The 57,671-nt window shown below is 60.3% G+C and carries 52 protein-coding genes, 1 pseudogene and 1 other annotated feature (1 of these 54 running past the window's edge); of the genes and pseudogenes, 34 read left to right on the plus strand and 19 right to left on the minus strand.

Going from position 1 to position 57,671, the window contains the following annotated elements; translation table 11 throughout:
• From IB264_RS18310 to IB264_RS18320, 3 genes are all read right to left on the minus strand, one after another.
• A partial coding sequence (locus tag IB264_RS18310) for an IS110 family transposase (RefSeq protein WP_192433874.1) occupies positions 1-811 on the minus strand: 811 nt, incomplete at its 3' end.
• Between the two features lie 327 nt (positions 812-1,138).
• The gene (locus tag IB264_RS18315) at positions 1,139-1,813 is read right to left on the minus strand and encodes a DUF1275 family protein (RefSeq protein WP_025430309.1); all 675 of its coding nucleotides are present in this window, start codon (positions 1,811-1,813) and stop codon (positions 1,139-1,141) included.
• A 256-nt stretch (positions 1,814-2,069) separates the two neighbouring features.
• Positions 2,070-2,762, minus strand: a complete 693-nt coding sequence (locus IB264_RS18320; RefSeq protein WP_084814034.1) for a hydrolase — start codon at positions 2,760-2,762, stop codon at positions 2,070-2,072.
• A 162-nt stretch (positions 2,763-2,924) separates the two neighbouring features.
• Here IB264_RS18320 and IB264_RS18325 point away from each other — a divergent pair.
• Positions 2,925-3,237: pseudogene (locus IB264_RS18325) on the plus strand (LysR family transcriptional regulator); the annotation flags it as partial.
• 534 nt (positions 3,238-3,771) lie between these two features.
• Positions 3,772-4,356 (plus strand): hypothetical protein, encoded by a 585-nt coding sequence (locus IB264_RS35395; protein WP_192433876.1) that lies wholly within the window; start codon positions 3,772-3,774, stop codon positions 4,354-4,356.
• Here the strand turns inward: IB264_RS35395 and IB264_RS18335 are convergent.
• From IB264_RS18335 to IB264_RS18375, 9 genes are all read right to left on the minus strand, one after another.
• A complete protein-coding gene (locus tag IB264_RS18335) occupies positions 4,353-5,042 on the minus strand; it encodes a helix-turn-helix domain-containing protein (RefSeq protein ID WP_309141654.1) in 690 nt (229 codons plus the stop codon). The two genes, IB264_RS35395 and IB264_RS18335, sit on opposite strands and share 4 nt — an antisense overlap.
• 409 nt (positions 5,043-5,451) lie before the next feature.
• Positions 5,452-7,299, minus strand: coding sequence for a patatin-like phospholipase family protein (locus IB264_RS18340; RefSeq protein WP_192433878.1), 1,848 nt, complete (start codon positions 7,297-7,299; stop codon positions 5,452-5,454).
• A 393-nt stretch (positions 7,300-7,692) separates the two neighbouring features.
• Entirely contained in the window at positions 7,693-8,883 is a 1,191-nt protein-coding gene (locus IB264_RS18345; protein ID WP_025430304.1) for a serine hydrolase, read from the minus strand.
• A 30-nt stretch (positions 8,884-8,913) separates the two neighbouring features.
• On the minus strand, positions 8,914-9,834 hold the full coding sequence (locus tag IB264_RS18350; protein ID WP_239637612.1) for a MurR/RpiR family transcriptional regulator: 921 nt from the start codon (positions 9,832-9,834) through the stop codon (positions 8,914-8,916).
• Between the two features lie 5 nt (positions 9,835-9,839).
• The gene (locus tag IB264_RS18355) at positions 9,840-11,300 is read right to left on the minus strand and encodes an amidase (protein WP_025430302.1); all 1,461 of its coding nucleotides are present in this window, start codon (positions 11,298-11,300) and stop codon (positions 9,840-9,842) included.
• On the minus strand, positions 11,287-12,942 hold the full coding sequence (locus IB264_RS18360; RefSeq protein WP_128090343.1) for an ABC transporter ATP-binding protein: 1,656 nt from the start codon (positions 12,940-12,942) through the stop codon (positions 11,287-11,289). Before IB264_RS18360 ends, IB264_RS18355 begins: the two co-directional genes overlap by 14 nt.
• The gene (locus tag IB264_RS18365; RefSeq protein WP_192433922.1) at positions 12,939-13,733 is read right to left on the minus strand and encodes an ABC transporter permease; all 795 of its coding nucleotides are present in this window, start codon (positions 13,731-13,733) and stop codon (positions 12,939-12,941) included. Before IB264_RS18365 ends, IB264_RS18360 begins: the two co-directional genes overlap by 4 nt.
• Positions 13,734-13,799: 66 nt before the next feature.
• Entirely contained in the window at positions 13,800-14,771 is a 972-nt protein-coding gene (locus tag IB264_RS18370; protein WP_277996390.1) for an ABC transporter permease, read from the minus strand.
• A gap of 31 nt (positions 14,772-14,802) precedes the next feature.
• Positions 14,803-16,332 carry an ABC transporter substrate-binding protein gene (locus IB264_RS18375; protein ID WP_025430298.1) on the minus strand — a complete coding sequence of 510 codons (1,530 nt, stop codon included), beginning with the start codon at positions 16,330-16,332 and terminating at the stop codon, positions 14,803-14,805.
• Between the two features lie 387 nt (positions 16,333-16,719).
• Here IB264_RS18375 and IB264_RS18380 point away from each other — a divergent pair, with 387 nt between their 5' ends.
• From IB264_RS18380 to IB264_RS18405, 6 genes are all read left to right on the plus strand, one after another.
• The gene (locus tag IB264_RS18380) at positions 16,720-17,346 is read left to right on the plus strand and encodes a helix-turn-helix domain-containing protein (RefSeq protein WP_057225941.1); all 627 of its coding nucleotides are present in this window, start codon (positions 16,720-16,722) and stop codon (positions 17,344-17,346) included.
• A 386-nt stretch (positions 17,347-17,732) separates the two neighbouring features.
• The gene (locus tag IB264_RS18385; protein WP_025430296.1) at positions 17,733-19,319 is read left to right on the plus strand and encodes an ABC transporter substrate-binding protein; all 1,587 of its coding nucleotides are present in this window, start codon (positions 17,733-17,735) and stop codon (positions 19,317-19,319) included.
• A gap of 87 nt (positions 19,320-19,406) precedes the next feature.
• Complete coding sequence (locus tag IB264_RS18390) at positions 19,407-20,456, plus strand: ABC transporter permease (protein WP_025430295.1); 1,050 nt, start codon at positions 19,407-19,409, stop codon at positions 20,454-20,456.
• A gap of 9 nt (positions 20,457-20,465) precedes the next feature.
• On the plus strand, positions 20,466-21,368 hold the full coding sequence (locus tag IB264_RS18395) for an ABC transporter permease (RefSeq protein WP_025430294.1): 903 nt from the start codon (positions 20,466-20,468) through the stop codon (positions 21,366-21,368).
• A complete protein-coding gene (locus IB264_RS18400; RefSeq protein WP_057216941.1) occupies positions 21,365-22,216 on the plus strand; it encodes an ABC transporter ATP-binding protein in 852 nt (283 codons plus the stop codon). Before IB264_RS18395 ends, IB264_RS18400 begins: the two co-directional genes overlap by 4 nt.
• Complete coding sequence (locus IB264_RS18405) at positions 22,213-22,965, plus strand: ABC transporter ATP-binding protein (RefSeq protein ID WP_057207163.1); 753 nt, start codon at positions 22,213-22,215, stop codon at positions 22,963-22,965. The genes IB264_RS18400 and IB264_RS18405 overlap by 4 nt, the downstream gene beginning before the upstream one ends.
• Positions 22,966-23,006: 41 nt before the next feature.
• Here the strand turns inward: IB264_RS18405 and IB264_RS18410 are convergent, their stop codons facing one another.
• Positions 23,007-23,288, minus strand: coding sequence for a hypothetical protein (locus IB264_RS18410; protein WP_057225938.1), 282 nt, complete (start codon positions 23,286-23,288; stop codon positions 23,007-23,009).
• 387 nt (positions 23,289-23,675) lie between these two features.
• On the opposite strand from IB264_RS18410, the gene IB264_RS18415 reads away from it, so the two are divergent.
• Complete coding sequence (locus IB264_RS18415; protein ID WP_025430290.1) at positions 23,676-23,972, plus strand: hypothetical protein; 297 nt, start codon at positions 23,676-23,678, stop codon at positions 23,970-23,972.
• Positions 23,973-24,219: 247 nt separating this feature from the next.
• Here IB264_RS18415 and IB264_RS18420 read toward each other — a convergent pair whose 3' ends face one another.
• The gene (locus IB264_RS18420) at positions 24,220-25,242 is read right to left on the minus strand and encodes a LacI family DNA-binding transcriptional regulator (RefSeq protein WP_192433924.1); all 1,023 of its coding nucleotides are present in this window, start codon (positions 25,240-25,242) and stop codon (positions 24,220-24,222) included.
• A gap of 275 nt (positions 25,243-25,517) precedes the next feature.
• On the opposite strand from IB264_RS18420, the gene IB264_RS18425 reads away from it, so the two are divergent.
• The 7 genes from IB264_RS18425 (at position 25,518) to IB264_RS18455 (ending at position 32,748) form a co-directional block, all read left to right on the plus strand.
• Entirely contained in the window at positions 25,518-26,855 is a 1,338-nt protein-coding gene (locus tag IB264_RS18425; RefSeq protein WP_107026987.1) for an ABC transporter substrate-binding protein, read from the plus strand.
• Positions 26,856-26,956: 101 nt separating this feature from the next.
• Positions 26,957-27,904: a carbohydrate ABC transporter permease gene (locus IB264_RS18430; RefSeq protein WP_171520030.1), complete on the plus strand. Its 948-nt coding sequence runs from the start codon at positions 26,957-26,959 to the stop codon at positions 27,902-27,904.
• Positions 27,901-28,842: a carbohydrate ABC transporter permease gene (locus tag IB264_RS18435; protein WP_025430286.1), complete on the plus strand. Its 942-nt coding sequence runs from the start codon at positions 27,901-27,903 to the stop codon at positions 28,840-28,842. Before IB264_RS18430 ends, IB264_RS18435 begins: the two co-directional genes overlap by 4 nt.
• Positions 28,839-29,027, plus strand: a complete 189-nt coding sequence (locus tag IB264_RS18440; protein WP_025430285.1) for a hypothetical protein — start codon at positions 28,839-28,841, stop codon at positions 29,025-29,027. The genes IB264_RS18435 and IB264_RS18440 overlap by 4 nt, the downstream gene beginning before the upstream one ends.
• A gap of 3 nt (positions 29,028-29,030) precedes the next feature.
• On the plus strand, positions 29,031-30,128 hold the full coding sequence (locus tag IB264_RS18445; protein WP_025430284.1) for an ABC transporter ATP-binding protein: 1,098 nt from the start codon (positions 29,031-29,033) through the stop codon (positions 30,126-30,128).
• Positions 30,121-31,116 (plus strand): ABC transporter ATP-binding protein, encoded by a 996-nt coding sequence (locus IB264_RS18450; protein ID WP_192433880.1) that lies wholly within the window; start codon positions 30,121-30,123, stop codon positions 31,114-31,116. The genes IB264_RS18445 and IB264_RS18450 overlap by 8 nt, the downstream gene beginning before the upstream one ends.
• 12 nt (positions 31,117-31,128) lie before the next feature.
• On the plus strand, positions 31,129-32,748 hold the full coding sequence (locus IB264_RS18455; protein ID WP_057225932.1) for a dihydroxyacetone kinase subunit DhaK: 1,620 nt from the start codon (positions 31,129-31,131) through the stop codon (positions 32,746-32,748).
• Between the two features lie 291 nt (positions 32,749-33,039).
• On the opposite strand, the gene IB264_RS18460 is transcribed toward IB264_RS18455, so the two are convergent.
• Positions 33,040-33,930, minus strand: a complete 891-nt coding sequence (locus IB264_RS18460; protein WP_025430281.1) for a LysR family transcriptional regulator — start codon at positions 33,928-33,930, stop codon at positions 33,040-33,042.
• Between the two features lie 213 nt (positions 33,931-34,143).
• Here IB264_RS18460 and IB264_RS18465 point away from each other — a divergent pair, with 213 nt between their 5' ends.
• The 3 genes from IB264_RS18465 to IB264_RS18475 are packed head-to-tail and all read left to right on the plus strand — an operon-like array spanning position 34,144 to position 36,903.
• Positions 34,144-35,301, plus strand: a complete 1,158-nt coding sequence (locus tag IB264_RS18465) for an aldo/keto reductase (RefSeq protein ID WP_057225929.1) — start codon at positions 34,144-34,146, stop codon at positions 35,299-35,301.
• Between the two features lie 10 nt (positions 35,302-35,311).
• The gene (locus IB264_RS18470) at positions 35,312-36,301 is read left to right on the plus strand and encodes an aldo/keto reductase (protein WP_057225927.1); all 990 of its coding nucleotides are present in this window, start codon (positions 35,312-35,314) and stop codon (positions 36,299-36,301) included.
• Between the two features lie 20 nt (positions 36,302-36,321).
• Positions 36,322-36,903: a flavodoxin gene (locus IB264_RS18475; RefSeq protein WP_192433882.1), complete on the plus strand. Its 582-nt coding sequence runs from the start codon at positions 36,322-36,324 to the stop codon at positions 36,901-36,903.
• 170 nt (positions 36,904-37,073) lie between these two features.
• Here the strand turns inward: IB264_RS18475 and IB264_RS18480 are convergent, their stop codons facing one another.
• Positions 37,074-38,540, minus strand: coding sequence for a SulP family inorganic anion transporter (locus IB264_RS18480; protein WP_192433884.1), 1,467 nt, complete (start codon positions 38,538-38,540; stop codon positions 37,074-37,076).
• A 71-nt stretch (positions 38,541-38,611) separates the two neighbouring features.
• Positions 38,612-38,667 (minus strand) — a sequence feature (sul1 is cis-regulatory element that is thought to sense ions involved in sulfur or methionine metabolism; They are found in Alphaproteobacteria).
• On the opposite strand from IB264_RS18480, the gene IB264_RS18485 reads away from it, so the two are divergent.
• Positions 38,668-38,844: a hypothetical protein gene (locus IB264_RS18485; protein ID WP_192433886.1), complete on the plus strand. Its 177-nt coding sequence runs from the start codon at positions 38,668-38,670 to the stop codon at positions 38,842-38,844. It begins immediately after the preceding feature.
• A 139-nt stretch (positions 38,845-38,983) separates the two neighbouring features.
• On the opposite strand, the gene IB264_RS18490 is transcribed toward IB264_RS18485, so the two are convergent.
• Positions 38,984-39,280 carry a PRC-barrel domain-containing protein gene (locus tag IB264_RS18490; RefSeq protein ID WP_192433888.1) on the minus strand — a complete coding sequence of 99 codons (297 nt, stop codon included), beginning with the start codon at positions 39,278-39,280 and terminating at the stop codon, positions 38,984-38,986.
• 181 nt (positions 39,281-39,461) lie between these two features.
• Positions 39,462-39,710 carry a hypothetical protein gene (locus IB264_RS18495; RefSeq protein ID WP_084814018.1) on the minus strand — a complete coding sequence of 83 codons (249 nt, stop codon included), beginning with the start codon at positions 39,708-39,710 and terminating at the stop codon, positions 39,462-39,464.
• A 510-nt stretch (positions 39,711-40,220) separates the two neighbouring features.
• On the opposite strand from IB264_RS18495, the gene IB264_RS18500 reads away from it, so the two are divergent.
• Entirely contained in the window at positions 40,221-40,466 is a 246-nt protein-coding gene (locus tag IB264_RS18500; RefSeq protein ID WP_084814252.1) for a hypothetical protein, read from the plus strand.
• Between the two features lie 1,191 nt (positions 40,467-41,657).
• Here IB264_RS18500 and IB264_RS18505 read toward each other — a convergent pair.
• Complete coding sequence (locus tag IB264_RS18505) at positions 41,658-42,692, minus strand: AraC family transcriptional regulator (RefSeq protein ID WP_057225917.1); 1,035 nt, start codon at positions 42,690-42,692, stop codon at positions 41,658-41,660.
• Between the two features lie 162 nt (positions 42,693-42,854).
• Between IB264_RS18505 and IB264_RS18510 the strand changes: the two genes are divergently transcribed.
• The 13 genes from IB264_RS18510 to IB264_RS18570 form a co-directional block, all read left to right on the plus strand.
• Positions 42,855-43,721, plus strand: a complete 867-nt coding sequence (locus IB264_RS18510) for a sugar phosphate isomerase/epimerase (protein WP_158071660.1) — start codon at positions 42,855-42,857, stop codon at positions 43,719-43,721.
• Between the two features lie 7 nt (positions 43,722-43,728).
• On the plus strand, positions 43,729-44,577 hold the full coding sequence (locus IB264_RS18515; protein WP_057207175.1) for a sugar phosphate isomerase/epimerase: 849 nt from the start codon (positions 43,729-43,731) through the stop codon (positions 44,575-44,577).
• Positions 44,574-46,088, plus strand: coding sequence for a sugar ABC transporter ATP-binding protein (locus IB264_RS18520; RefSeq protein WP_192433890.1), 1,515 nt, complete (start codon positions 44,574-44,576; stop codon positions 46,086-46,088). The genes IB264_RS18515 and IB264_RS18520 overlap by 4 nt, the downstream gene beginning before the upstream one ends.
• Positions 46,085-47,065 carry an ABC transporter permease gene (locus IB264_RS18525; RefSeq protein ID WP_057225916.1) on the plus strand — a complete coding sequence of 327 codons (981 nt, stop codon included), beginning with the start codon at positions 46,085-46,087 and terminating at the stop codon, positions 47,063-47,065. Before IB264_RS18520 ends, IB264_RS18525 begins: the two co-directional genes overlap by 4 nt.
• Positions 47,062-48,063: an ABC transporter permease gene (locus tag IB264_RS18530; protein WP_192433892.1), complete on the plus strand. Its 1,002-nt coding sequence runs from the start codon at positions 47,062-47,064 to the stop codon at positions 48,061-48,063. The genes IB264_RS18525 and IB264_RS18530 overlap by 4 nt, the downstream gene beginning before the upstream one ends.
• Positions 48,064-48,125: 62 nt before the next feature.
• Positions 48,126-49,250 (plus strand): ABC transporter substrate-binding protein, encoded by a 1,125-nt coding sequence (locus tag IB264_RS18535; protein ID WP_192433894.1) that lies wholly within the window; start codon positions 48,126-48,128, stop codon positions 49,248-49,250.
• Positions 49,251-49,883: 633 nt separating this feature from the next.
• Positions 49,884-50,711 carry a phosphogluconate dehydrogenase C-terminal domain-containing protein gene (locus IB264_RS18540; protein WP_084814014.1) on the plus strand — a complete coding sequence of 276 codons (828 nt, stop codon included), beginning with the start codon at positions 49,884-49,886 and terminating at the stop codon, positions 50,709-50,711.
• 117 nt (positions 50,712-50,828) lie between these two features.
• Positions 50,829-51,770, plus strand: coding sequence for a D-ribose ABC transporter substrate-binding protein (locus tag IB264_RS18545; RefSeq protein ID WP_025430264.1), 942 nt, complete (start codon positions 50,829-50,831; stop codon positions 51,768-51,770).
• A 69-nt stretch (positions 51,771-51,839) separates the two neighbouring features.
• Positions 51,840-52,478, plus strand: coding sequence for a DUF2291 family protein (locus tag IB264_RS18550; RefSeq protein WP_057220061.1), 639 nt, complete (start codon positions 51,840-51,842; stop codon positions 52,476-52,478).
• 2 nt (positions 52,479-52,480) lie between these two features.
• Positions 52,481-54,025 carry a sugar ABC transporter ATP-binding protein gene (locus tag IB264_RS18555; protein ID WP_128090340.1) on the plus strand — a complete coding sequence of 515 codons (1,545 nt, stop codon included), beginning with the start codon at positions 52,481-52,483 and terminating at the stop codon, positions 54,023-54,025.
• Entirely contained in the window at positions 54,025-55,092 is a 1,068-nt protein-coding gene (locus tag IB264_RS18560) for an ABC transporter permease (protein ID WP_025430261.1), read from the plus strand. Before IB264_RS18555 ends, IB264_RS18560 begins: the two co-directional genes overlap by 1 nt.
• A gap of 2 nt (positions 55,093-55,094) precedes the next feature.
• The gene (locus tag IB264_RS18565) at positions 55,095-56,129 is read left to right on the plus strand and encodes a Gfo/Idh/MocA family protein (RefSeq protein ID WP_057220058.1); all 1,035 of its coding nucleotides are present in this window, start codon (positions 55,095-55,097) and stop codon (positions 56,127-56,129) included.
• Positions 56,126-57,671, plus strand: the 5' portion of a protein-coding gene (locus tag IB264_RS18570; RefSeq protein WP_084814012.1) for a hypothetical protein. Its footprint extends 320 nt past the window's final position; only the first 1,546 of its 1,866 coding nucleotides appear in the window; the start codon lies at positions 56,126-56,128; its stop codon lies off the right edge, out of view. The genes IB264_RS18565 and IB264_RS18570 overlap by 4 nt, the downstream gene beginning before the upstream one ends.

Here is a 57,671-nt window from a genome sequence, read left to right on the forward strand (position 1 = left end):
CGCAACAGGATACTCGCCCGACCCGTTTGCTTTCACCAGACTCGTTCAGTTTCGGCGTCAGCCCGAGCACAGAACCGACCGCCTTTGAATGTGCAAACCGGCCAGGAATATCGATGGTTGCCGTGTAGGTGAGAGCGACAACAGGGCCGACACCAGGGATCGTCGTCAATCGGCGACAGACTTCATCCTCGCGGACCAAATCCAAAACCTTCTTGTGCAGCTTGGTGAACTCGGCGCGCAGTAGTTTGCGTGCAGCCAACAATGGCTGCATGATGTCGTGTAGATCAGGCCTGTCTTCGACGAGCTCATTGATCCGCTCCTCGAATTTGATCTTGCCGACCAATCCGACTTTCAGACCGAAGTTGCGCAACAATCCGCGAATGTCATTCGCGATGGCGATGGCTTTTTCCTGCAAGAGTTTGCGCGCGGTCAGCAATGCTCGGTGCTTCTGGCTCGTCAATGTCTTCACATGCACAGGCCGATAGAGATTGACGCGCATCATCTGGGCCATGCCACGCGCATCGTTGCGGTCCGTCTTATTCGGTTGGGCTTTCAAAAATGCCTTGGCATGCCTGGTCTCGATGCAGATCACCGGCAATCCTGCCTTGGCGAGCCCTTCATAAAGCCATTGCGACAGTGGTCCGGCTTCAAGACCGATCCGCTCAATCTGCCACTTCGAATCCTTGATCACCGAGATCAAATCCTCAGGGTGAGTAGCAACTTTCGACTCCCGGCAAATCTTGCCTGTCTCATCAACAATGCAGACCGCGGTCTCTTTCACCGATACATCCAGTGCACAATAGTGTTTCACTGCGCTTCTCCCTCTGACGTTTGAGGCTGTTGAAAGACATGACCTCATTTTACCATCAGTCAGAAGCGCAGCACCGCAATCCACAACGGTCAACGCTGAAACGCAAAGCCGAATATCCCATCTAAGTGCGTCAGGGGGTCTGCGGAAGGTCATTCCTTCAACCGCGGTCGATGACATAGTTGAGAGATCCAACAGAGTAGCGACGTGGTGAGGCCACTCATTCGCATAGGGGGTAGGTCCAGACGTCTGCCCGACGAGCGGTCGTGCGGTCTCCGTCGAGCCGCAGCGATCGCACCTTCGGGCGACAAAATGACAGCGACCATCCGCTTAGCTCGACTTCTGTGCGCTCTGAGGCGAATAGAAAAGGCCGATCAGGAGCAACAAAAAGGCTGGCAAGAGCATGCCGGCAACGCCAACCGTGACTTGCGCAAACGCGCCGGCGGCGCACCCCAGCACAAAGCCAAGGACCAGGATGGTCGAGGTCAATGATTGCCCCCACTCTTCCGGCTTCTCGGTGTAGCCGATGAGGCGACGAGCAGCGGCGGCGGCGAGCCCGGCGATGTTGCCTGTCATCAGCGAGAACGGCGGGCCGAGCCTGGTGTCGAGACGCTCGATCGCCGTCAACATCCCCATCGCGACGACGGCGAGAAGTGCACAGGCGGATACCGGCCCGGCATCGAAGATTGCAAGAAGAGCGGACATCGCGAACGCAGCTGCGGCGACCATGAGCGTCCAGAACGTCGCGCGTTCGAGAGGCTTGATCGAGGTGACCATGATCGCCGCCAAACCCGCGCCCACCATGAAGAGAGGGAATGACATGATCTGAAGACCACGCAAACCACCTCTTTCGTGACCGACCAGCCCCAGCCCGAGGAGCACGACATTGCCGGTGACCAGTCCAACGAAAAGGCCGCCCAAATGAATGAAGAAGAGCGCGTCCGCGAATCCGGAGACGAATGCCAGTACCAGTGAATTGCTTTTCCCGCGAAGTATATTCAGCATTGTCTGCGGTGACCCCTATTGGTTGAGACTGATTCCGGCCCTTCTTGCAAAGCGGGCGCAGCAAGCGATCCACGCTTGTCCTCCGACGACGGCCGGGTGAGGCGATTTAACGACGCTATTCAGGTGCTGCGTGCTTTCTCCTTAATACCGGTCCGGTGCTCCAACGTGTGCTCGAAAGGGAAATCGAACCCTGTGGTCAGCGCCTCCACCTCCCTGGTGCGTCTCGACGACAAACCAGGGAGACGACCGGTGATGATTATTTTGCGGGGTTCGGACCGATGCGCTTGCCGTGATGGACGCGCTCCTCGCCCTTGTGGACCATGGTCACGGCGTAATCGATGCCCATGCCATAGGCGCCGGAATGCTCCTTCACCAGCGTGGTGACGGCGTGATAGGTTTCCTTCCGCGCCCAGTCGCGCTGCCACTCAAGGAGGACCTGCTGCCAGGTCACCGGAATGACGCCGGCTTGAACCATGCGGTCCATTGCGTATTTGTGTGCATCGGCCGAAGTGCCGCCGGACGCGTCGGCAACCATGTAGATCTCGTAGTCCGGAACATCGCGGAGAGCCGAGAGTGCGAAGGTCGTGTTGCAGACTTCGGTCCACAGACCTGACACGACAATCTTCTTGCGGCCGTTGGCAGCATTCTTCGCCAGCGCATCGCGGACGTTCTGATCGTCCCAGGAGTTCATCGAAGTGCGCTCGAGAATGTCGTTTTCCGGGAAGACGGCGAGCAGTTCAGGATAGGTGTGGCCGGAGAAGGATTCGGTCTCAACGGTGGTGATCGTCGTCGGAATATCGAAGACCTTGGCGGCCTTGGCGAGGCCCACGACATTGTTCTTCAGCACCTGGCGGTCGATCGACTGCACGCCGAAAGCCATCTGCGGCTGCTGGTCGATGAAGATGAGCTGGCTGTTTTGCGGGGTCAGGACTTCGAGTTTGCTGGACATGGGTTATCTCCTCTTTGAGTTGGTGGGAAGCAGGGCGTCTGCCGCCGCCTTCGCCGGTTTCTGCGGTAAACTTGTTTGGTGAGAATAGGTGTAGTCCCGTTGATTGCGTCGAGTAATTGCAATAAAAATTGCGAATGAATTGCGGTTTTGGAAATAATCAAGATTAACGACTACAAGGCCCTGCGCATCTTCCTGCTTGCCGCCGAAAAACGAAATTTTGCCCAGGTAGCGCGGGAGCTCAACTTGGCGCCCGCCGCGATCACACGGGCCATTTCCATTCTGGAAGACGATCTCGGCATCCAGCTTTTCGTGCGCACGACGCGGCAGGTGTCGCTGACGACGGACGGGGCGATCTTCGCCGCACAGGTCCAGCCCGCCATGCCGGCGCTCGAAACGGCGCGCAAGGACGTGATCGACGCCCACAAGGCGGATCAGGGGCGGCTTCGCATCAGCGTGCCGACCTGGTTTGGCAACAGTATGTGCCTGCCTTCGTGGCGACGCTGCAGTAAGCCACGCAAACTCATGGGCAGCCAACCCTCCTTCTCTGGCGGTCATCATCTTAACGTGGGGCGAGTGCCACCACCCTCATCGGATCTGCTGCCATTCGAAGCTGCGAACGCGGTCGAGGATATCCCCTTGTAATAGGCGCCACGCTTCGGCGTCGGATGGTTCACAACGACCTTCGCCCAAGAGGGGCGGGCCTTGCCCGTTGCTGGGGCACGGTCATCGCCAAGAGCGACAGATGAACAGACCAAGATTGAGACTGCCGCTATTGCGGCAGGTCCGGCCATGTTTTTCATTCTTTGATCCTTTGCGGGAGTTTAACTAACGATGCCGTGCGTTCCTCTATCGCTGAACGGCCCTGCAGGCGCAGCCGAGCGCGGCGAAGAAGCCCTTGAGATCGGCGATCGGCAGGCGTGATGTCCAGGCGCCGGCGCCTTTCCGGACCGCCCCAGGCGGCATAGCCACCGAAGGTCCTGACCGGTGACCAGTCGGGCATGACGGCGGCGTGACTGCCAGGATCATCGGCTTCTCCCCGAGTAATTGCCGGTTGCGGAAGTGGTTCCCCGATATTGCTTCTATCCCGCTGCAGGTTCTTGTCCGGAATGTCTGCTTTTTGAAGATTCTCCCGTTTACCCGCAACGAAGGGAAGCTCGGCGGACGGCAGGGATACACCGTTCACATAACGGCGATTGCACTCAACGCTGATGGCGCTGCCGGCATTCCGGCGTGGTGCCGACCACACGCGAGCCCGCGTGAAGTGGCTTTGGTCGGCAAAGCCACACGCCATTGCAATCTCGGCGATTGGCAGCGGCGAGGAGACGAGCAGGTCGCGAGCCTAATCGACGCGTTCCTGCATGAAAAATTGCGTGATAATGTTGAAGGCCTCATCGCGCGCGTTGGCCGGGCTCGGTGCCAAGTCTTCGCGATCGGATCTCAGCCGTATGATGGAGATTGGGGATGCGCCGAGGATCGATCGGCGAATGGCGTCCGGCTCCTGGGTGCTTTCCGGGGCGGCCTCCCTATCGCACGGCTCCCAACTAACAGGCGAACGAAAGACTGGCCAAGTTCTTCGTTCAAGCAATTGGACTAATGGAGGCACCCCCGCCGCCAGACCGAAGGCGTAACGCCCGTTTCGCCGACAAATGCCTTTGCGAAATGTTCAAGGCTGCCGAATCCGCACGCGCAGGCAATGTCCTCCAGCGAGAGGGTATGATTGGCGAGGTACGCCTTGGCCCTGTCGATCCGTGCGGCGATTGGCAATAGCGGGGTGCCGAGATCTTCCCGCAGGAACACCCTTGCCGCCTTTCCACCGCTCGCCTCAATCGGCTCGCCATACCGGTGCAGGAGGTGGGCGCAGATAGCGACTGCTACAGGCCCCAGGGGCGCCGGTGAAGGCGCTTTTCCGCTACCGGCGAAAAATGCCAGCAGCGCCGTGCCGAGATTGCAGAGCACCGAATCCGGTTCGCCACGACGGCACACCAGGCGGCGTGGCCCGGTGTCCGGCGATAGCTCCGCCGTCTCGCCGAACAGGGCCTTGGGTAGCACGAAGGCCAGCGAGCGCAGTCGACTGTTGAGGCGAATGGCCGCCCCGTCCCCGAGATCGACGATGCAGATCGTGCCACGCCCAAAGCGGCGAACCGGAGCGCAGGAGCCGTCCGACCGGATGTCTGCGTGTTCGGCGTCCTCTAGATAGAGCATGAGAAAGTAGGACTCGCAGGCCGGAAGCCGAACGTCGTTTGCGTCACCTGCCCAAAGCTCCCGGCAAATGCTGGTCACGGAAAAGCTCGCGGCGCGGATTGGTACGGTGGTCAGGCACGGGGCTTCAGGCGTCCCGAAGCAGACGCCCACGCATGCCATGTCTTTACTATATAAGCTCAAACGACAATCTCTTCGCGACTTCTATGGAACGAACCTACCGAAACAAGGCCGGATCTATTCCTAGACTTTATTCCAGCCTGTGTTCGCGTGCAACGTGAACGCGAATCGGATTCGCATTCTGCGGGTTTCACACGAGCGCGCCCAAATGTGCCTTTCAAGCTCGGCGACAGTCGGCGCAACCTTGCTGCCGTAGCGGATCGCATCCGTACTCCTTTTCCTCGTGCTCGGCCGTGGGTCGAGAGACGGGCGTACCTCAATCAGCCATGAAGTGAGACTGCTCTCTGGTGGCACAACGTGGCGGATCGCGCTACGTGGTGGACTTGTCCATGCTGTCGCCACGGACTTGGATCGGGCCCTGAGTTGAGGTGGCCAGCACCGCTTGGAGTGCCGGGTCGTTCTGGCGCAGGCGTTCGTCGATCCATCGGATGGCCCAGTCGTAGGCCCCGGCAAACAATTCGGAATGCCTGCTCCAATCCATGAAGCTCACCGCGCTCGAACCCGGCGGACAAACCAAGACATCCTCTGGGCCAATGGCAATGTCCTGCGGCCGGTGTGCCAGCATGCTCGCAGCAATCACCTGAATCATGCTGGGCACCTTTGGCAAGCTGGCGCGACCGAAAGGGTTTAGCCAGGCGAGCGCCAACTCGGAAGCTCCGGGGATGCGATCATAGTCGATGTGGTATTTCTGTGGACCACCTGACTCCAAGCTCGCGACGACATTGGGCCCGGTCTTGAGTTCCTTCATCTGTTCGAGCGGCAGATTGTTCATAATCGCGCCATCCACGAGCATATCGCCGTCAGCCGTAAAGAATGGCGGCAGGACACCGGGGATCGAGCCTGACGCGCGAACCGCCTGCCAGAGCTTTCCGCGGCGATGAACATGAGGCTGACGAGTGCTGAGATTGGTCGAAAGCGCAAAGAACGGAAGCCACAGATCCTCAATCAGAACGTCGCCGTACTCGGCCTGAAGGGCCTGATCGAACACCTTGTGATCCAGGAGCGCGAAATGCGGGAGGGTGGGACGGCGAAACGCTCTGCCCTTGATGAATATGTTGTGCGTGCCTTGGTCTATCTCATCGGCATTCAGCCCTCTGGCGAAACCGGCCATCATTGCCGCTCCGGAACTTGTCCCACCGAGATAATCGAAGCAAGCGCCCGCCTCGACGAAGGCCTTGCAAACACCAAGATGCGTACAGCCGAGGGACCCGCCCCCCGCCGCTACGAAGCCCCTTGCCTTGCCGGAAAAGAATCGAACCAGGCGTTGGATGTCAGACCCGTCCCCCAGTGCAACATGGTGATGATGGCCAACATGAGGACGCTCGTTTAGCCATTTCGCCGTACCAGAAACCGTTGCCGAGCGTTTGTCGTGAATGAGGATGAGCCGCGCGGTCGAGGGTGAATGAACCGATAGCGCCAATTCCTCGGACCGGTTCAGGCGGGGCGAGCAGGACGCGTCGGCGAGCAGCAGGACGCTATCCGCCTGGCGAATGCAGACCCGTGTCCATTCACTGGGCTCTTCATCGGCGACATAGACGATGATCTCGGTCTTGGCCTCGAGTTCGTTCAACCAGTTGAGAACCGACTGATCGTCGATCGGACGACCGGCGAACCGCGCTTCAATGTCAGGCCGGGCAAGGAACTCAGCGCGCATTCCCGCCGCGAACGCCGCTCGCAGGTGACGGATGAAAACTGGTGAAATGCGACTTCCGCCAGCTGGAATGATCGCAAGCGTTCGGATCTTGGCAGGTTCCTTTGGGCGCGACGAATTCGGAGACTGCATGGCGAACCGGCGCGCGAGAAACGTGGTGACCGCCTGCCGCAGGCTTGGCAAAGCTTTGGCCGCCTTCTCGAACTGGCTGCCGCGGATTTCAAGGACGATCGAATCGCGGGCAGCCAGCACGGTCGCCATACGGGGCAGCCCTGCAAAAAAACCGACCTCACCGACGAGCTCGCCCTGGCCGATCTCGGCGACCGCGCCAGCATAGTCTTCCTTGTGCACCGTAAAGCGGCCCGATAGCACGATAAAGAACCGATCCGATGGCTCACCTTCGCGAACCAGAGCCTCACCGCGTCGCAATATCCGCCTGTCGGATTCGGCAGCCAAAGCCTCGAGTGCCGCCAAAGACGCCCGATCGAACATCAATGTCGCCGACAATAATCTCGCCGCAAGGGACTCGACGGAAGACATTTGCACCACTCCTCGAGACGCGATCGCTCCCACCAACAATAATGCGTTTCGCTCAAATGCGCTTCAAGGCGCAGTGGCTCAAAAAAAAGCGATGCCACCCCTGTGGCAGCCAAGTTTGTAATCCGCCCTACCGCAAAGCAGACGGGTCGATCGTGGATGTCAGCCTCGTGATTGATGGACGAATGACGTCGTCGGCCGAGGGGAGACTGCTGGCAATGTGATGAAGATGCCGGTCGTGGAGTTGCACACAATCGGCGCAAGAAGCCGCCGCTACAGGCGTGCTTGCCGTCGCGAAGGGCACGATGACCAAGGCCATCAGAACGCTTACCATGCGCCGGGGCTGTCCTTGTCCGAGAGCACTTAATTCAAGGCATCACGGATGGCATGTATCGCACTTAGTGCCGTCCGCGTCCGATCCGTGCTGAGGAACTGTGGCCAACTTGAGAGGATCACAGCGGCGAAGTCGCCTTCCGGGTCGATATAGATCAACTGACCGAACACGCCGCGTGCCATATAGGCGCGTCTTTTCTGGTCCTCGATCCAAAACTGGTTATGATAACTGCCGCGCGGTAAGGTCTGGCAATAGTTGTCTCCAAGCGGGTACGATTTTCCGTGGCGAGTTTCTTCGATCCATCTTGAGGGAACAACCTGCTGACCACCAATGTTGCCTTGCCCGAGGTGCAACAATGCAAAGCGTCCGTAGTCACGCAGCGTGGCATTGAAACCGCCGTCACCAAGCGCATAGCCTGCGGGATCCACAGTGAAATAGGCATCTTCCTCAGCCCCCATACGCGACCACAATTCGCGGCTTACGAGCTCAGATAGCATCAGACCGCTTACCCGCTGAAGAACGAAGGCGAGTGCGTCTGTTTCGATAGAGCGATAGCGGAACGAAGCCCCGTGCGGGCATTCGGCCTCCTTTAGCGTGAGGATCAATTCCCAAACGTTCTTCGGCCAGTCTGGCTGATGTCCGTCTTTCCAACCGCTTGCGACATCCAACTGCGCCATGTGGGAATCGTGGGCAGTGTAGGTTTCGTCGAATACCACGCCACTGGTCATATCCAGCACATGCTGAACGGTAGCACCCCGGTACGCTGTGGTTTCGAGTTCGGGGAGATACTGGGTGAGTGGAGCGGCCGGATCGATTTCACCGCGTTCGATAAGAATGCCCGCCACGGTGCCGACAATGGATTTGGCCACCGATTGCGAGAGGTGCGGCGTCCTGGCGGTCATGCCGCTGAGATATCTCTCCGCGACCACTTTCCCGCGGTGCAGAACGAGAAACGCGTCGGTATACTGCGCTTGCATGAAGTTAGCGACCGTCCGGCGGGTCCCGTCCAGCTCGAACTCAACGCGATCAATATCCTGATGCGCACTGAGCATTTCCGTTGGTCCACCCTGACCTCGCCAGACCTGTGCTGTGGGCACGATCGAACGCACGTTCTGGAAGGTCCAGCGATTCCACGGCGCGCGATCCCACTCCGCCCGCGGGACAAGGGGTGCGCCGGGTTTGCTGGGATCACGGAAGGTTAGCGTAGAGCTCGATGTCATCAGTACTTCTTTCGCATTTCCTTGATAGTACTAGTCTTTTCGCCTTAGGTACGATCCGCCGACGAACTCGCCGAACAACTGACCCATCTCGCTCATTGTCGCAAAATTGCGCTTCGCCTTGGGGCCGAGCTTCACCGCCACAGAGTCGATCATGAGGTTGAGGATCACTCCAAGGCTCGCCGTCGAGTCCCAGAAGGTTTTCACGTGTGTGTGCCCCTCAAAGACAAGCGGCGTGTAGGTGAAGCCCCAATGACTGTAGCGGTCGGTCACAATGATAAGTGGAATTCCGAATGCTTTGAGCTTGTCAGCCAGCTTGATCCCTCGGGCGGCGTAGGCCGCAGTATCAACCAGTACAACCACGCTCTGTTTGGGATCGCTTGAGAGGACTTCGCCAAAGGTGCCTGTAGCGTTGTCGGCGAAGAGAACGTTTGGGCGCGCCCATAGCAGGCGGCTCGAGAAATCCATCGCCAAACCTTTGGACGCCTGGAATCCGACGACATAGACGTGGCGGGTCTTGGCAAGAAGCGTTGCTGCCTCATCCCATTGTTCAGTCGCAGTCAGCCCATACGCCTTCACGATCGCGTCCAGCTCGAGTTTCAAGCTCTCTTGGAGTTCCTGCTGTCGGCTGTTGCGGACCTGGAAACGCGCCATGTAGTCATCGACTTCTCCGTCTCTCTCTACAACAGAGCTGCGCATCCGGTTCTTCAGATCGCGAAGATTTTCAAAGCCAAGAGATCGTACGAAACGCGTCACCGTCATCTCGCTCACGCCTACTGCGCGCGCGATGGTGCTGCCCGTCTCAAAGGGCAACAATTGAACATTATCGAGCATGTAGACAGCGAGGCTCTGCTCCGAGGGAGAGAATTCGTTCATGCGCGCGCGGAGGATCGCTTCAATGTCGATCTTCTCCGCACCAGCCTCGTTCGAGCTTTCGTCATTGGCAAATGTCACTGTCATCACTCCCGCATGCTACCTGCAAAGACAGGGGGAAATCCTTGTCCCCATATGCCGTTGTTACGATCCAGACCTTCTTCGAGCTGGCGTCCGACTGCAAGCAGCAAGTCCTCGCGCCCGAACCGGGCCACCAACTGGCTGCCAATCGGGATTCCGCTTGAGGATGTTCCCGTTGGAAGCGAGATTGCTGGCTGACCAGTGCCATTGAAAAGAGCTGTAAACGTTTCCTTCGGTTCGAGGTCGGCGAAGACATCGTCCGCATCGATTTCCGGCCGCGCGGGGTCAAATGTCCCCACGATCTCCGGCAGAATGGCGCTGGTCGGCGTCAAGAGGAGATCGTATTGATTGAAGAAGCGGCCGATTTGGCGCGTCACATCGTCATAAGTGGCAAGCGCACCGATCAGCTCCGCGCCGCTAAGCGTCGTTCCGTAGCGATGCAAGGCCAGGACAGTGGTGCCAACAGTTTCAGGGCCGAGCTTCCTTTGCATGTGTTCTGCAATTTTCGACAATCCCGAAGCGCTATCGGCTGCCCAGATGATTTTCTGGGCATGGAGAAACGCGGCGTAGTCGAATTCTGGCCGCGCTTCCACGACGTGATGACCAAGGGCAGCTAACAGTCCCGCCGTCATTCTTACAGCGTTCACGACTTCGGGATCACATTGGAACCCCGACCAGGAGTCTGTGCAGAGTGCGATGCGCAAGCCCTTCGGCGGACGCTGAATTGTCTCGCTATAGCTGCTGGTCGGCCTGCAAATCTCGTATCCATCCCCAGCGTCAGGGCCATTGCATAGATCCAGCAGGAGGGCCGTGTCGCGAATTGATCTCGTCAACATGAATGCCGTGGCGAGTCCCAGAAGCGGAGCGTTGGCGCGTGGAGATCCGGTAATGCGCCCGCGTGAGGGTTTGAGCCCGATCAGTCCACAGAAGGAGGCGGGATTGCGGATCGATCCGCCACCGTCGCTGCCCTGCGCGAATGGCACAATGCCTGCTGCAACTGCCGCGGCCGCACCGCCGCTTGACCCCGCGACGCCGCGCTTGGGATCCCATGGATTAGAGGTGTTGCCGTAGAGCAGCGTTTCTGTCGTTGCGGCCACGCCGAACTCCGAGCTGGTCGTACGGCCGACATTGACCAGGCCCGCGTTTCTAAGTCGTTCCCAATAAACGGCGTCCTGCGTCGTCCGGTTTCCCTCAGCAAGCCGACTGCCGAACTCGGCAGGGCGCCCCGCCTCGACCGGAAAGTCCTTTGTCAGTGTCGGGATCCCGTAGAACGGGCCCGGGCCCGGCTTCTCCGGAAGGCAATCCAAGGCGTCGGAGTACAGTTCTATGACGGCATTGATCTTTGAGTTCACTGCCGTCACCGAGCTCGTAATGCACCGCCCCAAATCTCTCGGGCTTACGTCACCCTTTGCCAAGAGTTGCGCAAGGCCGACGCCATCGTAGGTGACGTACTCATCGAGGCGCATGGCACATTCCTTGTCTTGCATGGGGCTTTAGGTGGGTGACTGAACCGACAAGCTCGCGGGTGTAGCTATCTTGTGGCTTGTTCAGGACCTGTTGTGTCGGGCCGCTCTCAACGATCCTGCCTCCCTTAAAGACATAGACCCGTTGGCAAATGCTGTTGACGACGCCGAGATCGTGGGAAATGTAGAGCAATGCGAGTTGCCGCTCGCGCTGAAGTCTGCCCAGGAGTTCCAGGATTTGTGCCTGTGTTGTCACGTCCAAAGCGGACGTGATTTCGTCTGCGATCAACAATTCTGGCTCTAGCGAGAGTGCCCTGGCCAAGCCGACACGCTGGCATTGGCCGCCAGATAGCTGTCGGGGGCGACGCTCTCGCAACGCCCTCGGCAGCTCGACCATCTCCAGAAGGTCGTCTGCGCGAATTAGAGCCGAGCGTCGGTCTGACAGGCCGTGCCTCCATATCGGCTCGGCGACGGCGTCCCGGACACTCATTCGGGGGTTGAGTGAATCGTACGGATTCTGGAAAACCATTTGCACGCGCCGTTGGAAACGCCTGAGCTCCGCGCCGCTCAACTCATGCACATCGCTGCCATCGAAACTGATCGCGCCATTGCTCGGCTTGTTCTGCCGTACAATCGCCCGCGCGAGCGTGCTCTTGCCCGATCCGCTTTCGCCGACGATGCCCACCGTTTCTCCGGCGCTGACCTGAAGATCGACTTCGTTCAGGGCAAGGAATGGGATTCGTTTGGATGCCGAACCGGTTAGGAGATTGCCTCGCGGCACGAACGACACGGAAAGCTTGTCAACGCTGATCAGGGGGGTGGACCGCGATGCAGGCGCTTGATCACCGGTGTTGCTCCAGCCGTTTGGCTGCGACGCGATCAGGAGCTGTGTGTAGCTGCTTTTGGGGCGGTTAATGATTTCCTCAGTCGTGCCCTGCTCAACAATTTCGCCGTTGCGCATGACGATCACGCGCGAGCAGGTGCTGGCGATTGCGGCTAGATCATGAGAAATCAGGATGATCGACAAGCCGCGATTTCGGTTCAGATCGCGCAGAAGCTTAAGGATGCGCGCCTGGACAGTAACGTCTAGTGCTGTGGTCGGCTCGTCGGCGATCAGTAGCTTCGGTCCACAACCGATTGCAGCGGCGATCATGGCCCGCTGTTTCATTCCGCCGGAGAATTCGTGCGGATAAGAACGCGATCGCGCGTGCGCATCGTGGATGCCAACATCCTCAAGCAGCTGGATTGTCCGCCGCTCTCCTTCGCGCTTCGATATTCCCAGATGCCGCACCATCGGTGCTGCGACTTGCTTGCCGATGCGACGGAGCGGGTCGAGATGTGAAGCGGGGTTCTGGAAGATCATACCGAGTTCGCGGCCGCGGATCGAGCACCAGTCAGGCTCGCCAAGTTCGAGGAGGCTTCGCCCCTCCAACCGGACAGCGCCCATCGTCGTTGCTGTCCTGGGAAGAATGCCCATGAGCGCGCGGCACGTGAGGGACTTCCCAGACCCGCTTTCCCCGACGATGCCGAGGATTTCGCCAGCATTGACACTAAACGACACGCCTTTCACAGTCTCGAGGGATCCGAAGGAGATCGACAGGTTTTCAACCTCCATCAATGGTGAGAGCTTGCTTGCCATGCTCATGCGGCCACCTCCCGACGCTGCCATTGGCCGAGACCGTCTCCGAGAAAGGCGAAGCCCAGTCCGAGTGAAATTGCCGCGAGACCTGGGAAGAGGCAGATCCACCATGCTTGCTGGATGAACGCCTGTCCGTCGGCAATGATGACGCCCCATTCTGCGAGCGGCGGCTGAACGCCCATGCCGAGATAGCCAAAGCTCGCCCCGGCCAGCATGACAAGCACGGCGTCGCTCACGGCATAGGCAATGACTGGTCCGATCGCGTTCGGCAGAACGTGTTGGAAAAGGACCGCTCGTCTCGGGTAGCCGAGGCATTCGGCGGCGCGGACGAATTCGCTTTCGCGAACCGTCAGGACTTCGGCTCTGACAAGACGCGCGTAGCTGACCCAGCCGACGATCGTCAGTGCGATGATAAAATTGACGAGGCCCGGTCCGATCACGCCGACGATTGCCAGAACCAAGACAAAAAATGGAAAGGCGACCGTAAGGTCATAGACCCGCATGAAGACGCTATCGACCATGCCTCCGAAGTAACCGCTGAAGAGCCCGACGATGGTGCCGATTACAAGCGGAGGCAGGACGCCGATGACACAAAGAAACAGGTCCACGCGCGCTGCGTAAATGACGCGGGAGAAAACGTCGCGACCTACCTGATCGGTTCCAAACCAATGATCTGCGCTGGGCGCTGTCAGCATACTGGCGATGTCGATCGTGTCCGGGTCGTATGGCGCGATCAGGGGAGCGGCCAGGGCGATGAACAGCCAGCCGCCAAGAATGGCGATCGCCAGCACCATCATCGGTGAGAGCCGCGTTGTGAATGCAATGACCCCTGATAAAGCAGGCAATTTCAACATTGTGGTACCTCAGAGCCGGATTCGGGGATCGATCAAAGCCGAAACAAGATCGACGGCTAGCGTTATGAATACGGTGGAGAAGGCAAAAACGAGCGTGAGCCCTTGCACCACATAGTAGTCACGGCCGAGGAGTGCGCCGACCATCAGCGAGCCGAGGCCAGGTATGGCGTAGACCGTTTCAACGATGATGGCCCCGCCGATCATGAAGGCGACCATAACGCCCAGAAGGTTGAGCGTCGGAAGAACGGCGTTGGGCAGGATGGTTTTCCAGAAGATCTCCCGCTCGCTTGCACCTTGAGCACGCGCCGCGGTTACGAAGTCGGCCGTGGTCTTTTCGATCAGCGCAGCGCGGAGACTCTGGGTCAGCACCGGAACAAGCCAGATCGCCGTCGACATCGCGGGCAGAAACAAATGGTGCAGATGCTCGGCAAAGGTCTCGCCGTAGCCTGAAACAGGAAACCATCCCAAGGAAACACCGAAGAAGCGCGACATCATGATACCCAGCCAGAAAACCGGAATGGTGAGGCCGATGATGCCGATGATCCGAATGGTCTGGTCGGCGGCACCGCCTGGTTCGCGTGCGCTGGTGATCGCCAACGCAATTGTTGGCGGAACGGCCAGTGTCACGACGTAACCCGTAAGGAACAAGGTTGGCCACATGAACTGCAAAATGAGTTCGCTTACCGGTCGCTGGAATCGCAGTGATTGACCGATGTCACCTCCAAGTAGATTGATGGTGTAGGTCAGGTACTGCCGCCAGAGCGGCTGATCCAAACCATAGTGCGAACGAATGGCCGCGATCGTTTCGGGGCTCGCACGGTCGCCTGCAAGGAGACGGGCGGGATCGCCGGGCGCGAGGTGCAGCAGCAGGAAGGTGACGATGCTGATCCCGACCATCACGGCAAGCAACTGCAGCATGCGCCGCGATATGAGTGACAGAAAGTTCAATCTGGTTCCTCCGGTGAGAGGGAAGGGCAGCACACCAAAGCGCCGCCGCCCCGCCTGATCTCATCTACTTGGCGACCGTCGTATCTTCGAGGGTCCACTGGAGGGAGGGGGTAAGCTTGATGCCTTCGAGGTTCTTCGAGTAGGCGACCGCGTTCGGCGCATAGAACAGAGGAATCTGAGACACCTCTTCGGTCGTGATCCTCTGGATCTCCTTATAGATCTCCGCTCGCTTCCGGAGATCTGTCTCCATGGTGCCCTGCGCAACCAGTTCGTCGACCTTCGGGTTGGCGTAGAAGGTGTTGTAGGAGTTGGAGCCGCAAGTGCCGCAGACTGCCCAACGAACAGCCAGATCGGGATCGGGCGTCTCGTTGTACCACCAGTTTGCCGCCGCATCGTAGTCGCCCTTGGCGGTTGCATCCCACCAGGCACCGGAGTCAACGTTTACAATGACTGGCTTCAGTCCGATGGCCTGCCACTGTGCCTGCAGCAGCAACGCCATCTGCTGTTCGGTCGCGCCCGATGTGGCGAGGATCTTCACCTCGTGTCCGGACATTCCAGACTCAATCAGTAACTGCTTTGCCTTCGCAGAATCAAAGGGGATGCCAGGGTTGTCCTTGTCGTGGAAATCGATACTGCCGGGCAGGGTCGTGTTGGCGGGTTCTGCGTAACCCCGCGTGATCGCTTTTGCCATTGCTTTGTTGTCAATCGCATAGGCTGCGGCCTGCCTTGCCTTCATGTTTGAAAACGGCTCGCGCTTGTGGTTCATCAACGTCATATAGATCGTGGTCGAAGGTTCGAGCCGCATATCGATGCTGTCCGTTGCCTTCAGGTCATCAATCTGCGCCCACGGTACTGCGCGCACCACTTCAGCCTCGCCGGCCTTCAACATCGCCGCTCGCGTCTCAGGAGAGGCAACTTCTTTCAGTTCGACGATCGCGTCCGATTTTGGATAGCCGCTGCGCCAATAGTGCTCATTGGGTTGCAGCACGAGCTTATCATTCGGCTTCCATTCCTTGACGGCGTACGGGCCCGATGTCACTGGCGCGCTGCTGAAAGCCTTCTCCGCGCCCTGAGCCTCGACGTCAGCCTTGGAAACAATCCCCATGTTCCAAATTTCGAGATTGCCCAGGAATGGTGCGAACGCAGACTTCAGTCTAATCACCACCGTCTTGGGGTCAGATGCCGTGATGGTCACCACTGCACCGAGCGGGGCGGGATAGGCTGACTGCTTGTCATCGTGGATGCGCGACAGACTGAACACGACGTCATCGGCCGTGATGGTTGTGCCATTCGAGAACTTTGCGTCCCGCAAGCGAAATGTATAAGTGCGGCCATCCTCCGAAATATCCCAGCTTTCAGCCAGTCCTGCTTCAAGTTCGCCGTTTGCGGTGTTGCGCTGTACAAGGCGCGCATAGAGCTGGCCGTATGTCTCGATGTTGCCCGCGGCGGCAGAGCGCAACGGGTCGAGCGTCGTGGTCTTGTACGGGGATACGATCCTGATGAGTTCGGAAGCCGACGCCGGATGAACGGCCAAGACCGAAGCGCCTAGATATAAAGTTGCCGCAACGAGCGGTAGTCTTGTTGCTGTTCCCATTTCCGCGCCTCCCAGCGTCGATCGTTTTTGGTGGTAGTCGGGCTTGTTCGGGTGAGAGTATGTTAACAATCCAACATTGGTCAATATGAACGATAAAAAAATATCAAATCTTGCGATGAACAGGCGTTCAGTAGACTGAACGAGAACGCGTGTTGGGACCGTTCACCGCCCAAAGCCGCTGAGCAAAGGCTGTTACGGCGCGCGCGCACGGGTCGCGGGGAATGATCGGCTGTTAGCCCAGGCGCCTGTCTTGTTGACGGCAATGAAACCTGCGCGAAATCCCGCGTGAATGATTGTCGAATGCGGCCACATGTCGTTTTGGCTTGCGCTGATGACTTTAGTGAAGCTAAAGTTTTTCCTCAAATCAGGACAAAGCGGAAAGACGATATGAGCTTCGACGAACGGGTGACGCGGCAGAGGGGCGTCGGGCAGTTCCCCATTTCTCCACAATTTCCGCCCGCCGTTTCACTTGGCCGCGCGCTTCGGCAAAGGCGCAAGGAGATCGGCAAGACGATGCGACAGGTCGCGTTTGAGGTTGGGCTCAGCGAGGGCTTCATCAGCCAGATCGAGCGCGGTCTTTCGACGCCGTCGCTGATCTCGCTCTACAACCTTGCCTCTGCCCTCGGCGCCAGCGTGGAGGCCTTTCTGCAGCAGGTGCCACATCCCACCTATTCCATGGTCTCGCATGCCAGCGAACGGCACGGTTACAGCATCGAGGCGGAGGAGCGGGTATATCAACTGTTGCAGCGCGGCTTTCCCGATGCTCGGCTCAACAGCTGCATCACGCACATGCCACCCGGCTATGTCTCCGAGTTGACGCGTCACGAAGGTGAGGATTTCCTGTATCTGATCGAGGGCGAGATGCTCTACGAGATCGGTGACAGGCAATACCGACTGACGGCGGGGGACACGCTGCACTTTCCCGCCTCGCTGCCGCATCGCGCCTGCAATGTCGGTCCCGGCGAGGCGAGGGAACTTTGGGTCGGAACGACGCGGATCATACCGGAGCGGTGACTGGCCGTTACTGCATGTTTCCTCAAATCCTATTCGATTTAAGGATAAAAACATGCAGCAGTTCAAAGTGTTGCAGCGACCTTTGCGCGTCTAATAAGACGCGCGGCGCTGTAGGTGTCGGATTTGAGCTTGTTTCAGACGAAATTCTCACGAAGGCGATTGACAAGCGACCATCATAAACTTTAGCCTGACTAAAGTATCGGAACGGGAGGTGGAGGTCGCCCGATCCGGTGAACGCTGCCTTGCCGGTTCCATGCCTCGTGACAGGGCCAGCCCGCAAGGTGGGACGATCAAGGCCCGTGCAGCTGCGCGGGAATGCAATTCCAGAACAATAACACGGGAGCAGACGGCACCAGGTGAAATCCTGGCCGGCTGAAGGAGGAAACATGCGCGTACAAAGACTGGTAAGCGGAGCGATGATGGCGCTGGCGCTGGCGACGACCCATGCGCTGGCCGAAACGCCGAAGAACACGCTCGTCGTGGCCGACACCATCGACGACATCATCACGCTCGATCCTGGTGAAGTATCGGAACTCGGCGGCGTTCTCGCCGCGAACCAGATTTATCAGCCGCTGGTGAGCGTCGCGCCCGACGATTCCAGCAAGATCATCGGCGTGCTCGCCGAAACGTGGACGGCCTCGCCAGACGGCAAGACCTATACGTTCAAGATGCGCCCGGGGCTGAAGTTCGCCTCCGGCAATCCGGTGACGGCGAAGGATGCGGAATATTCGCTGCGCCGCGTGGTCCAGATGAAGTCGCGCTCAGCCTTCATCCTTACCCAGTTCGGTTTCACGCCGGAAAACGCCAACGAACGCATCAAGGCGACCGACGACATGACGCTGGTCATCGAGATCGGCGACACCTATGCACCCTCGTTCCTCTACTACTGCCTGTCTTCCTATGTGGGCGGCATCGTCGATTCCAAGCTTGTGCAGGAGCACGAGGTCAGCGGCGACTTCGGCAATGCATGGCTGAAGGCCGAAAATTCCGCCGGCTCTGGCCCCTATGTGCTGACGCGCTGGGAGCCGAAGCAATCGATCCTACTGACCCGCAACCCGAACTATGCCGGCGAAACCGGTGGGCTGGAGCGCATCTTCCTCCAGCACATTCCGGAAAGCGCGGCCCAGCGCCTGCTGCTCGAAAAGGGCGACATCGACATCGCCAACAAGCTCGGCCCCGATGATTTCGGCGCGCTGGAGGACAATGCGGATGTCGGCTTCGTCGACGGCCGTTCGGGCACGATCTACTACATGGGCCTGAATGTGCGGAACGAGTATCTGGCCAAGCCCAAGGTCGTCGAGGCACTGAAGTATCTCGTGGACTATCAGGGTATCGTCGACACGATCTCACGCGGCACGATGGAGGTGCACCAGACGCTGGTGCCGAAGGGCTTCCTCGGTGCGATCGACTACAACCCCTACAAGCCGGACATCGAGAAGGCCAAGAAGCTGCTCGGCGAGGCCGGCGTTTCCGGCGAGTTCACGCTGGATTCCGTCGTCTGGAACACGCCGCCCTACACGGACTTCGCACAGGCCATCCAGGCGACCATGGCGCAGGCCGGCGTCAAGCTCAATCTGGAGGTGGTCGATGGCCAGCAATGGCTGGAGCGCTACCGCTCGGCAAGCCTCGACATCTGGTTCGGCCTGTGGGGACCTGACTATCCCGACCCGCATTCCAACGCCAAGGCTTTCGCCGTCAACAAGAAGGACGCGCCGGATGGCTCCACCGGTCTCGCCGACCGTTTCGGCTGGGATGCCGGAAAACTGTCGCAAGATGCGATGGCGGCTGTTCGCGAGCAGGATACGGAGAAGCGGCAGGCCATGTATCAGGTCATGCAGAAGGCCCATACCGACACTTCGCCCTTCCTCTACATGTTCCAGCAAGTCCGCAAGGTCGGGGTGCGCAGCTCGGTTAAGGGCCTCGTCCTGGGGCAGACCTTTTCCGACGACCGCTACTGGAACGTGAGCAAGTAAACGTCCGAACAGGACTCGGCCGCGAATGGGATTCGGTCCCGGTTCGCGGCCGAGCGTCGATCGCAAACAATCAAACCGGAGTGGGTCGTGCCGGCAGTTCTCTTCAACCGGGTTCTCGGCTTCACCGGCCGGATACTCTTCCTGTTCGTGACCGTGGGCATCACCCTGCTCGGCCTCGTGGCGCTCACCTTCTGCATCGGCCGCATGGTGCCGATCGATCCGGTTCTCTCGGTGGTCGGCCAGAAGGCGAGCGAGGAAGTCTACCAGCGCGTCTTCCTCGAAATGGGGCTGGACAAGCCCCTCTGGCAGCAATTCCTTGTCTATGCCGGCAAGCTCGCGCAAGGCGATTTCGGTACGTCGTTCGTCACCAATCGGCCCGTGCTGTCCGACCTTGCCGGCTTCTTCCCGGCAACGCTGGAGCTGGCGACGCTCGGTCTGCTGATCGGCACGCTGGTCGGCGTACCCGTGGGGGTCGCCGCCGCCTACTGGCATGACCGATGGCCGGACTATCTCATACGCTTCGTCGGCCTTATCGGCTATTCCGTGCCGATCTTCTGGCTCGGGCTGGTCGGCCTCTTCGTCTTTTATTCCAGGCTCGACTGGGTGTCGGGACCAGGGCAGATCGACATCTTCTTCCAGGGGATCGTCAAGCCGGTTACGGGCTCGTTGCTGATCGACTCGCTGATTGCCGGCGAATGGGAGGTCTTCGCCAATGCGTGGAGCCATATCGTGCTGCCGGCCGTGCTGCTCGGCTACTACAGCCTCGCCTATATCTCGCGCATGACGCGTTCCATGATGCTCGACCAGTTATCGCGGGAATATGTGCTGACGGCCCGTCTCAAGGGGGCGACGGAGTATCGGACCGTCATGCTCCATGCGCTGCGCAATGCCGCGATCCCGCTCGTGACGGTCATCGCGCTCTCCTATGGCGGCCTTCTCGAGGGTTCGGTGCTCGTCGAGACGGTCTTCGCCTGGCCGGGCATCGGCAACTACATCGCCTCGTCGCTCTTCCGGGCTGATGTCAACGCCGTTCTCGGCGGCACGGTGCTTGTCGGCACCGTCTTCATCCTGCTCAACATGATCTCGGACGTGCTGTACCAGATGCTCGATCCGCGCTCCAACCTTCGTCGCCGGTAGGAGGCCACCATGACCGCAACGAACCTCGCCCTTGCCGACAGCCGGCGCCAACTGCGGCGGGCCCGCGTCGGCGAATTCTGGCAGTTCGCCCGTCGCTTTGCGGGCAATCCGCTCGGCATGCTCGGCCTCGCCATCCTCGGTGTGCTGGTGCTGAGCGCCGTCTTCGCTCCGCTCCTCGCCTCGCACGATCCCTACCTGCCCGATCTCGTGCGGCGTCTCTCGCCGCCAAGCGGCGAGAACTGGCTCGGCACGGACGAGCTGGGGCGCGACATCTTCTCCCGCGTCCTTTTTGGTGCGCGCCTGACCCTTCTGATCGTCGGGCTGGTCGTCGCCACATCGGTCCCCATCGGCCTCATCATCGGCGCGGTGGCGGGAACGTCCGGCGGCTGGGTCGATGCGGTCTTCATGCGCATAACCGATGTGTTCCTGGCGGTTCCCAAGCTACTGTTGGCGCTCGCCTTCGTCGCCGCGCTCGGCCCCGGCATCGTCAATGCGGCGCTCGCGATCACGCTCACCGCCTGGCCGCCCTATGCGCGGCTGGCGCGGGCGGAAGCGCTCGTCGTGCGCGACAGTGATTATGTCAATGCCGTGCGGCTTGCAGGAGGGTCCGAATTCCGCATCGTCTTCTGCCACGTCATTCCCATGTGCCTTTCGTCGGTCATCGTACGCATGACGCTGGACATGGCCGGCATCATCCTGACGGCGGCGGGGCTCGGCTTCATCGGTCTTGGCGCGCAGCCGCCGCTACCGGAATGGGGCGCGATGATCTCGACCGGTCGCAAGTTCATCTTCGACCAGTGGTGGGTGGCGACAATGCCCGGCTTTGCGATCTTCGTCGTCAGCCTCGGGTTCAATCTTCTGGGGGACGCCATGCGCGACCTGCTTGATCCACACCTCAGGAGGCGCGCATGAGCGAGACACTTGTGAACGTAGAAAACCTGCGCGTCGGTTTTGTCGGCGAGGGTGGGGGGATCATCGAAGCGGTCAAGGGCGTGTCATTCAGTGTCGGCCGGGAGAAGCTCGGCATCGTCGGCGAAAGTGGTTCCGGCAAGAGCCTGTCCAGCCGGGCGTTGATGGGCGTGCTGCCCGGCCATGCGCGGGTGTCGGCCGAAGCCATGTCCTTTGCCGGCATCGATCTCCTGGCGGCCACGCCGCGGCTGCGCCGTCACTTGCGCGGCAGTCGCATGGGAATGATCCTGCAGGACCCGAAATTCTCGCTCAATCCGGTCATGCGCGTCGGCAAGCAGATCGCGGAAGCCATCCGGCTCGGCGATCGTTCGCTGCCCCGCGCGGCGATACGCAGGAAGGTGCTGGAGGTGCTGGAAGCCGTGCACATCCGTGCGCCGGAGCGGGTGTTCGATCTCTACCCGCACGAGCTTTCCGGCGGCATGGGCCAACGCGTGATGATCGCGATGATGGTGGTGCGCGAACCGGAGCTGCTGATCGCCGACGAGCCCACGTCCGCCCTCGATGTGACGGTGCAGGCCCAGGTGCTGGAGATCATGGAGGAGCTTGTCCAACGCCGCGGGATGGGGTTGATCTTCATCAGTCACGACCTCAACCTCGTCTCGCGCTTCTGCGACCGGGTGCTGGTCATGTATGCCGGTCAGGTCGTCGAAACACTGGATGCGCGACGGATGCACGAAGCGAAGCATCCTTATACGCGGGGGCTTATCGCCTGCCTGCCGGCCATCGACGGGCCGCTGACGCCGCTGCCAACCCTGGAGCGGGACGCAAGCTGGAACGAGGTGCGTGCATGATCCGGATCGACAATCTCAGCGTCCATTTCGGCAGCGCGGTGGCCGTCCAAGACCTCAGCCTGTCGGTGGCAGCCGGCGAGAGCTTCGGCCTCGTCGGCGAAAGCGGATCGGGCAAGTCGACCGTGCTGCGCACCCTCATGGGCCTTACGCCCCGCTGGACCGGCGATATCCGCATCGGGGGCATCGACCCGCGCAAGGGGCGACGGCGAGATCTGGTGCACGTGGCGCAGATGGTGTTCCAGGATCCCTACGCCTCACTCCATCCCCGCTACACAATCGGCCGGGCGATCGCCGAGCCGATGTGGATCAACCGCATGTCGGACGTCGACGCCCGCACAGTCGAGCTCCTGGAAATGATCGGCCTGACGGCTGCGCACCGTTTCCGCTTCCCGCACGAGCTTTCCGGCGGACAGCGGCAGCGCGTGGCGATCGCCCGCGCACTGTCGCTCTCCCCCCGCTTGCTCCTGCTCGACGAGCCGACCTCGGCGCTCGACGTTTCGGTCCAGGCCGAAATCCTCAACCTCCTGAACCGGCTCCGCCGGGAGCTGAACCTGACTTTCGTGATCGTCAGCCACGACCTTGCGGTCATCTCCTACATGTGCGACCGGCTGATGGTGATGCAGAACGCCCGCCCGGTCGAAACGCTGACCCGCGCGCAATTGCGCTCCGGCGATATGCAGCACGACTATACCCGAACCCTGTTCCGGGCGAGCCACCACAGGGCGCAAGGTGCGCTAGCCAACGAATGAGGAGGCGAGCTCCTTGGGCCACGGCTCCTTCCGCGCCTCCCTCAAATCAATCCCAATTCCACAAGTACGGTCGTTGGAAAATTGGCTCTCAATTTCACGAGGTCACCGGCGGCTACGACCATCTCTCCCTCGCTCCAGATATCGTATTCCATCTCTATGCGAATGCCGTCTCGTTCCAGTACCGCCCATGAATGGTCAAGACCGCCACCCATATCGAGAGACCATCCTTGGTCTCTCAGTGCAAAAATTGCCGCGTACCAGGCGTCTTTGGAAATCTCAAAACAGTGAATTCGATCCGCACCTTCGTCACCCGTGGCCATCATTGACGTCAACTCCGAATGCCCGGTCGATCCTGAAGCGTTATGCGCGGGCAGACTCTCGCCGTGCAAGGGAGCCTTTGCAAGAAGTGATAGAGGAATTTGTCTTGACCCTGACGCGAGCGTCAATCGGCTAGACCCTGGATTCTCCAATGATCGCTTGATGATGAAGCGACCGTGGAAGGAAGAAGGGCGTGGCGAATGACATACGACAGCTATCGCCTTGGCTCTGGTTGAGAGGGGAGCGAACGTAGTCATCACCGGACGCGACCGTGCATAGCTGGACAATATGGCCAGCGGAAGCGCCGCGATCATCGCGGTCCACGCCGACAGTGCCGATCCAAATCTTTTTCGCGTAGACTCTTTCAAATTCTGGTCGTCGAAAGGGTCGCAATGCGCATTCTTCTGATTTTTGGCGCCCTCATCGTTGGGACGATTGCCGGCATTTACCTGTTCGGAATGATCTGGCGAACCACTGCTCCGGAAGGCGCAATGGCGATGGTCGTTGGAGGAGGCACGCCGGTTCTCCTCGGAACTTTGGCGTTTCTCGGCACGAAGAAGGCTGACGGCCAGCGACCAAGCCTTCTTAGCGCGCAGACATGGTTCGCTGTCCTGGGCATAGCGGCGGCCGCAGCCGGGCTGTTCCTGCTCTTGATTATAGCTGTTTTCCTAGCGGTTCAGCGCGGCTAGGGACCAAGCCCGGCCCACGGGTTTCAAGCAGAAACTCACCAGGAAGCGTCGTCCAGCCCAGTTCTTGGCGTCGATTGGCGACCTTTGTCGCCGGGCGACTACTCCCTGCGTCCGGTCCGGGCAAAGATCAGCTGGGCATTTCGACAGGAGCGAAAGCAAGGCCGGCTTAACATTGAGATTTTCGCGGCCGACCTCTATTTCTTGAATGTTCGACGCCACAAGAGAGTGGCAGCCTCGCATCCCTCGATCACAAATTCTCCTTGAGTAAGACCTCAATACGGATCTTTTCCTGCGACGCGATCGGCTCGCGCTCATCGGTGCGAGCGCGCATGATGCGGATGGCGCTGCGCACCGCGTGCCCGGGGTCCTGTGCAATAATGGTATCGATCTGGTCGTTGCGGAGAGCTTCTTCGCTGAAGGGCGTGCGTTCGTGGACAACGATGACGATCTTTTGCGCGTCCATACGCTGCCTGATCGCCGTAACAGGCACGCGGCTTTCCGGGCTCATGACATAAGCGGCCCTGATATCCGGATTATGTTCCATGACTTGCCGTATAATCGCTGTCGCCCGCCGTTCATCCCCATAGGTCTCGAGCGACGGCAGGTTCGTCAGGTGAGGGAACTGCTGATTGATGATGCTGTCAAAGCCGCGGCGGCGCTCGATACTGTCGCGCGCCACCATGGTTTCCGCGACGATCATGATCTTGCCGACTTCCCGGCCGAGGAACCGGCCAATGATCTTGCCCGCTGTTGCACCGGCTGCGAAGTTGTCGACGCCAACAAAGTCTGCAGTTTCCAACTTTTCCTGTCCGGACAAAAACTGGACCAGATGAATGCCGCGCAGCATCAGCCGGCTGAGCGCGTCGCGCACCTGTGGTGACTCAGGCGCCATGACGGCGACGCCATCCACCTCTTCGTGTTCGATCGAGGCCAGATGCCGTGAAAGCTGATGCGGATCGTCCGTTGGAATTTGATCGACGGTTATTTCCGTCAACTCGGATTTGAGCGTTTGACCTGCCTCCCGAACACGTTGCAGCAGCTCCAGAAGATATTGATCGCCTTTGCTTGGGAGAACGAAGCGAAAGCGGTAGAGCTTGTTGCGAGCCAGGACAACAGCCGCCGGATTGCGAAAAAAACCAATTCGTTCAATGGCTTCGTTCACTTTTCGTACGGCTCCAGCACTGACATTCGGCCGGTCGTTCAAAACGCGATCGACTGTCGCCAAACTCAATCCGGCTGCTTCCGCCAGGTCTTTCGCCGTCGGTCGCATCATCTTTTTTCACCATCCTCCTGTTGCCGCCCACCGCCTCTTTTCCAACAGCACAAGCGAAAAAGCAAGAAATTGAGGTGCGCACCTCAAAAAAACCTTGCACTGAGGTGCGCACCTCAGTTATATGATTGACAACAGCAGCGGCCAGAGGAGTGCGCCGACGCTGGAGGGGAGGGTCGCTCCAAGGAGGGCGAATCTTCGAGTCTGTCGCAACTCGTTGAGAGCGCGAGGCACGTGCCGATGGAGGTCGGAGTGTCACGCTGGAGGAGATTTCCATGCCAAGTTCATATTTGAAATCGGCGCTTGGCGCCGGTGTCGCAACCGCATTTTTGGCGCTGGGCGCAACGACGCAGGCGCAAGCCGAGGATTTGACGCTGTGCTGGGCTTCCTGGGATCCGGCCAATGCGCTTGTTGCGCTCAGCAAGGACTTCGAAGCCAAGTCCGGCCACAAGATGAGTTTCGAATTCGTGCCGTGGCCGAACTTCGCCGACCGTATGCTCAATGAGCTGAATTCCGGCGGCAAGCTTTGCGACCTGATGATCGGCGACAGCCAGTGGATCGGCGGCGCGGCGGAAAACGGCCAATACGTCAAGCTCAATGACTTCTTTGGCAAGGAAGGCATCAAGATGAGCGATTTCATCCCGGCGACCGTCACAGGTTATGCCGAGTGGCCGAAGGGTTCGCCGAACTACTGGGCGCTGCCTGCCTTCGGTGACGTCGTTGGTTGGAGCTATCGCAAAGATTGGTTCTCTCGCCCTGAACTGCAGGCGGAATTCAAGCAGAAATACGGCCGCGATCTTGCCGTGCCGAAGACGTTCGCAGAACTCAAAGATATCGCCGCGTTTTTCCAGAATCGCGAGATCGACGGCAACAAGGTTTACGGCGCCGCGATCTATACCGAGCGCGGATCCGAGGGCATCACAATGGGCGCGATGGACGTGCTCTACAGCTTTGGCTTCGAATATCAGAATCCGGACAAGCCCTATGAGCTCGAAGGGTTTGTCAATTCAGACAAGTCCGTGAAAGGTCTGGAATTCTACAAGGAGCTCTATAATTGCTGCGCTCCTCCCGGATCGTCCGACGCCTACATGTCCGAGAACATCGACGCTTACAAGTCCGGCCAGGTTGCCCTGCAGATGAACTTCGCCTTCACCTGGCCCGGCATCCATGCCGATCCCAAAGTCGGTGGCGACAAGTCTGGTTACTTCGCAAATCCGGCCGGTCCCGACGGCGTGCAGTTCGCGCAGTTGGGCGGCCAGGGCATCTCCGTAGTCGCAGCATCAGACAAGCAAGATGCTGCCCTTGAATATATCAAATGGTTCGCTCAGCCCGATATCCAGGCCAAATGGTGGCAGCTGGGGGGCTATTCCGCATTGCGCGCGGTCGTTGAAGACCCCGGCTTTGCCACGAGCCAGCCTTACGCGCAGACCTTTCTGGATTCCATGGCAATCGTGAAGGACTTCTGGGCGGAACCGTCCTACGCCTCGCTCCTACAGGCCTCGCAAAAACGCTTCCACAACTACGTCGTCGCCGGTCAGGGCACGGCCAAGGAAGCGCTTGACGGCCTGGCTGCCGATTGGACCGAGATCTTCGACGACGAAGGCAAATACTAGACGCTGACCGCGTACCTCCTCGCGGCTTCAGATGTCTGTGCAGGACCGGCGCTCTTTAGCCGGTCCTGCGAACCAATCTGCTTATGAATTAGGGGACTACTATGCTCGATTCATCGATCGAACGGGCGGCACGCGCAACGCCACCAGTCGTTGCCAAACGCATCCAAGGGCTCTCGGATCGGGCCATTGCCTGGCTTTTCGTGGCACCGTCGATCTTCCTGTTGCTCGCCGTCAACATCTTTCCGTTGATATGGACAATCCGGCTGAGTTTTACCAATTTTCGGGTCAATCGGCCGAATGCCGAGGTCAGTTTCGTCGGCCTCAAGAACTACATCAATATCCTGACAGACTCGGACGTCTGGCTGACGATGCAGGCAACGGCCCATTTCCTGATCTGGACGATCGTCCTCCAGGTTCTGATTGGCTTCGCGCTGGCCTATCTGATCAACAAGAAATTTCGCGGCAACGACATGTGGACGACGATCATCGTGCTGCCGATGATGTTGAGCCCGGCGGTTGTCGGCAACTTCTGGACATTTCTCTACCAGCCGCAGATCGGCCTGTTCAATTACGCCGTGGGGTTCTTGACCGGAACCGACCCGTCCGCCTTTTCGATGATCGGCGACGTGCCGCTGGCACCATGGGCCATCGTAATCGTCGATACCTGGATGTGGACGCCTTTCGTCATGCTGATTTGCCTGGCGGGGCTACGGTCCATCCCTGGCAGCATCTATGAAGCGGCGGAATGCGACCGGGCCAGCAAATGGCGGCAGTTCTGGACGATCACAATTCCTCTGGTCCTTCCGTTTCTGATGCTGGCGATCCTCTTCCGCGGCATTGAAAACTTCAAGATGTTCGACCTTGTGGTGCAGCTGACCGGCGGCGGTCCCGGGTCGACCACTGAGCTGACGTCCATCAACCTGAAACGCGAAGCCTTCGAAAAATGGCGCACGGGGTATGCCTCCGCCTACGCGGTCATCCTCTTCGTGACGGTCTTCGGTCTCGCATCGATCTACGTCAAAGCCCTGAACAAGGTGAAACAGAGATGAGCAGCTATTCCGTAACAGAACCTTCGGGTCGCCAGAAATTGTTCGCGGGAACGCTTGTGGTCCTTTACGCACTGATCACGATCCTGCCGCTCCTGTGGATCATCGGAACAAGCTTCAAGTCGCCCTCCGATGCCATCGCCTATCCGCCCAAAACGTTCTTTTCGCCAACCCTCGAAGGATATGTGAACCTCTTCACCACCCGCACGCGGGCAACGGAGGAGGACGTGAAAGCCCTTGGGGAACCGACGACCTGGTACGACCGCATCGTGCGCAAGGATGGCTTTATCATCGCCGGCCCGTCGCGCTTCATGGAACGGTTCTGGAATTCGATCATCATCGGCTTCGGTTCGACGGTGCTGTGCATCGTCTTGGGAACGGCCGCCGCCTACGCCTTCTCCCGTTTCAAGGTACCGCTCAAGGATGACCTGCTGTTCTTCATCCTGTCGACGCGCATGATGCCACCGATTGCCGTGGCGATCCCGATCTTCCTGATGTTCCGCTCGCTTGGCCTCAACGACACCCATCTCGGCATGATCCTGCTCTACACGGCGGTCAACCTGTCGCTGGCGGTCTGGCTGCTCAAGGGCTTTATCGACGAAATCCCGATCGAATACGAGGAAGCGGCGCTGATCGATGGCTACACCCGCTTTCAGGCCTTTTACAAGGTCGTCCTTCCGCAAGCCATGACCGGCATTGCCTCGACAGCGATCTTCTGCCTGATCTTCGCGTGGAACGAATATGCCTTCGCCGTTCTTTTGACCTCCGGCACAGCCCAGACGGCACCACCCTTCATTCCCACGATCATCGGCGTCGGCGGCCAGGACTGGCCGGCCGTGGCTGCGGGTGCAACGTTGTTTCTCGTTCCCGTCATGATTTTCACGATTGTCCTTCGCAAACACCTGTTGCGTGGCATCACATTCGGAGCTGTTCGCAAATGACCGAATTTATCAAGGGGTTGCGCGGGTTCCGGCGCGGCGCATGGGAGATGGTCGCTTCGATCCTCATCGCGCTCGGGGTGTTCATGCTGATGCAGCCGTTCGCACTGTCGATGTTTTCCTACTCGTTCATCGTGACCCTGGTGGGCACTGTCATGTTCATCATCGTCAGCCATTTTCCGGAGTAACCCATGGCACAGATCAGAATTCAGAATGTGCGCAAGGAGTTCGGAGCATTCACTGCCGTCGAGTCCTCCTCGTTCACAGTGGAGGACGGCGAATTCTTCATGCTGCTGGGACCATCGGGTTGCGGCAAGACGACAACGTTGCGAATGATGGCCGGTCTGGAACTGCCGACCAGCGGTGAAATCTTCATCGATGGCGAAGAAGTCGGCATGAAGCCGGCAAGCCAGCGCGACATCGCCTTCGTCTTCCAGATGTTCGCCCTCTATCCGCATATGAATGTGCGCAAGAACATTTCCTACCCTCTGCTGAGCCAGGGCATGCCGCGGGCCGAGGTCAAGGCACGCGTGGAAGATGTGGCGCGCATCCTCAAGATCGAGACGATCCTTGATCGCCCGGTCGGCGGATTGTCGGGCGGCGACCGCCAGCGTGTCGCCCTCGGCCGTGCTATCGTGCGCCGCCCAAAGGCATTTTTCATGGACGAGCCTCTTGGCGCGCTCGATGCGGAGTTCCGCGAGCATATGGCCGAGGAACTGCGTGCACTTCACGACCGGATCGGTGCGACCACTGTCTACGTCACCCACGACCAGCTGGAAGCCATGCAGATGGGCGACAAGATCGTGGTGATGAACCACGGCGTCGTTGAGCAGTTCGGCAAACCGCAGGAAATCTATGACTGGCCGGCAACCAAATTCGTGGCAAAATTCATCGGTTCTCCGGCCATGAACTTCTTCGATTTTGACGGCATGATCGATGCCGGCGGCACTGTCGTCGAGCTTTCGGGAAAGAAGGTCGATGTTCCGTCATCGCGGCAAGGGGCCAGGGGCAAGCTGACAATGGGAGTGAGGCCCGAGCACATCCGTTTTTCCGATTCCTCTGAGTATCGCGGCAGAGTGCTTGCCACGGAATATCTCGGCACTACGCAGATCATTACGCTGGCGACGCCGAACGGCGAGGTCAAGGCGCGTGCCTCCTCGAGGCAGGCTGTCAGATCCGGGGAAATCATCGGTCTTGAGTTCGATCCCGCCACCGTGACGATATTTGAGGGCGTGAGAGGGCAGGCGCTTCTGTCCGAAGCCAATGAGGGAGTGTTGCGCCATGGCTGACGTCGTTCTTGAAAACGTGACGAAGAAGTTTGGCAATCATACAGCGCTCGACAACGTGTCGCTGACGATACCGAACGGTTCCTTCGTCGTTCTCCTCGGGCCGACGGGCGCCGGAAAAACCACGACGCTGCGCATGGTGTCCGGTCTCGATCGCCCCGATAGCGGCAATATCTATTTCGGCGGCCACTCAGTCGAGGGACATTCACCGGCGCAGCGCAACGTCGCGATGGTGTTTCAGCAGTATTCGCTCTATCCGCATCTGACGGTGCGGCAGAACCTTGAATTCCCGTTGAAATCACCGCTATTGAAGACGCCACGCGAGGCGATTGACCGCAAGGTCAATGCGATCGCCGAGGTGCTGCAGATCTCCCACAAACTCGACAACAAGGCGACGGCGCTCTCGGGCGGCGAAATGCAGCGTGTCTCCATTGGCCGCGCGCTCGTTCGCACGCCGCAGATCTATCTCATGGACGAGCCTTTGAGCTCGCTCGACGCCAAGCTCAGGGCCGATTTGCGCGTCGAGCTGAAGAATATCCAGGCCAAGTCCGGCGCCACGCTGCTTTATGTCACCCACGATCAGATCGAGGCAATGACAATGGCAACGCATATCGGCGTGCTTCACGAAGGCCGGCTGGTGCAGTTCGGCGCCCCGCGTGAAGTCTACGAGCATCCGGTGAGCATCTATGCGGCAACAAAGCTCGGCCAGCCCCGCATCAACATTATTCCCGCCGACACTTTTCCCGGCGCACCATCCAGAGCGGCGCACATCGGCTTGCGGCCCGAGCACATTACACAGGGCAGCGGCCAGGAGGCATTGGTCCGGCGGGTCGAGCATCTTGGTGACCAGACCCGTCTTCATCTGTCCTTCAAGAAAAACGACCTCATCACCGTCACCGACGCCCACACCAGGCTGAAAAGTGGCGACACCGTGAAAATTCAGCCGGACAAGCCGCTCTATTTCGACGCGGCCGGCATCCGCTTAGCTTAGAGGAAGGATCACATGGCACAATTCATCAACAAGAGGGAAGACGTCGTCACCGAGGCGATCGACGGCCTGCTGGCGATAAGCGGCGGCTCGCTGGCACGACTCGACGGCTACCCGCATATTCGCGTGGTTCTGCGCAACGATTGGGACAAGTCCAAGGTGGCGCTGGTTTCCGGCGGCGGGGCAGGGCACGAGCCTGCGCATGCGGGCTTCGTCGGGGCGGGCATGTTGACCGCTGCCGTCTGTGGCGACGTCTTTGCCTCGCCCAGTGTCGACGCCGTTCTTGCCGGCATTCTCGCGGTCACCGGTCCGGCCGGTTGCCTTCTGATCGTCAAGAATTATACCGGCGACCGACTGAACTTCGGTCTCGCCGCCGAACGCGCCCGTGCCTTCGGCCTCAATGTCAGCATGGTCATCATTGGCGATGACGTGGCATTGCCCGAGTTGCCGCAAGCACGTGGTGTTGCAGGCACTCTCTTCGTTCACAAGATTGCAGGTGCCTTGGCCGAGGCCGGTGCGGATCTTGAAACGGTGACGGCGGCCGCCCGGCGTGTGGCCGCCGGATCGAAAAGCATAGGGATGTCCCTTGATACATGTACGGTTCCTGGATCCCCAAAGGAAGACCGCATTCCGGCCCACATGGCCGAACTTGGACTTGGCATCCATGGGGAGGCCGGTGTCGAACAAGTTGACTTCATCGACGCTCGACTGGCCATGGAAGCAGCCGTAAGCAAACTTGCAGCTGCCATGGAGGATAGATCCTATGTGGCGCTCATCAACAATCTCGGCGGCACCTCAACGCTGGAAATGTCGGTACTAGCGCACGAACTGATCACGTCCTCGATCGGAGCGCGGATTTCGCACATCGTCGGTCCCGCGTCGATGATGACCTCTCTCGACATGCATGGTTTTTCGGTGTCCGTCTATCCAGCTGACGAAGCGGAAATAGCGGCGCTGAGCGCACCGGTTTCCATGGCGGCATGGCCCGGCGTGTCGGCGGTCAAACCGGTCATCGTCAACATGCTGCCCGATGGGTTGACGCCAATTGCGCCGCTGTCGTCCGAACACAGGGAGACACGCGAGTTCATTGTCAAATGCTGCCGGATCCTGGTTGCAGCCGAGGAAGATCTGAATGCGCTGGATGCCAAGTCGGGCGATGGCGATACCGGCTCGACACTGGCTGGCGCCGCACGCGCCCTGATCAATGCGATCGACCGGCTGCCACTCTCCGATCATACCCAACTCTACCGCGCGATCGGCCAGGAACTCAGCCAGACGATGGGCGGATCGTCGGGCGTGCTGCTGGCGATTTTCTTCGCCGCGGCTGGCGACGCTGCATCGAGCGGCCTTCCCATGCGCGATGCGCTGAAGGCAGGACTTGCCCGGATGCAGGAAATCGGCGGCGCGCGTCTCGGTGACCGCACCATGGTTGACGCGCTTTCCCCGGCTCTCGACGCACTCAGCGACGGTGTCCGTTCGGCCGCTCTGGCGGCTCGGGAAGGGGCCAACCTGACGGCGACGCTCCTCAAGGCCAATGCCGGTCGCGCAGCCTATATCAACGCGCGACAACTGGAGGGCCATGTCGATCCGGGCGCGGAGGCCGTCGCCCGGCTGTTCGAACACCTGGCGGCGTGATGCTCGAGCGCATCTGCGTTGCAGGTTGCGCTCGCCCAGATCCATGCCGAGGCGGTCATTGCGCCGCCTTGGCAGCGAGATATCGCCCTTGATGGCAACCAAATCCTTGCCGGCTGAGTGCCGAGCGACGGTGGATCGTGCACCGGAAAGGCCTTGGTGCGCCGCACCGGGCCACTTACCTTTGCTACTCTGTCGCGGGCTTCTTCGTTCACTGCCTCGCCATTGCCGGGCCCTGCATGTGCCTGACGCACTACATTGTGACGTGGGCTCAAGGCATCAAGCGCAGTCCGTTCAGCTGCCGCGATACCGCAGAACGTCCACCAGCAATGCGAGAGCAGGCGATTGCTGCCGACGGCTCGGATAATACAGATGATAGCCGGGGAAGGAGGGGCACCAATCCTCCAAAACGCGCACCAGCCGTCCCTCGGCAACATGAGCGAGTACCTGGTCTTCGGGCATATAGGCGACGCCAAGTCCGTCCAAGGCCGAGGACAATCGCATGCTCAGGCTATTGAACACGAGTTGCCCCTCTCCACGCACTTTCACCTCGCGTCCGTCCTTTTCCAGACCCCAAGGGAATAGCCCGCCATAGGTCGGGAGACGGATGTTGATGCAGGTGTGGGCGGTCAGGTCCTGCGGGGTTTGTGGAAGCGGATGCCGCTCGAAATAGGCTGGCGACGCCACGACCGCCATGCGCATATTGGGGCCAATGCGCACTGCAATCATATCCTTGGCGACCTGCTCGCCCATGCGCACCCCGGCATCATAGCCTTCGGCGACGATATCGGTGAGGCCGTAGTCGACGATGATTTCCACCGCGATGTCGGGATAATCAGGGAGAAATCGTTTGAGCGCGGGCTGAAGGATCGAGATCGCGGGATGTTCACCGGCCGTGAGGCGAACCGTCCCGGCCGGCTTGTCCCGAAGCTCACCCAAAGCGACCAATTCGGCTTCGATCTCTTCGAAGCGCGGCGCAACCGTTCGCAGCAGGCGCTCGCCGGCTTCCGTCGACGAGACGCTGCGCGTCGTGCGGGTCAAAAGCCGCAGACCCAGTCGCTCCTCGAGATTGCGCATGGTCTGGCTGAGTGCCGACGGTGAGACGCCAAGTTTTGCAGCAGCCCGCGTGAAGCTTTTCTCCCTGGCGATAACCGCAAAGGCGGCGAGATCGTTGAAGTTTTCCATCTGGATTTGTTAGCTCATCTAAAAGGTTCATGCGGATTATGGCATCTAATCGCCATCGGCGTCACGCGCTACCTTGGAACTCAATGGTGCGGGCAGCCGGACACTCGGATCTCTTCCAGCTTCTTCCGGCTGCGTTCGCAACGCACTCGGCCCCGAAACACGACGGTCGATGGGTAACGGTCTGCAAACCGATCACAGGGAAGGACGAAAGACATGACGAATGAGGACACAACGACAATCGGCCGTCGAGGCTTCCTCGGCGCGGCGGGAAGTCTTGCGCTGGCTCCCCTGCTCGCCAGTGCGAGTTCGCCGGCCTTTGCACAGGCAGGGACCGCGGACAGTTCTGCCTCAGTCCAGTCGAGCGATCGGCGAAAGCTTGGAACGCTGGAAGTCTCAAGCGTCGGCCTTGGTGTTCAGAACATGGGCCGGACCTATCAGACGACGATCCCGTCCCGGCCGGCGATGATCAACATCATCCGTGCGGCCCATGAGCGCGGCGTCACCTTTTTTGATACCGCAGAGGCCTATGGCCCGCATGAGTGCGAGCGGATTCTTGGCGAAGCCATCGAACCGTTCCGAGATAACGTCGTGATCACCTCGAAATTCGGATGGAACATCGACCTCCAAACCGGCGAGCGCCGTCCCGGCCTCAACAGTCGTCCGGATCACATCAAGCTTGTGGTTGACGGCATGCTCAAGCGTCTGCGCACGGACCGCATCGACCTTCTCTACCAGCACCGCGTCGATCCGAACGTTCCGATCGAGGATGTCGCTGATGTAGTCAAGGACCTCATGGACCAGGGCAAGGTCCTGCATTGGGGCCTTTCCGAAATGGGGATTAACACATTGCGCCGCGCTCACGCCGCACTTCCCGTGTCGGCCGTCCAGAGCGAGTATTCGATGCTGTGGCGTGGGCCTGAAGATCAAGTGCTTTCGGTCTGCGAGGAACTCGGCATCGGTTTCGTTCCATGGAGCCCGCTTGGTGTCGGTTTCTTGACGGGTGCAATCGACGCGCGGACGCGTTTTGCCCAGGGCGACATCCGCGGGATCGAATCGCGTTTCTCGCCGGAAAACCTGCCGGCGAACCTGGCGCTTGTGACATTGTTGAATGACTGGGCCGAACGGAAGCAGGCGACCCCGGCTCAGATCGCGCTAGCGTGGCTGATGGCGCAAAGGCCGTGGGTTGTTCCGATTCCCGGGACGACACAGATGCCGCACCTGCTTGAGAATATCGGCGCCACTTCGATCAGCTTCAGCGCCGAAGAGACCACAGAACTCAATGCCGCAGTCTCTGCCATAAAGGTGCGCGGCCAGCGCTTGCCCGATGCCGTTCTGGCCTACTCGGCCGTCGAGGCGCCTGAGAAGAAGTAAGGCATAAACAATGAAGCACAGATATCTCGGAAATCTTGAAGTGTCGGCCCTCGGCCTTGGCTGCATGGGTATGACGGGCGTCTACGGCTCCGTTGGGGATAGGAGTGAGATGATCCAGCTCATCCACGACGCGCACGACCTGGGCGTGACGCTTTTCGACACGGCAGAAGCCTATGGACCTTTCGCCAACGAGGAATTGCTGGGGGAAGCCCTTCGACCAATCCGCGACAAGGTCGTCATTGCCACGAAGTTTGGCTTCGACATCGACCTTGAGACCGGCGCGCGCAACGGCGGCACCAACAGCCGCCCCGAACATGTCAAGGCGGTGGCGGAGGCCGCGTTGAAGCGGCTGAGAACGGATCGCATCGACCTCTTCTATCAGCACCGTGTCGATCCGGCCGTGCCGATCGAAGACGTGGCCGGCACCGTCAAGGAGCTTATCGCCGAAGGCAAGGTCAAGCACTTCGGTCTCTCGGAGGCCGGCGTCCAGACCATCCGCCGCGCCCATGCAGTCCAGCCCGTGACCGCGGTGCAGAGCGAATTCTCGCTGTTCTGGCGCGCACCGGAGGCCGAACTTCTGCCGGCGCTCGAGCAACTTGGCATCGGCTTTGTTCCCTTCAGCCCGCTCGGTGCCGGTTTCCTCACCGGCAAGATAGACGAGAACACGGCTTTTGATCCGACGGATTTCCGCAACCACGTGCCGCGGTTCACACCCGAAGCGCGCAAGGCGAACATGGCGCTGGTGGGCGTGGTCAAGGCAGTGGCCGATCGCAAAGGTGCTACGCCCGCGCAGATCGCGCTCGCCTGGCTGTTGGCGAAAAAGCCCTGGATCGTCCCGATTCCCGGCACCACCAAGCTCCATCGGTTGGAAGAAAACCTTGAAAGTGCCGATCTGGAGCTGGCGCCTAATGATCTTGCCGAGATCGATGCAGAGGTCTCCAAAATCGAGGTCCGTGGCGAGCGTCTTCCCGAAGCATCGCTCAAGATGACCGGGCTCTAATCAAAGGCAGGTGAACCGTCGTGACTGATTTCGGCAATCCGACCCGGAGGGGCCTTCTCACGGCGCCGCTGTTCCTCACCCTTGCGGCGGGCAGCGCGTCCGCCACCGTGGCCCAACAGGGCAAGAAGCCGCTCGTGGCGGTGTTTTCGCGCAGCGGAAACACGCGGGTTGTCGCCCGGCAGGTCCGCCGTGCCCTGGGCGCAGATCTATTCGAGATCGAGCCGGAACAACCGTATCCCGACGACTATTTCGAGACGGTCGCGCAGGCGCAATCGGAACGCGACCAAGGCTATAAGCCGCCCTTGAGGGCGACGGTGGACAACGTCGCCAGCTATGCCACGATCTTCCTCGGTTTTCCGATCTGGGGCATGACGGCGCCTCCGGTGATACGGTCGTTTCTTTCCGCGCATGACCTATCGGGCAAAACCATTGCGCCACTCATCACCCATGGCGGTTACGGGCTTGGCGATAGCCTGTCGGTCCTCGCAACGCACGCGCCGACCGTGAACCTGGTCGAGGGCTTCTCCATGCAGGCGCCGCAGGAACGACAGACGATTGAAAGGGTGACAGACTGGCTCGACCGCTTGGGTGCCCCCAAGTGAGGTCGGATTTTTGCCCGAGATACTGGTTCTGGTGCCGGCCGCCAGGTCGGCTTCGGCCACAAAAGCGTGACGATTGTGATGGCCGCTGTTGGCCGACAGAACCTTAACAAGAGCTGGCCATGGTCCTTGGCGTCCATGGCCAGCTCTTGTTGAGGATCAAATAATCTGGATCAGACCTCTTTAAGCTTCATCGCCCCATTCAGGCTCCCGATCAACGTGGCACTCGCCTCGTTCAGGCCCAGGATATCTACGGCGATACCATGCGCCTTGTAACGTCCCACCACCTTGTCCAGAGCATCGACGGCGGTGATGTCCCAGAAGTGTGCCTGTGATACGTCGATCAGAACAGCCATGCCACTTGCCTCTTCTATATCGAATGCCTCGACGAAGATGTCGGCCGACGCGAAGAACACCTGGCCCGACACGCGATATGTCAAACGTCCGGCAGCAGCGTCGACCGCGGTTTCAACCCGCAAGAGGCGGGCGACTTTGAATGTGAAGAAAACGCCACTTAGAAGGACGCCCACTGCCACGCCGAGTGCCAGGTTCGAGGTAAACACCGTGACGAGGACGGTCGCGATCATGACCGCGCTCGACACCTTGGGGTGAACGATCACACTGCGCAATGAAGACCAATCGAACGTGTCGATCGACACCATTACCATGATGGCCACCAGTGCTGCGACCGGAACCTGAGACACCCATGGCTTCAGCAACACCATCAGCACCAGCAGGAATGCCCCGGCAAACAGCGTGGATAGTCGGCCGCGTCCGCCGTACTTCACGTTGCTGATGGTCTGGCCGATCATGCCGCAGCCTGCGATCCCGCCGAACAGGCTTGCCGCGGCATTTGCAATGCCGAGGCCCGTGCACTCCCTGTTCTTCGAACTCGGTGTTCCCGTCAGATCATCCACCACACTGGCCGTCATCATAGATTCAAGCAGGCCGACCATGGCGATGGCGAGCGCCGGCCCTGCGATAATCCTCAGGGTTTCCAGTGTCAGGGGAACGGTGGGCCAGCCAAAGATCGGAAGAGAGTCAGGCAACTTGCCGAGATCGGCAATGGTCATCACCGGGAGTTGTAACGAGATCGATACCAGGGTCAGAACCAAAATACAGATCAACGGCGATGGGATCGCCGTGGTGACCCTTGGGGCAAGGTAGATGACCGCAAGTCCTGCCGCCAGCATGCTGTAGGCAAGCCCGTCGCCGCCAATGATGTGCGGTAGCTGGGCTCCAAAGATCAGGATCGCAAGCGCGTTGACGAAGCCTGTGCGGACAGATTTCGAAACGAAACGCATGAGAACGCCGAGCCGAAGGAGCCCAAACACTATCTGGAAGATGCCCGCGAGCAATCCGGCGGCAAAGAGATAGGGCAGCCCATGCGCGTGGACGAGGGGTGCTGCGACGAGCGCGACCGATCCTGCCGCAGCGGAAATCATGGCAGGACGCCCGCCCGTGAAAGCTATGACAATGCCGATGATGAAGGAGGCGAATAGGCCGACCTGAGGATCGACGCCGGCGACGAAAGAAAAGGCGATGACCTCGGGGATCAAGGCGAACGTCGCGACGGCCCCGGCGAGCATTTCGCGCATAGGGGCGGCGGACCAATCCCGACGGATGGAGGAAAATTGCATCTGATGTGTTCTCGCAAAGCATGGCGAACGCGCTCGATCGAGCGGTTTCTGAAGTTGGCATGCAGGTTTTGCGTGGTCTGGCGGATCGGCGGCCAGAAGAGCCACCCGGAGTTTCACCGGGTCCGTGGTGAGTGATTTTTTTATGACCTCATTTATTCCGCAATGCAACATGCAACGGAGCCTGCCGCGCATCGTTTTGGAGCTGCCGACCATGCTGGCTGTCGATGACCTCTGGTTCATCGCCGCTCAAGGCGTGAGTTTTGTGGCGGTCGGCGACATACGTTGCATCCGGCTATCTTCGTAGCGGACTTACCGTAGCTCCGTGAGGGAGTCCGCCAATGTGCGCACGTTGAACGAATGTGATCAGATCGGAGATATTCGCCGTCTGCGGTGCTTTTGACCACAGTCGGAGGAAGCCCGGCACATAGGCCGGGCTACAGTGGCTAATGGCGATGCTCGGGCATCTTCTTAAGCTGATCCTTGGTCCATGTCGTGATAGCGTGGACGTCGCCGTCCTCATCCCGCATGAAATCGAGATCGGTAAGGGGAACCGCGACCGGCTTGGCGCCTATGCCGAGGAAGCCGCCGACGTCAATGATAACGCTGCTGCCGGCGCCCGCTCCATGCACATGATCAACTTTGCCGACCTTATGGTCATCCGCTCCGTAAACTGTCGCACCTTCCAGGACCGCGGGCGTGAGTTCTGTGGCTGCGAGGCGGACGTGATTAGTGTGATCCATCTTCGTTTCTCCTTTGAAATGAACTGGTGAAACCTAATTGGAAGGAAAGTGTTCCATTCGAGCGCGATTGGTACTCTGCGTCTGAGTGCGATGGCGTGCCGCGCTTAACCCGCCGAGACCGGCGGACAGCGGCAAACAGACGCTGCTATCCACTACAGCGTTCCAAGCGCCAGCGCGCCTCCTACCGCCAATAGCCCTGCCTAGTGTCGTCGATCGACGATCGCCCCATAATGTAGCCGATCGCGAAGGCAAGGGCGCCGATCGTAAGCACCAAACCCGTTGCGGTATGTGGGTGGTCCGCGGCCGCAGCAGCCACAGCACTGGTTTCGCGCTTCACCACATCTCCCGCTGTCTTTGCTACTTTGCGAACGCCAGTAGGTGGTTCGGTGGGTGTGCCAGTGAAGCCGGTTGTAAGGTCATTCTTTGCCATGGAGTTTCTCCTTGTTGGTGTGAAGGAGGAACTGACAATGGGGTGGGGAGGTTCCACAAATGGCCGACCGGCCCTTATCAATAGCGGTGCCTTGTCTGCGTAGGGCTGCGGCGCACCCGAAAAGCCGGATTTTCGATTGAGAAGTTTTGGAACGATTTTCCGAACACGGGGTTCATATTTCAGGCGTTCTGTGACGTCACCATCTTCGGTTTGAGGAATGCAATGATTGATCCTCCAAATCAGCCCCCAGGCACATCGGAGCGGAAGGTCGAGCTCGACCAGGCGGTTGACTACGCGGTGCAGCTCCTTGTCGAAGAAGCCCACTTGGTCGGATGGGGCCGTGTAGAATTTCTGACGGCTATTTTGGACGCAACCAGTGCCCGACTTGCCGCGGTGGAAGAAGAAACAGAGCTAGAGGCCGGCGGCGTCACATTGCCAAGGACCGCATACCCGACCGATTAGAGAATGCGCTTTTTCTCAATGGCCGACGAGCCGCAAGAAAGGTCGAAAATGACGATTGCGATTGAGGAAGATCCGCAGGCATGGCGCGAGGATCTTCGACTGCGACTTGAGGGGTTGGTAGACCTGTTCGTCGTGGCGGGCATTCAGCAGGAAGATGTTTTCGCCGCCATCCTTGAGGATGTCGATGGTCTGCGCAGCGCCTTGATCCGCGATCCAGACCCCGCAGACGACGACACAGCGAAGACCACTATTGATGAACCTTCAAACGATTGGCCTGCGGCCGAGGGAAGGTAATCGTCGTGTTTTCTAGGGTTCACCGGGTCGCGGATGGGGCTTTTCCTCGTTGTCTGCTGCCACTCATTTTGGTGGTCGAGGATGAGTATCTGATCCCTATTTGGCTGCATATGGCGTAGGTCATAGCCCAAACGGACAGCTTGTTTCGGAAAACCCGTCGTCCTATAAAACTGGTATACGCGCATCTGTCGAGCATGAGATAACTCCAGGCTGGCAATCGCGCACTGCTTTCGACTCTTGACCACGGATGTACTGGCACTAGTCTTGGAAGCGACAAAAAAGAAGGTCGGAGCCAGCGCGCCCCGGCCTTTTTTGTTGGGCCCGATGCTTATATTTACTCCGACGCATGCGCCTCTATTGAGCGGGCGCCGTTGTCGAGGGCTGCGCACTCGTCGGTTCGGTGGTGGTCGCTGGCGGCGTCGCTGTTTCAGTCGTCGTCTTTCCCGGAAGCAGGAAGACAATTGCAAGGATGATGACGACGACCCATGTTTTGACCTCCCAAGCTTAGTGGCTTGAGCCTACTCGCCACTTCGAACCCGTTCAATATAGCGCTTCCTGTCTTCCTCGGTCGCACTAGCCGACATGTCCTGTCCGAGTTCGGCCCTTTGAGATAGCGGGAGCCATGGTCGATTAGGGTTCTCTCTAACCCATAGCTGTCTGGCACGTCTTTCAATTTCAGCGTCTTCCAACGTCTCCTCCTTCGATTTGAGTTCGAGTACCGCAGGGCCCAGGCTCTTGCACGGCTGACCTTGTTTCCCTGGCAGACCAGCGGGCAACCCGAAGTATCCTGGCCTGATAAGGATCTAGGTAGTGCAGACACTCGATTGCTTCGATAGGCCGCCGTCGTCGCAAGGCAGTTGAGGCGGAATTTGACGTTGTCGCCAGCTCGCAGGCAGTCAAAGCTACGACCTGACCAAACTCGTGCATCTGGATCGGCGCGGCAACGGGAAGGCTGTTCGCAAATTCCTGGCGTGGATCCAGGGCCAGGTGTGATTGCAGCCGAAGACGAGGACCAACCGGATAGGAAAAAACGTCCCGCAACCGGTTTGATTCGTCGCTGATGGTCATTCCTGGCCATGTCCGCGTAACGCTCGAGACGCCGGTCCTTCCAAAGCTCTCTTTGCGCATAGCGCCGGCGCCCCTGTGCCAACCAGATCTTCGTTCGGTAGGGGGATGCCTCCTGACGGAAGCTCAGCTGGTCATCATCGTCTGCTGTCGCGGCGTCTCAATGGGCGAGAAGCCGAAGCGCTTCTTGTAGCAGGTGGCAAAATATTGGCTCGAGGAGAAGCCGCAGTCATAAGCAACGTTGGTGACGGACTGCTGGCCACTTTCGAGCAGTTGGCGCGCCGCGTTCAGGCGCAACATCTGCAAGTAGCGCACAGGCGTCATGTTGGTCAGCACCTGGCAATGCTGGGTGAACTGGGTGCGCGAGAGATTGCATTCGACAGCCATGTTCTCCAGGGTCCAGTCTTCGTCGAGGGCATGCCTCAAGCGCTTGAGGAAAATCTCGACCGTGCGCTTGGAACTTGCGAGTGCCAGATCCAGCACCGGCGCCTGGCTTTCCAGCATTTGGCGGAACTGGAGCAGCATCATCGAGATCAGCAGGCGCAGGCGCGCTTCACCGCCATGGATGTCACGGCTCGCCACCACCTCGTGAATATCCATGAAGGTGCGCGCGACTTCGCGCGAGGCGAGATAGGAAATCTGCTCGTTCTTGGACAGAAGCTCGCTCAGCCGCTTGCGATCCCGTTCCGGCCAGCCGATCCAATCGGGCCAGAGCCAGGTTTCATGCGGGCGGCGCACGCCCATGTCCATCAGCACCCAGACGATATGGCTTGCGCCGATATTGGGGTCGCCGAGCGCATGCAATTGCCACGGCCGGACGACGAACATCTGGCCTTCGCTGAGCGTGGTCTTGCGGCCGTCCATCGTAATGGTGAGAGAGCCGCGTGCGAGATAGGCGATCTTGACGCCTTCGTTGCAATGTTCGCGCAGACCCCAGTCCTGCGGGTTCGTCGCATCCCAACCGCCAACGGAACAGACCTGTGGCAAGGCGTGGCCGAGGTCGATGCCCGGATAGCCGCGTCGCGTCCATGCGTTGAGCGAGACCTGTCCGGCAAGAGACGCCTTCATCAGGTCCTGGCAGTTCCCGGCATAGAGCAGGGCACCCGGCTCACGGAAAACCGCCGGCCGGCCGACGGCTCGCTCATTGTTGACTTTGCTCATCGCTCTCCCCCGCCGATGTTCAAAATTTACCAGTCCTCTATTTCGAACGCGGACGCTCCTTTATTGCGCAATGCTGCGTCATCATCAAGCGGCAAACGGAGGCGCTTCGTGATTTGTCGTTGAAACTCAACGGCATGGAGGAGAATCAGGGAGGATTTGCCGGTGCGGATAGGTTTCCACACGGACGCGTTCAACTCGGCCTATTGGTCGTTCGAAAAATGCTTGCAATGGGCGAGCGACAACGATGTGCACTTCATCGAGTGTGGCCTGATAGACGGGGTCAGCTGGATTCATGGTCTCGGCTACCAGCCGCATGTCGCGCTTTACGAGGATCCCGCACTACTGCGTCGGAAGATGGATCGCTACGGCGTGCGCTTCTCCCAGGTCGATGCCGCCTATCCGCTTTCCGGCGAAGATGGCCCGTTGCGCGGCGTGCCTTACGTGCTGAAATCGATTGCCTGGGCCGCGCAGGCCGGCAGCCCTTGCGTCGACACGACCGACGGGCTCCATATGCCGCCGGGGCTGAGCGAAGAAGAATCGATGGCGCTCATGAAGCGCAGCTACGAGAAGATCATCGAGGTCGCGGAAGCGCACGAAATCATCGTCAATATCGAGCCGCACGGGCATTTCACCACGCGCCCCGAATTCATGGAGCGCATGCTTGCCTTCGTCGATTCCCGATGGCTGCGCATGAACATGGACACCGGCAACACCTTCATCGCCGGTCAGGAGCCGACGGAGTTTCTGCCGCGCTTCGTCGACAAGGTCAGCCACGTTCACGTCAAGGATGTTTCGCAATCGCTCGCCGCTGCGGTTCGTGGCGGGCAGACCGGCATCGCGGTCAGCCATTGCGCGCTCGGCGATGGTGTCAATGCCGACAACATCAAGGCCTGCCTCGCGATACTGCGCGATCACGGCTACGACGGCGTGCTCAGCCTGGAATGCGAGGGAGCCGCCGGCCCGATGATCGAGAAATCCCTGTCTTGGATTCGCGCGACCTGCCGCGACCTCGGCATCAAGCTGCACTGAGCGCGCCATGAACCTGGGCATCAACCTTCTCTGTCTGACTGACTTCGTCGAGGACAGGCACCTGGCCAGCATCGGACGGCTGCGCGACCTCGGTTATGACGGGGTCGAGGTCCCGGTCCTTAAAGGTGCCGTCAGCCACTATGAGCGCCTGGGCAAGGAGCTCGACACGCTCGGCATCGGCCGATCGACCACGTCGATCGTTCCGACGCCGGACGCCAACCCGGTCAGTTGTGACGCGGACGTACGAGCGCGCGGCCTTGCCCATCTCGACTGGGCCCTGGATTGCGCCATCGCCCTTGGGGCCGAAAGTATGGGTGGGCCCTTCCATGCACCGATCGGGTTCTTCACCGGGGCCGGGGCGAGCGAGGACGAGCTCAAATACGGCGCCGACGCACATCGGGCACTGGCGGAGCGGGCTGCGGCAAACGGTATGCATCTGAGCCTCGAGCCCCTCAATCGCTTCGAGACCTATTACCTGAACACCATGGAGCAGGCCCGCTCCTATGTGGACCGGGTTGGGCATCCAGCCTTCAAGATCATGTACGACACCTTTCATGCCAACGTCGAAGAGCGTCGGCCGGAGGCGGCCATTCGCCTGATCGGCAGCGACATCGGCGTCTTTCACGTCTCTGAGAACGATCGTGGCATCCCGGGACGGGGACACATAGACTTCGCCGCAATGTTCAAGATCTTGAAGGAGATCGGTTATGACGGCTGGCTGACCCTTGAAGCATTCGGCGCCGGACTTCCGGCAATTGCGACGGCAACCCGCGTCTGGCGGCCGCTGTTTCCCGACTTCGAGACGCTCTTTTCCGAAAGCGCGACGTTCATTCGCAAGACATGGGCACAAGCATGAGCAATCCGTCTCCCGCAATCGAGATGCGCGGCATCACCAAGAACTTCCCTGGCGTGAAGGCGCTTAAAGGTGTGAGCTTCGTTGCCTATCCGGGTGAGGTCCACGCACTGGCCGGCGAGAACGGCGCCGGCAAGTCTACGCTGATGAAGATCCTCTCCGGCGTCTACCGACTGGATGGCGGCGCCGTCGTCGTGGGCGGAGAGGAGCGACATTTCACTCATCCGCTCGATGCGATCCGCGCCGGCATCGCGGTGATCTACCAGGAATTCTCGCTACTACCCGAGCGCACCGTGGCGCAGAACATCTTTCTCGGCCGCGAGCCGACGCGGTTCGGCCTCGTCGACCACGGGGCGATGAACCAGGAGGCGCGACGCGTGCTCTCGCTGTTCGGCTCGTCGCATCGGATCGAACCCGACACGGTTGTCGCCGACCTCGATGTCGCAAGCCAGCAACTGGTCGAGATCGCCAAGGCGGTGTCGCTCGATGCACGGGTGATCGTGATGGACGAGCCGACTGCCGCCCTGAACGAGGCGGAATGCGAGGTGCTGTTCGGCCTCGTTGACACGCTGAAGATGAGGGGTGTGGCGATCGTCTATATCACGCACCGCATGCGCGAGATCACGCGGCTTGCCGATCGGGTGACTGTGCTGAAGGACGGCGAAACGGCCGCGAGCTTCGACGAAGTGCCGGAGCCCGATGTGATCGTACGCGCCATGGTCGGCCGCGATATCGGCGATTTCTATGCGGCGCCGGCGACGTCGCAGGAGATTGGTGATGCCGTGCTCTCCGTGCGCAATGCCGGCAACGAGCGGCTGAAGAACATTTCCTTCGAACTTCGCGCCGGCGAGATCGTCGGTTTTGCCGGATTGCAAGGGGCAGGGCGCGTTGCGCTCGCCCAGGCGATTTTCGGCTTTTCGCCCTTCATCAGGGGCGAGGTGATGCTTGACGACAAGCCGGCGCGGTTCACCAACCCGCGCGACGCCATCCGCGCAGGCATCGGCCTTTTGCCGGGAGATCGCAAGGCCGAAGGGCTGGTGCTCATGCAGTCGGTCACGGACAATGGCATGCTGACGGCAAGGGCGCTGTCGGCGCTCGCTGGCAAGGCTGATGCGACCGTGTTCGCCTCCACTGAGGAGATGGATAGGCTGCTGCAGGACCTCGACGTGCGCGCCGGCAGCTTTTCCCAGGAAATCAAGGCGCTCTCCGGCGGAAACCAGCAGAAGGCAATTGTTGCGCGCTGGCTGGCACTGGCGCCACGCTTGCTGATCTTCATCGAACCGACCCGCGGCATCGACGTCAACGCCAAGGCCGGCATCTACCACCTCATGCGCGATCTCGCCCGCAAGGGTACGGCGATCATAATGATTTCGTCCGACCTGCCGGAGGTGCTCGGTGCTGCCGACCGCATCCTCGTCATGCGCGCCGGCGAATTGGTGGCAGCGTTCCAGCGCGGCGTGTCGGAGGCCGAGGTCATGCTCGCTGCAACCGGCGAAGAGGCGGTGGCGGCATGAACACGGCGATCTTCACCAAACGCCCCACTTCGCGCATTGAGCGCTATTCGCCGGCCCTGCTGCTAGCTGCCGCGCTTCTGATCTACATCGCTATCGCGCTCAGCCTTGGTTTGACGCGGTTCCTGACACCGGAAGCGGCGATCTCCATCCTCAACCGCTCCATCGCGCTCGGCATGACCGCTGTCGGCCAGACCTTCGCCATTCTCGTCGGCTCGATAGACCTGTCGGTGGCGCATCTCATTTCCGCGTCGGCGGTGGTCTCGTCGGCGATCATGAACGGTGATCCGGCGATGATGGTGCCTGCCGTCCTCGCGGTGCTGCTGATGGGTGTTCTGGTCGGCACGTTGAACGGGCTGCTGATTATCAGGCTGGAGGTCAATCCGCTCATCGCGACGCTGGGCATGGCGCTCATCATTCAGGGTTGCCTTGCATCCTTCCACGGCAAGTTCGCAGGTTCGGTCCCGGATGCGTTCCAGTTCTTCGCCTATGGCACTGTGCTGGGATTGCCATTCAGCCTCATCGTGCTGGCGATGGTCGTTCTTGCTGCCTGGGTCCTGCTGCGGCTCACTCGCTTCGGGTCCAACATCTACTCAGTCGGCGGCAATCGCGACACCGCGCGTGCAGCAGGCATCAAGACGGGCCGCGTGGTGATGGCGAGCCATATCATCTGCAGCCTGTGTGCGTCACTGGCGGGCCTCTATCTCGCAAGTCGCCTGAAGTCCGGTTCGCCCTGGATCGGCACGGAGGGTGCATACGACCTGGAATCGATCGCCGTCGTGGTCATCGGCGGGACGATCCTCTCCGGCGGCAAAGGCGGGATCTGGGGCACCGTCGCGGGCGTCATCATCTTCTCGCTGATCGACTCCATCTTTAATCTCACCGGCGTCGACGCCTTCGCCAAGCAGGTGATGCGCGGCATCATCATTGTCGCAGCCGTCGCCTTCTACGCCGTGCGTTCGAAGAGGATAGTGGCATGATTCAGCAAACCATCGGCTCTGCAGAGACGCCCGGCACCTCGAGAAGCGGCCGCTTCCCGAAGATCAATCCCGTCTTCTTCGTGCTTGCAGCGCTGATCGTCGCCATCACGCTGTCGAACCCGAACTTCGTAGAGCCCCCCGGATACATGAATTTCCTGAAGCGTGCCGCGCCGCTGGCGATCCTCGCCGCCGGCCAGATCTATGTCATCGTCTCTGGTGGATTCGATCTATCCGTTGGCTCGCTGATCACGCTGACGGTGGTCGGTTCATCGATGCTGCTCAACAACAGTGCCGATGCGACATGGTGGGTGATCCTGGTCATGTACGCCGTTGGGCTTGCTGTCGGCGTGATCAACGGTCTCGTCGTCAGCTTTCTGAGGGTCCCCTCGCTGATTGCCACACTCGGCATGATGATTACTCTGAACGGTGCAGCCTTCATGTGGTCGAGCGGATCGCCGCGCGGCTACCTGCCAGAGACTTTCCGATTCTTCGGGCGCGTCAATATCCAGGGCATTCCGCTCATTCAGTTCCTGCCGGTTGCGCTGCTGGTGCTGCTTGCGGTCGGCATATGCCTGTTCTGGCTCATGCATCGCACCAATCTCGGCCGCATGCTGCATGCGATCGGCGACAATCCGCGGGCGGCGCAGATGTCGGGCGTCCCGCTCGAGCGGGTTCGCATCACCGCCTTCGTCGTGTCGTCTCTGAGCGCCGTGACGGCCGGCATTCTGCTCGGCGGTTTTGCGGGCGTCTCGACAGATGTCGGCGTCGGCTACGAGCTGCAGGCGATCACGGCTTGCGTCATCGGTGGTGCGCAGCTTCTGGGCGGGCGTGGCTCGGTGCCCGCGTCGATCGCCGGCGCGTTGACGCTGACTGCAATCTTCACGCTGCTCAATTTCATTGGCTTGCCGAAACCGGTGCGCGATGTCGTGCAGGGCGTGATCCTGATCGTCGCCGTCGTGCTTGCCACCTATCGGCGCAACCGCGCCGGCGGGACCTGAGTTTCGTCGGCCGAAGGGCCGTCGGGAGGAACTGAAAAGTCATGATCAAATGGGAGTGAGACATGAAAAGACTGCTGACCGCCGCCCTTTCGGCTGCCCTCATCGCCAGCACCGCGCAGGCCCAACAACTGAACTTCGATGACCCTGCCGAATTCGCCAGGCAGCGCGAGTTACTGACAGCCAAGGCCAATGGCCCGGACGGGGAGCCTTGGGCGCAACATTACGGTGACCAAATGGCCGACACCGCAAAGTTCAAGAAGGAAGGTCCCTACACGATCTGCTTCTCGAACGCCGGGGTCAACAATGCCTGGCGCGTGACCGGCTGGACGAACATGCAGGCTGAAGTGAAGCTCCATCCGGAAATCAAGGAGCTCATCCATGTCGATGCCGAAGGCTCCGACGACAAGCAGATCTCCGACATCGACGATCTGATCAATGGCGGCAAATGCTCGGCTCTGATCGTCTCGCCGAACACAACCGCGGCGCTGACCCCGGCCGTCGAGAAGGCCTGTGCCAAGCTGCCCGTCATCGTCTTCGATCGCGGCGTCAACACAAAATGCCCGGTCACCTTCATCCACCCGGTCGGCGGTTATGGCTTCGGCATCCAGGCCGGCGAATTCGTGGCGGCCAATGCGCCGGCCGGCGCCAACGTGCTGATGCTGCGCATCGTGCCCGGCGTCGACGTACTGGAGACCCGTGCGTCCGCCGCCAAGCACATCTTCAAGGAAAAGGGGCTGAACGTCATCGGCGAGGAGTTCACCGAGGGCGACAACGCCAAGACCAAGTCGATCGTCGAGGACTATCTGCAGCGCGGCACGATCGACGCGGTCTGGATGGATGCCGGCGCCACCGCCGTTGCAGCGCTGGAGGCTTTCGAAGATTCCGGTCTGCCCCTGCCTGTTATCACCGGGGAGGACCAGCAGGACTTTCTGATGAAATGGAAGGCCGAAGGCTTCAAGGCGATTGCGCCGACCTACCCGACCTATCAGTGGCGCACGCCCATCATTGCGGCCGTGAACGTGCTGAAGGGTGAACCGGTCCCGGGTCCGGAATGGGTGATGCCGCAGCCGGCGATCACAGCCGAGACGCTCGACCAGTACGTCAACGACAAGATGCCGCCGCTACATCATGCCATGTGCGGCTGCGAAAAGCTGCCCGACTATCCGGCAGCATGGGGTGGTCAGTAAGAAGAAGAGGGGCTGCGCGACAGCGCGGCCCCTTCCGTCGTCTCCCTCGCTGGACCGGTCCATAGAGACGACGTTCCTCGGCCCGCGAATTGCCGGGTACAGGCCGACCGGAAATCTGAACGCGGCCATACCATCATAGCGCTGGCCGGTTACAGAGCGAAAAGGTGACGCCTTTTGCGCCCAGCCTGTCAATGTCACCAACGCCAGCCCCTTTGCTATAACCTCCGCGTCGCCGAAGGCCGATGCCACGTTGGTTGCGTCCGTCCTCACGACGACTTGTCCCAGCTGTTTCAGGTCAAGCCACGCTCCGCCAGGCGACGGCCGCCGAGTACGCCTGCGTTCTTCGGTGAGCAGTTGCGGATCAGCCCAGAGGGTTTCAGTGCTTTGGTAGTCGAACGTCTGTGATGCGGCCCCTCTTGTGGGCAGGCCTTGTGCAGGCAGATGCCTCTACCCGGCTTGCAATCGAGCCGTCCTATTGCCGGCGCGGTTTCGCAGATCTCGATAACATGTATCTTATGATACCTGTTGACATGTTATACCAGTTGAGAAATATAGACCTACGCCGGGATCGGCGGAGGAACGTTTCGGCTGGACGAGATTGGCTCCGGTCACTTGCATTTAGGGAGGTCTTCGATGACATCGATCGCGCTGTTCGGTGCCGGTGGCAAAATGGGCTATCGGCTCGCCAAGAATCTGAAGGGTTCGCGCTTCGATGTCCGGCATGTCGAAGTGAGCGACACCGGCAAGGCGCGCCTTTCGAAGGATCTCGGCATCGCCTGCGTTTCCGCCGATGAGGGCCTAGATGGTGCCGATGTCGTCATTCTTGCGGTTCCGGATACTGCGATCGGCAAGGTCGCGGCCGGCATTGCCGGCAGGCTGAAGCCGGGCATGATGGTCGTGGCGCTCGATGCCGCGGCCCCATTTGCCGGCCATTTGCCCGAGCGCGCGGACCTTACCTATTTCGTCACGCATCCCTGCCATCCGCCGATCTTCAATGACGAGACGGATCCAGCGGCCAAGCGCGATTTCTTTGGCGGCATCGCGGCCAAGCAGCACATCGTTTCCGCTCTGATGCAGGGTCCGGAAAGTGCCTATGCGCTCGGCGAAGAGATCGCCAAGGTCATCTGGGCGCCGGTCATGCGCTCGCACCGCGTCACCGTCGAGCAGATGGCGCTGCTGGAGCCGGGCCTGTCCGAAACGGTCTGCGCTTCGCTGCTCGTCGTTATGCGCGAAGCAATGGACGAATGCGTGCGCCGCGGCGTTGCCAAGGAGGCTGCCCGCGACTTCCTGCTCGGCCACATGAACGTGCTCGGCGCCGTGATCTTCGAGGAGACACCGGGCGTCTTCTCCGATGCCTGCAACAAGGCGATCGAGTTCGGAAAGCCCGTGCTCATGAAGGACGACTGGAAGCGCGTGTTCGAGCCCGCGGAAATCGCCGCGAGCATCCAGCGCATCACCTGATTTACGGCGGGCTTGGTCCGCGCTGACGGCGCCACGCGCCGGCAAAGAATCGCACCGGGAGGCCATTTTCAATGGGGGGATGGCCGAAGGAGACCGGGGCTAACTGGGAGGAGAAACATGAACATTACCCGTAGACTGATCACTATCGGTTTTGCTGCCGTCATGGCGGCTGGCGTTGCCATGCCGTCGTTTGCTGCCGATCTCATCGCGATCATCACGCCGAGCCACGACAACCCGTTCTTCAAGGCGGAAGCCGTAGGCGCGGAAGCCAAGGCCAAGGAGCTCGGCTACGAGACACTGGTTCTCGTTCATGACGACGACGCCAACAAGCAGTCGCAACTCATCGATACGGCAATCGGCCGCGGCGCCAAGGCGATCATCCTCGACAATGCCGGCTCGGAAGCCTCGATCGCCGCCGTAAAGAAGGCCAAGGATGCGGGCATCCCCTCCTTCCTGATCGACCGTGAAATCAACGCCACGGGCGTCGCTGTTTCCCAGATCGTCTCGAACAACTACCAGGGCGCGCAGCTTGGTGCCGAAGAGTTCGTCAAGCTGATGGGCGAGAAGGGTAACTATGTCGAGCTGCTCGGCCGCGAAGCCGACCTCAATGCCGGCATCCGCTCCAAGGGCTATCACGACGTCATGGACGAATATACGGACATGAAGATGGTCGCCCAGCAGTCGGCCAACTGGAGCCAGACCGAAGGCTACTCCAAGATGGAGACCATCCTTCAGGCCAATCCGGACATCCAGGGCGTGATCGCCGGCAACGACACGATGGCAATGGGCGCGATCGCGGCTCTGCAGGCTGCCGGTCGCAAGGACGTTATCGTCGTCGGTTTCGACGGGTCGAACGATGTGCGCGACTCGATCAAGGCGGGCGGCATCAAGGCAACTGTCATGCAGCCGGCCTATGCCCAGGCCCAGCTCGCCGTTACCCAGGCGCATGAGTACATCACGACCGGCAAGGCGCCGGCCGAAGAAAAGCAGCTGATGGACTGCGTGCTGATCACAGCGGACAACGCCGGCAAGCTCGAAACCTTCGCGCTCTCCGAATAATCCTCTCGCAATGGCGCGAGGCAGGGGAAAACCCTGCCTCGCGTTTGCTGTTTATGACGGAGAATGGGAATGCTGAGGTTTCAGGCTGCCTGTACACTCATGCTTGCCGGCGCGCTTGCGCTTAGCGGCTGCAAATTCGTCAAGACCGAGGACGAACAGAAGCAAGCGGCGGCAGGCGCCTTCAATCCCGACAGGCTGGTCGCCGACATTTGGGACGCGAAGGTCGTACCCTATCTCGTCGAGCGTGCAGGCGCGTTCAAGGATGTCACCGCTCTTGCCGCAAACAATCTGGACGCGGCGGCGGAAAAATACGGCCACAAGGAAAAGCAGGGCAACGCGCCATGGACCTTTGCCGCCAAGGTCGACGGCGTGATCGTCGCTGAGGAGACGAAATCACGCGCGGCCTACGTTGATGTGGACGTGGACGGCGACACGAAGGCGGACGTGCGCGTCTCGATCGGCCCGGCCATCCGCGGCACGGCGTTGCGCGACAGCCTGAAATTCGTGAACTTCAACGAGTTCAAGAACCAGATCGAATGGGCGCAGTACGGAAAGGCCTTCAACACCCACGTGAACCGCGCCTTGCTTGAAAAGCTTTCGCGCGAGGGGCTCACCGGCAAGACGCTCAAAGCGACCGGCGCCTATCCGTTGCCGGCCAAGGGTCAGTTGCCGCAATTCGTGCCTGCCACCATCACCGTGGGAGGTTGACGATGGCCAATCTCGACGACGGCGACGTCATTCTCGAACTGAAGGACATCACCAAGGCCTATTCCGGTATCGTGGCGCTGAAGAAGGCGGACCTGAAGCTTCGCCGCGGTGCCGTGAATGTGCTCGTCGGCGAAAATGGTGCCGGCAAGTCGACGATGATGCGCATCATCGCCGGCGTGGAGCGCCCGACGCTCGGCGAGATCTGGATGGATGGCGAACGCATCCACCTGAACAGTCCCGCCGACGCGGTGCGCCACGGCATCGGTATCGTCTTCCAGGAACTGAACCTCTTCGGCAATCTCTCGGTTGCCGAGAACATCTTTGCCACCCGCGAGATCACACGTGGCCCCCGCGGCATCGACCACAAGGCGCAGGTGGAAAAAGCCAACGAATTCCTCAATCGCCTGGAAGCAGGCATCTCCGCCGAAACGCTTGCAGAAGACCTGCCGATCGGCCAGCAACAGCTCGTCGAGATCGCTCGCGCCGTATCGCTCGACACCCGCATCCTTATCATGGACGAGCCCACCTCGGCGCTCAGCGCCGCCGAAGTCGACGTACTCTTCCGCGTGATTGCGGACCTGAAAGCGCGCGGTGTTGCGATCGTCTACATCTCGCACCGGCTGGAAGAGCTGATGCGCATCGGCGACTACATCACGGTGCTGAAGGACGGCGAGATCACTGGCCATGCCATGGTCAAGGACATCGATACGCGCTGGATCGTGCGCTCGATGATCGGATCGGATGCCAAGGATTTTGCCAAGCAGGTCGAGCACGAGCCGGGCGAAGAGGTCTTTCGCACCGAAAACATCTGCCTGCCGCGCGCGCAGGGCGGCTATGCCGTTGACCATGTGTCGATCGGCGTTCGCAAGGGCGAGATCCTGGGGATCTACGGTCTCATGGGCGCTGGGCGCTCCGAGCTTTTCGAATGCATCATGGGCCGCCACGAGCACTATACGGGGAAAATCTTCGTCGAGGGCGAGGAGCTGAAGGGGCGTGACACGACCCGCCGCATCCGCGAGGGCCTGGCGCTGATCCCGGAAGACCGCCAACGCGAGGGCCTCGTGCAGTCCATGTCGATTGCTGACAACCTTTCCATGGCAAGCCTCGGCCAGTTCCTGAAGGGTGGCTTCCACATCGATCTCAAGCTTGAGAAGAAGGCGATCCTGGACGCGATCCGCAATCTTTCGATCAAGGCGAAGAACCCGGACTTCGACGTCACCTCGATGTCGGGCGGCAATCAGCAGAAGGTCGTCATCGGCAAGGCGCTGATGACCGGGCCGAAAGTGCTGCTGATGGACGAGCCGAGCCGCGGCATCGATGTCGGCGCCAAGGCGGACGTTTTCCGCACCATGCGGCGCCTGGCGGGCGAGGGGCTCGCCATCCTGTTCTCCACCTCCGACCTGGAAGAGGTCATGGCCCTTTCCGATCGCATCGCGGTGATGAGCAACGGCCGCCTGGTTACGGTGGTCGACCGCAAGGATGCCACTGAGGAGATGGTCATCTCGGCCTCCGCAGAGGGACATAAAACCAAAAGGATGCATGCGTGATGACGACAGCAACGCAAACTGCCGCCGCTGGCAACAGCCTCTCCACTGGGGCGGCCCTGCTCACGCTCATGAAGCTGAGGACGTTCATCGCGCTCTTCGCGGTGATCATCTTCTTCTCGATCTTCGCGCCGAATTTTCTGTCGACCGCGAACATGATCCTGATGTCGAAGCACGCGACGCAGAACGCCTTTCTCGCCATCGGCATGACCTTTGTCATCATCACCGGTGGCATCGACCTGTCCGTCGGCTCGATCGTCGGGCTCTGCGGCATGATTGCGGGCGGGTTGATCATGTACGGCGTGGCGCTGCCGCTCGGCTACACGGTCTATTTCAATATCGTCGAGGTCGCGATCATCGTGATGGCAGTCGGCATCCTCATCGGTGCGGTCAACGGTCTGCTGATCACACGGCTGAACGTTGCGCCCTTCATTGCGACGCTCGGCACACTCTATGTCGCACGCGGCATGGCGCTGCTCTATTCCGATGGCCAGACCCTGCCCAATCTCAACGGGCGGGAAGACCTCGGCAACCAGGGCTTCAGCTATCTCGGCTCCGGCTCGATCCTCGGCCTTCCGGTCTCCGTCTGGATCCTCATCGTCGTGGCGTTGGGTGCGGCCTACTTCGCCCGCTTCGTGCCGCTCGGCCGGCACATCTTCGCCGTCGGCGGCAATGAGCGCGCCTCCCGCATGTCGGGCATCCGTGTCAACCGCGTCAAGATGTTCGTCTACATGTTCTCCGGTTTCTGCGCGGCGATCGTCGGCCTCGTCATCTCCTCGGAACTGATGGCCTCGCATCCCGCGACCGGCACCAATCTCGAGCTCAACGCTATTGCAGCGGCAGTTCTCGGTGGTACATCCATGTCCGGTGGGCGCGGCACGATCGGTGGAACGATCATCGGCGCCTTCGTGATCGGCATTCTGTCGGACGGGTTGGTGATGATGGGCGTGAGTTCGTTCTGGCAGATGGTGATCAAGGGCCTGGTGATCATTGTCGCCGTGGTGGTGGACCAGGCACAGCGCCGCCTGCAGCAGCGCGTGGCCCTGATGCAGATGGCAAAGGCAGGCTGAGCATGGCCAAGATCAAGGGCGCGCTGATCGGCTGCGGTTTCTTCGCCGTCAACCAGATGCATGGCTGGCAGGATATTGCCAATGTGGAGATCGTGGCGATCTGCGACCGCGATCCGGAGCGGTTGCGTATCGTCGGCGACCAGTTCGGCGTCGCGCGGCGCTACCAGTCGGCAGAGGCGACGTTTGCCGATGGCGGCTTCGATTTCGTCGATATCGCCACGACGGTCGGCAGCCATCGGGCACTGGTGGAGCTTGCCGCCAGCCATAAGGTGCCAGCGATCTGCCAGAAGCCGTTCGCGCCGACCCTTGAGGATGCCAAGGCCATGGTGGTTGCTGCCGACGGGGCTGGCATTCCGCTGATGATCCATGAGAACTTCCGCTGGCAAACGCCGATCCTCGCAGTGAAGGCGGTTTTGGACCGTGGCACGATCGGCACGCCCTTCTGGGGCCGCATCTCCTTCCGTTCCGGCTTCGATGTCTTTTCAGGCCAACCCTATCTCGCCAAGGGCAAGCGCTTCATCATCGAGGACCTCGGCATCCATTCGCTCGACATCGCCCGTTTTCTCTTCGGTGATGCGCACCGAATGACTGCCCGCACGGCGCGCATCAATCCTGACATTGCCGGTGAGGATGTGGCGACCATGCTGCTCGGCCACGACAACGGCATCACCTCGATCGTCGATGTCAGCTATGCGAGCAAGCTACCGGAAGAACCGTTCCCGCAGACCTTCGTCGAGATCGACGGCAGCACGGGCACGCTCCGTCTCGGCAAGGACTACAAGCTCACCGTCCATGGGCCAGAGGGCACGACGGAAAGCCTCGTCGCGCCGAAGCTGCTCCCCTGGGCCTCGCGGCCATGGCACAACATTCAGGAGAGCGTGGCGCTGATCCAGAAGCACTGGGTCGAGCGGCTGGCCGCGCGGCAGGAACCGGACACCTCCGGCCGCGACAATCTGCAAACCTTCGCCCTTGTCGAAGCCGCCTATCTTAGCGCCAGGCGCGGCGAGACCGTTTCGCTTGTGGATCTGCTGGGATGAACAAAGACGCGCTGCTGCTCTACGGGACCCGGGAGCGTGAGCCCGAAAGCCGCACGCTCATCGCCGGCGATTTGAGCGTGGCGCTTCAGGACGGTAATCTTCGCAGCCTTCGGTTCCGCGGCTATGAGGTGTTGCGCGCGATCGCCTTCCTGGTGCGCGACGGGGATTGGGGCACCTGCAATGCCATGATCAGTGCCCTTGCCGTCGAAGAGAAAGAACAGGGTTTCTCCGTCACTTACAGCGCCCGCTTCACCGCGCCTTCGGGCGCCAATCTCGATTGCGCGGTCGCGATTTCCGGATCCGAGCGGACGGTGAGCTTTTCCGCAGACTGCATCAGCGACGCTGACTTCGAGACGGCCCGTGCCGGCTTCGCCGTGCTGCACCCGGTCGTCGGCGTCGCGGGCCAGCCAGTGGAAGTCCGGCATGGCGATGGCAGTATCGAGCAGGCGCATTGGCCGGAGCAGATTGAGCCCTGGCAACCTTTCAAGGATATCGCGGCGATCACGCATCGCGTTGCGCCGGGCATCGAGGCAACAACGCAGTTCGGTGGCGACGTCTTCGAGATGGAGGACCAGCGCAACTGGACCGACGGATCCTATAAGACCTATGTGCGGCCACTGGCGCTACCCTGGCCCTACCGCGTGCCGAAGGGCGAAGCGTTCGGCCAGCGGATTACCGTAGGCATCCGGGCGGAAGAGGGCGCGGCATTCGCGGTGGCGTCGGATCTGGTCACGCTTGTGCTGGCGCCGACGGCACTTCGCTTTCCGGAGCTCGGCGTCGGCTTGCGGCCGGAATGCTTCGCCGACGAACTCGCCTCGCTTGCCGTCCTCAAAACGATCGACGCGCGCCATCTGATCGCCCATTTCGATCCTGGCGCCGGACATGGGATCGCAGCGCTGGAAGGATACGCGGATATCGCTGAGCGGTCCGGCCTCAAGGTGACACTGGAACTTGCCCTGCCATGCAAGCGCCCGCTTGACGAGGAAATGGCCGAACTCGCCACGTTCATCGAAAAGGCTGGTCTGGCGCTCGATACGCTGTTCGTTTGCCCGTCAGTGGACCGTCAGTCAACGCCGCCCGGCAGTCAGTGGCCGCAGTGCCCGCCGCTCGCGGATGTCTATGCCGCGGCGCGGGCAGCCTTTCCCGGCGTTCGGCTCGGCGGCGGCATGATGAGCTATTTCACCGAGCTCAATCGCAAGCACGTGCCCGGTGATCGGATAGACTATGTCAGCCATTGCACCAACCCGATCGTGCATGCGGCTGATGACCTTTCCGTCATGCAGACCTTCGAGGCCCTTTGCGATGTCGTGCGTTCCACGCGGGCAATCTATGGCGACAAGCCCTATCGCATCGGCCCTTCCACCATCGCCATGCGCCAGAATCCCTATGGCAATGCCACGAAGGACAATCCGGCCGGCGGCCGCATCCCGATGGCCAGTGTCGACCCTCGGCACAATGGACGTTTCGGCGCCGCCTGGGCGCTGGCCTATGCCGCAACCGTGGCCTCTGCAGGACTGGAAGTCCTGACGCTTTCGACGCTTG

Origin of the sequence: Ensifer sp. ENS11 (assembly GCF_014851895.1) — a bacterium.
Classification (GTDB): domain Bacteria; phylum Pseudomonadota; class Alphaproteobacteria; order Rhizobiales; family Rhizobiaceae; genus Ensifer; species Ensifer canadensis.

Bases quoted from the DNA above. Each gene is read 5' to 3' on its own strand.
- IB264_RS18540 (WP_084814014.1), top strand. From the start codon at position 49,884: ATGACATCGATCGCGCTGTTCGGTGCCGGTGGCAAAATGGGCTATCGG.
- IB264_RS18555 (WP_128090340.1), top strand. From the start codon at position 52,481: ATGGCCAATCTCGACGACGGCGACGTCATTCTCGAACTGAAGGACATC.
- IB264_RS18520 (WP_192433890.1), top strand. From the start codon at position 44,574: ATGAGCAATCCGTCTCCCGCAATCGAGATGCGCGGCATCACCAAGAAC.
- IB264_RS18420 (WP_192433924.1), bottom strand. From the start codon at position 25,242: ATGCGACCGACGGCGAAAGACCTGGCGGAAGCAGCCGGATTGAGTTTG.
- IB264_RS18445 (WP_025430284.1), top strand. From the start codon at position 29,031: ATGGCACAGATCAGAATTCAGAATGTGCGCAAGGAGTTCGGAGCATTC.
- IB264_RS18545 (WP_025430264.1), top strand. From the start codon at position 50,829: ATGAACATTACCCGTAGACTGATCACTATCGGTTTTGCTGCCGTCATG.
- IB264_RS18380 (WP_057225941.1), top strand. From the start codon at position 16,720: ATGAGCTTCGACGAACGGGTGACGCGGCAGAGGGGCGTCGGGCAGTTC.
- IB264_RS18470 (WP_057225927.1), top strand. From the start codon at position 35,312: ATGAAGCACAGATATCTCGGAAATCTTGAAGTGTCGGCCCTCGGCCTT.
- IB264_RS18435 (WP_025430286.1), top strand. From the start codon at position 27,901: ATGAGCAGCTATTCCGTAACAGAACCTTCGGGTCGCCAGAAATTGTTC.
- IB264_RS18375 (WP_025430298.1), bottom strand. From the start codon at position 16,332: ATGGGAACAGCAACAAGACTACCGCTCGTTGCGGCAACTTTATATCTA.
- IB264_RS18500 (WP_084814252.1), top strand. From the start codon at position 40,221: ATGACGATTGCGATTGAGGAAGATCCGCAGGCATGGCGCGAGGATCTT.
- IB264_RS18430 (WP_171520030.1), top strand. From the start codon at position 26,957: ATGCTCGATTCATCGATCGAACGGGCGGCACGCGCAACGCCACCAGTC.
- IB264_RS18425 (WP_107026987.1), top strand. From the start codon at position 25,518: ATGCCAAGTTCATATTTGAAATCGGCGCTTGGCGCCGGTGTCGCAACC.
- IB264_RS18455 (WP_057225932.1), top strand. From the start codon at position 31,129: ATGGCACAATTCATCAACAAGAGGGAAGACGTCGTCACCGAGGCGATC.
- IB264_RS18560 (WP_025430261.1), top strand. From the start codon at position 54,025: ATGACGACAGCAACGCAAACTGCCGCCGCTGGCAACAGCCTCTCCACT.
- IB264_RS18460 (WP_025430281.1), bottom strand. From the start codon at position 33,930: ATGGAAAACTTCAACGATCTCGCCGCCTTTGCGGTTATCGCCAGGGAG.
- IB264_RS18490 (WP_192433888.1), bottom strand. From the start codon at position 39,280: ATGGATCACACTAATCACGTCCGCCTCGCAGCCACAGAACTCACGCCC.
- IB264_RS18535 (WP_192433894.1), top strand. From the start codon at position 48,126: ATGAAAAGACTGCTGACCGCCGCCCTTTCGGCTGCCCTCATCGCCAGC.
- IB264_RS18320 (WP_084814034.1), bottom strand. From the start codon at position 2,762: ATGTCCAGCAAACTCGAAGTCCTGACCCCGCAAAACAGCCAGCTCATC.
- IB264_RS18440 (WP_025430285.1), top strand. From the start codon at position 28,839: ATGACCGAATTTATCAAGGGGTTGCGCGGGTTCCGGCGCGGCGCATGG.
- IB264_RS18345 (WP_025430304.1), bottom strand. From the start codon at position 8,883: ATGACATCGAGCTCTACGCTAACCTTCCGTGATCCCAGCAAACCCGGC.
- IB264_RS18525 (WP_057225916.1), top strand. From the start codon at position 46,085: ATGAACACGGCGATCTTCACCAAACGCCCCACTTCGCGCATTGAGCGC.
- IB264_RS18395 (WP_025430294.1), top strand. From the start codon at position 20,466: ATGACCGCAACGAACCTCGCCCTTGCCGACAGCCGGCGCCAACTGCGG.
- IB264_RS18505 (WP_057225917.1), bottom strand. From the start codon at position 42,692: ATGAGCAAAGTCAACAATGAGCGAGCCGTCGGCCGGCCGGCGGTTTTC.
- IB264_RS18450 (WP_192433880.1), top strand. From the start codon at position 30,121: ATGGCTGACGTCGTTCTTGAAAACGTGACGAAGAAGTTTGGCAATCAT.
- IB264_RS18480 (WP_192433884.1), bottom strand. From the start codon at position 38,540: ATGCAATTTTCCTCCATCCGTCGGGATTGGTCCGCCGCCCCTATGCGC.
- IB264_RS18360 (WP_128090343.1), bottom strand. From the start codon at position 12,942: ATGAGCATGGCAAGCAAGCTCTCACCATTGATGGAGGTTGAAAACCTG.
- IB264_RS18565 (WP_057220058.1), top strand. From the start codon at position 55,095: ATGGCCAAGATCAAGGGCGCGCTGATCGGCTGCGGTTTCTTCGCCGTC.
- IB264_RS18550 (WP_057220061.1), top strand. From the start codon at position 51,840: ATGCTGAGGTTTCAGGCTGCCTGTACACTCATGCTTGCCGGCGCGCTT.
- IB264_RS18400 (WP_057216941.1), top strand. From the start codon at position 21,365: ATGAGCGAGACACTTGTGAACGTAGAAAACCTGCGCGTCGGTTTTGTC.
- IB264_RS18405 (WP_057207163.1), top strand. From the start codon at position 22,213: ATGATCCGGATCGACAATCTCAGCGTCCATTTCGGCAGCGCGGTGGCC.
- IB264_RS18385 (WP_025430296.1), top strand. From the start codon at position 17,733: ATGCGCGTACAAAGACTGGTAAGCGGAGCGATGATGGCGCTGGCGCTG.
- IB264_RS18515 (WP_057207175.1), top strand. From the start codon at position 43,729: ATGAACCTGGGCATCAACCTTCTCTGTCTGACTGACTTCGTCGAGGAC.
- IB264_RS18315 (WP_025430309.1), bottom strand. From the start codon at position 1,813: ATGCTGAATATACTTCGCGGGAAAAGCAATTCACTGGTACTGGCATTC.
- IB264_RS18410 (WP_057225938.1), bottom strand. From the start codon at position 23,288: ATGATGGCCACGGGTGACGAAGGTGCGGATCGAATTCACTGTTTTGAG.
- IB264_RS18355 (WP_025430302.1), bottom strand. From the start codon at position 11,300: ATGCGCCTCGATGAGTACGTCACCTACGATGGCGTCGGCCTTGCGCAA.
- IB264_RS18365 (WP_192433922.1), bottom strand. From the start codon at position 13,733: ATGATGGTGCTGGCGATCGCCATTCTTGGCGGCTGGCTGTTCATCGCC.
- IB264_RS18530 (WP_192433892.1), top strand. From the start codon at position 47,062: ATGATTCAGCAAACCATCGGCTCTGCAGAGACGCCCGGCACCTCGAGA.
- IB264_RS18465 (WP_057225929.1), top strand. From the start codon at position 34,144: ATGACGAATGAGGACACAACGACAATCGGCCGTCGAGGCTTCCTCGGC.
- IB264_RS18415 (WP_025430290.1), top strand. From the start codon at position 23,676: ATGCGCATTCTTCTGATTTTTGGCGCCCTCATCGTTGGGACGATTGCC.
- IB264_RS18495 (WP_084814018.1), bottom strand. From the start codon at position 39,710: ATGGCAAAGAATGACCTTACAACCGGCTTCACTGGCACACCCACCGAA.